Source organism: Marinomonas sp. 63XJN7_9_ISO-PGPR-S23-217, from assembly GCF_056173515.1.
This window is the reverse complement of the sequence record NZ_CM149678.1, coordinates 4,945,759-5,003,429: the sequence shown is the minus strand read 5'-3', so window position 1 is coordinate 5,003,429 and position 57,671 is coordinate 4,945,759. Positions and strand designations below refer to the sequence as shown.

At 46.8% G+C, this 57,671-nt stretch carries 49 protein-coding genes (2 of these 49 only partly in view); 33 read left to right on the top strand and 16 right to left on the bottom strand.

Going from position 1 to position 57,671, the window contains the following annotated elements; genetic code table 11:
- Nucleotides 1–2,005, bottom strand: the 5' portion of a protein-coding gene (locus AC0VYI_RS23220) for a primosomal protein N' (protein ID WP_475445912.1). It extends 230 nt beyond the left edge of the window; the window shows 2,005 of its 2,235 coding nt (coding positions 1–2,005); it begins with the start codon at nt 2,003–2,005; its stop codon lies beyond the left edge, outside the window.
- 283 nt (nt 2,006–2,288) lie between these two features.
- Here AC0VYI_RS23220 and rpmE point away from each other — a divergent pair, with 283 nt between their 5' ends.
- The 4 genes from rpmE to AC0VYI_RS23200 all read left to right on the top strand — a co-directional run bounded on the left by rpmE (nt 2,289) and on the right by AC0VYI_RS23200 (nt 5,406).
- Nucleotides 2,289–2,504: a 50S ribosomal protein L31 gene (gene rpmE / locus AC0VYI_RS23215; RefSeq protein WP_083201018.1), complete on the top strand. Its 216-nt coding sequence runs from the start codon at nt 2,289–2,291 to the stop codon at nt 2,502–2,504.
- A gap of 56 nt (nt 2,505–2,560) precedes the next feature.
- Nucleotides 2,561–3,307, top strand: a complete 747-nt coding sequence (locus tag AC0VYI_RS23210) for a thermonuclease family protein (RefSeq protein ID WP_475445910.1) — start codon at nt 2,561–2,563, stop codon at nt 3,305–3,307.
- A 124-nt stretch (nt 3,308–3,431) separates the two neighbouring features.
- Entirely contained in the window at nt 3,432–4,700 is a 1,269-nt protein-coding gene (locus AC0VYI_RS23205; protein WP_199476242.1) for a malic enzyme-like NAD(P)-binding protein, read from the top strand.
- A 145-nt stretch (nt 4,701–4,845) separates the two neighbouring features.
- Nucleotides 4,846–5,406 (top strand): LOG family protein, encoded by a 561-nt coding sequence (locus AC0VYI_RS23200; RefSeq protein ID WP_475445907.1) that lies wholly within the window; start codon nt 4,846–4,848, stop codon nt 5,404–5,406.
- Between the two features lie 124 nt (nt 5,407–5,530).
- Here AC0VYI_RS23200 and AC0VYI_RS23195 read toward each other — a convergent pair whose 3' ends face one another.
- On the bottom strand, nt 5,531–7,990 hold the full coding sequence (locus tag AC0VYI_RS23195; RefSeq protein WP_475445905.1) for a penicillin-binding protein 1A: 2,460 nt from the start codon (nt 7,988–7,990) through the stop codon (nt 5,531–5,533).
- A gap of 149 nt (nt 7,991–8,139) precedes the next feature.
- Between AC0VYI_RS23195 and AC0VYI_RS23190 the strand changes: the two genes are divergently transcribed.
- From AC0VYI_RS23190 to AC0VYI_RS23155, 8 genes are all read left to right on the top strand, one after another.
- Nucleotides 8,140–9,114 carry a hypothetical protein gene (locus tag AC0VYI_RS23190; RefSeq protein WP_475445903.1) on the top strand — a complete coding sequence of 325 codons (975 nt, stop codon included), beginning with the start codon at nt 8,140–8,142 and terminating at the stop codon, nt 9,112–9,114.
- The gene (locus tag AC0VYI_RS23185; RefSeq protein WP_475445901.1) at nt 9,086–9,799 is read left to right on the top strand and encodes a hypothetical protein; all 714 of its coding nucleotides are present in this window, start codon (nt 9,086–9,088) and stop codon (nt 9,797–9,799) included. Before AC0VYI_RS23190 ends, AC0VYI_RS23185 begins: the two co-directional genes overlap by 29 nt.
- A complete protein-coding gene (locus AC0VYI_RS23180; protein WP_475445899.1) occupies nt 9,792–10,961 on the top strand; it encodes a type IV pilus secretin PilQ in 1,170 nt (389 codons plus the stop codon). Before AC0VYI_RS23185 ends, AC0VYI_RS23180 begins: the two co-directional genes overlap by 8 nt.
- Before the next feature lie 41 nt (nt 10,962–11,002).
- Entirely contained in the window at nt 11,003–11,572 is a 570-nt protein-coding gene (locus AC0VYI_RS23175; protein WP_199476248.1) for a shikimate kinase, read from the top strand.
- Nucleotides 11,553–12,644 carry a 3-dehydroquinate synthase gene (aroB, locus tag AC0VYI_RS23170; protein ID WP_475445897.1) on the top strand — a complete coding sequence of 364 codons (1,092 nt, stop codon included), beginning with the start codon at nt 11,553–11,555 and terminating at the stop codon, nt 12,642–12,644. Before AC0VYI_RS23175 ends, aroB begins: the two co-directional genes overlap by 20 nt.
- Before the next feature lie 27 nt (nt 12,645–12,671).
- Nucleotides 12,672–14,243 carry an AAA family ATPase gene (locus tag AC0VYI_RS23165; RefSeq protein WP_475445895.1) on the top strand — a complete coding sequence of 524 codons (1,572 nt, stop codon included), beginning with the start codon at nt 12,672–12,674 and terminating at the stop codon, nt 14,241–14,243.
- A 472-nt stretch (nt 14,244–14,715) separates the two neighbouring features.
- Nucleotides 14,716–19,167, top strand: a complete 4,452-nt coding sequence (gene gltB / locus AC0VYI_RS23160) for a glutamate synthase large subunit (RefSeq protein ID WP_475445894.1) — start codon at nt 14,716–14,718, stop codon at nt 19,165–19,167.
- 105 nt (nt 19,168–19,272) lie between these two features.
- The gene (locus AC0VYI_RS23155; RefSeq protein ID WP_475445893.1) at nt 19,273–20,694 is read left to right on the top strand and encodes an FAD-dependent oxidoreductase; all 1,422 of its coding nucleotides are present in this window, start codon (nt 19,273–19,275) and stop codon (nt 20,692–20,694) included.
- Nucleotides 20,695–20,776: 82 nt separating this feature from the next.
- On the opposite strand, the gene AC0VYI_RS23150 is transcribed toward AC0VYI_RS23155, so the two are convergent.
- Genes AC0VYI_RS23150 through AC0VYI_RS23130 form a run of 5 tightly spaced genes read right to left on the bottom strand, consistent with a single transcriptional unit; the run spans nt 20,777 to nt 26,527 of the window.
- A complete protein-coding gene (locus AC0VYI_RS23150; protein ID WP_199476253.1) occupies nt 20,777–21,907 on the bottom strand; it encodes an ABC transporter ATP-binding protein in 1,131 nt (376 codons plus the stop codon).
- Nucleotides 21,908–21,962: 55 nt separating this feature from the next.
- Nucleotides 21,963–23,399, bottom strand: a complete 1,437-nt coding sequence (locus AC0VYI_RS23145) for a CehA/McbA family metallohydrolase (protein WP_475445891.1) — start codon at nt 23,397–23,399, stop codon at nt 21,963–21,965.
- A 46-nt stretch (nt 23,400–23,445) separates the two neighbouring features.
- Nucleotides 23,446–24,732, bottom strand: a complete 1,287-nt coding sequence (locus AC0VYI_RS23140; RefSeq protein WP_475445889.1) for an extracellular solute-binding protein — start codon at nt 24,730–24,732, stop codon at nt 23,446–23,448.
- Nucleotides 24,733–24,737: 5 nt separating this feature from the next.
- A complete protein-coding gene (locus AC0VYI_RS23135; RefSeq protein WP_475445887.1) occupies nt 24,738–25,631 on the bottom strand; it encodes a carbohydrate ABC transporter permease in 894 nt (297 codons plus the stop codon).
- 11 nt (nt 25,632–25,642) lie between these two features.
- Nucleotides 25,643–26,527, bottom strand: coding sequence for a carbohydrate ABC transporter permease (locus AC0VYI_RS23130; protein ID WP_199476257.1), 885 nt, complete (start codon nt 26,525–26,527; stop codon nt 25,643–25,645).
- 154 nt (nt 26,528–26,681) lie between these two features.
- On the opposite strand from AC0VYI_RS23130, the gene AC0VYI_RS23125 reads away from it, so the two are divergent.
- Both AC0VYI_RS23125 and AC0VYI_RS23120 read left to right on the top strand, forming a co-directional pair.
- Nucleotides 26,682–26,894, top strand: coding sequence for a DUF1289 domain-containing protein (locus AC0VYI_RS23125; protein WP_199476258.1), 213 nt, complete (start codon nt 26,682–26,684; stop codon nt 26,892–26,894).
- A gap of 39 nt (nt 26,895–26,933) precedes the next feature.
- Complete coding sequence (locus AC0VYI_RS23120) at nt 26,934–27,104, top strand: DUF6435 family protein (RefSeq protein ID WP_475445885.1); 171 nt, start codon at nt 26,934–26,936, stop codon at nt 27,102–27,104.
- A gap of 103 nt (nt 27,105–27,207) precedes the next feature.
- Here AC0VYI_RS23120 and AC0VYI_RS23115 read toward each other — a convergent pair whose 3' ends face one another.
- The 3 genes from AC0VYI_RS23115 to AC0VYI_RS23105 form a co-directional block, all read right to left on the bottom strand.
- Nucleotides 27,208–27,942 carry an SDR family oxidoreductase gene (locus AC0VYI_RS23115; RefSeq protein ID WP_475445883.1) on the bottom strand — a complete coding sequence of 245 codons (735 nt, stop codon included), beginning with the start codon at nt 27,940–27,942 and terminating at the stop codon, nt 27,208–27,210.
- A 78-nt stretch (nt 27,943–28,020) separates the two neighbouring features.
- Nucleotides 28,021–28,875, bottom strand: a complete 855-nt coding sequence (locus AC0VYI_RS23110) for a helix-turn-helix domain-containing protein (protein WP_475445882.1) — start codon at nt 28,873–28,875, stop codon at nt 28,021–28,023.
- A 221-nt stretch (nt 28,876–29,096) separates the two neighbouring features.
- Nucleotides 29,097–30,680, bottom strand: a complete 1,584-nt coding sequence (locus AC0VYI_RS23105; RefSeq protein ID WP_475445880.1) for a cation:proton antiporter domain-containing protein — start codon at nt 30,678–30,680, stop codon at nt 29,097–29,099.
- Between the two features lie 346 nt (nt 30,681–31,026).
- Here AC0VYI_RS23105 and chvE point away from each other — a divergent pair, with 346 nt between their 5' ends.
- From chvE to AC0VYI_RS23070, 7 genes are all read left to right on the top strand, one after another.
- Nucleotides 31,027–32,088, top strand: a complete 1,062-nt coding sequence (gene chvE / locus AC0VYI_RS23100; RefSeq protein ID WP_475445879.1) for a multiple monosaccharide ABC transporter substrate-binding protein — start codon at nt 31,027–31,029, stop codon at nt 32,086–32,088.
- Between the two features lie 76 nt (nt 32,089–32,164).
- The gene (mmsA, locus tag AC0VYI_RS23095; protein WP_475445877.1) at nt 32,165–33,688 is read left to right on the top strand and encodes a multiple monosaccharide ABC transporter ATP-binding protein; all 1,524 of its coding nucleotides are present in this window, start codon (nt 32,165–32,167) and stop codon (nt 33,686–33,688) included.
- 13 nt (nt 33,689–33,701) lie between these two features.
- Complete coding sequence (mmsB, locus tag AC0VYI_RS23090; RefSeq protein WP_475445875.1) at nt 33,702–34,907, top strand: multiple monosaccharide ABC transporter permease; 1,206 nt, start codon at nt 33,702–33,704, stop codon at nt 34,905–34,907.
- 15 nt (nt 34,908–34,922) lie between these two features.
- Nucleotides 34,923–35,903 (top strand): AraD1 family protein, encoded by a 981-nt coding sequence (gene araD1 / locus AC0VYI_RS23085; protein WP_475445873.1) that lies wholly within the window; start codon nt 34,923–34,925, stop codon nt 35,901–35,903.
- On the top strand, nt 35,900–36,670 hold the full coding sequence (locus AC0VYI_RS23080) for an SDR family NAD(P)-dependent oxidoreductase (RefSeq protein ID WP_475430004.1): 771 nt from the start codon (nt 35,900–35,902) through the stop codon (nt 36,668–36,670). Before araD1 ends, AC0VYI_RS23080 begins: the two co-directional genes overlap by 4 nt.
- Nucleotides 36,667–38,427 (top strand): L-arabinonate dehydratase, encoded by a 1,761-nt coding sequence (araD, locus tag AC0VYI_RS23075; RefSeq protein WP_475445871.1) that lies wholly within the window; start codon nt 36,667–36,669, stop codon nt 38,425–38,427. The genes AC0VYI_RS23080 and araD overlap by 4 nt, the downstream gene beginning before the upstream one ends.
- Nucleotides 38,428–38,737: 310 nt before the next feature.
- Complete coding sequence (locus AC0VYI_RS23070; RefSeq protein WP_475445870.1) at nt 38,738–40,243, top strand: aldehyde dehydrogenase (NADP(+)); 1,506 nt, start codon at nt 38,738–38,740, stop codon at nt 40,241–40,243.
- A 94-nt stretch (nt 40,244–40,337) separates the two neighbouring features.
- On the opposite strand, the gene AC0VYI_RS23065 is transcribed toward AC0VYI_RS23070, so the two are convergent.
- The 4 genes from AC0VYI_RS23065 to AC0VYI_RS23050 form a co-directional block, all read right to left on the bottom strand.
- Nucleotides 40,338–40,745 (bottom strand): hypothetical protein, encoded by a 408-nt coding sequence (locus tag AC0VYI_RS23065; protein WP_475445868.1) that lies wholly within the window; start codon nt 40,743–40,745, stop codon nt 40,338–40,340.
- Nucleotides 40,732–41,187, bottom strand: coding sequence for a hypothetical protein (locus AC0VYI_RS23060; RefSeq protein WP_475445867.1), 456 nt, complete (start codon nt 41,185–41,187; stop codon nt 40,732–40,734). Before AC0VYI_RS23060 ends, AC0VYI_RS23065 begins: the two co-directional genes overlap by 14 nt.
- A 58-nt stretch (nt 41,188–41,245) precedes the next feature.
- Nucleotides 41,246–43,600 carry a TonB-dependent siderophore receptor gene (locus AC0VYI_RS23055; RefSeq protein ID WP_475445865.1) on the bottom strand — a complete coding sequence of 785 codons (2,355 nt, stop codon included), beginning with the start codon at nt 43,598–43,600 and terminating at the stop codon, nt 41,246–41,248.
- Nucleotides 43,601–43,822: 222 nt separating this feature from the next.
- On the bottom strand, nt 43,823–44,767 hold the full coding sequence (locus AC0VYI_RS23050) for a LysR family transcriptional regulator (protein WP_475445864.1): 945 nt from the start codon (nt 44,765–44,767) through the stop codon (nt 43,823–43,825).
- 95 nt (nt 44,768–44,862) lie between these two features.
- On the opposite strand from AC0VYI_RS23050, the gene AC0VYI_RS23045 reads away from it, so the two are divergent.
- The 4 genes from AC0VYI_RS23045 (at nt 44,863) to AC0VYI_RS23030 (ending at nt 49,785) form a co-directional block, all read left to right on the top strand.
- On the top strand, nt 44,863–46,110 hold the full coding sequence (locus AC0VYI_RS23045) for a multidrug effflux MFS transporter (RefSeq protein WP_475445863.1): 1,248 nt from the start codon (nt 44,863–44,865) through the stop codon (nt 46,108–46,110).
- A gap of 130 nt (nt 46,111–46,240) precedes the next feature.
- Entirely contained in the window at nt 46,241–47,491 is a 1,251-nt protein-coding gene (locus AC0VYI_RS23040; protein WP_475445861.1) for a multidrug effflux MFS transporter, read from the top strand.
- Nucleotides 47,492–47,555: 64 nt separating this feature from the next.
- Nucleotides 47,556–48,872: an MATE family efflux transporter gene (locus AC0VYI_RS23035; protein ID WP_475445859.1), complete on the top strand. Its 1,317-nt coding sequence runs from the start codon at nt 47,556–47,558 to the stop codon at nt 48,870–48,872.
- Between the two features lie 529 nt (nt 48,873–49,401).
- On the top strand, nt 49,402–49,785 hold the full coding sequence (locus AC0VYI_RS23030) for a response regulator (protein WP_199476276.1): 384 nt from the start codon (nt 49,402–49,404) through the stop codon (nt 49,783–49,785).
- A gap of 133 nt (nt 49,786–49,918) precedes the next feature.
- Here the strand turns inward: AC0VYI_RS23030 and AC0VYI_RS23025 are convergent, their stop codons facing one another.
- Nucleotides 49,919–50,788 (bottom strand): LysR family transcriptional regulator, encoded by an 870-nt coding sequence (locus tag AC0VYI_RS23025; protein WP_475445858.1) that lies wholly within the window; start codon nt 50,786–50,788, stop codon nt 49,919–49,921.
- Between the two features lie 117 nt (nt 50,789–50,905).
- Here AC0VYI_RS23025 and AC0VYI_RS23020 point away from each other — a divergent pair, with 117 nt between their 5' ends.
- The 4 genes from AC0VYI_RS23020 (at nt 50,906) to AC0VYI_RS23005 (ending at nt 53,815) form a co-directional block, all read left to right on the top strand.
- The gene (locus AC0VYI_RS23020; protein ID WP_475445856.1) at nt 50,906–51,877 is read left to right on the top strand and encodes a DMT family transporter; all 972 of its coding nucleotides are present in this window, start codon (nt 50,906–50,908) and stop codon (nt 51,875–51,877) included.
- Nucleotides 51,878–51,967: 90 nt separating this feature from the next.
- A complete protein-coding gene (locus AC0VYI_RS23015; RefSeq protein WP_475445855.1) occupies nt 51,968–52,795 on the top strand; it encodes an AraC family transcriptional regulator in 828 nt (275 codons plus the stop codon).
- Between the two features lie 74 nt (nt 52,796–52,869).
- Nucleotides 52,870–53,454, top strand: coding sequence for a LysE family translocator (locus AC0VYI_RS23010; RefSeq protein ID WP_475445853.1), 585 nt, complete (start codon nt 52,870–52,872; stop codon nt 53,452–53,454).
- A 148-nt stretch (nt 53,455–53,602) separates the two neighbouring features.
- Nucleotides 53,603–53,815 (top strand): hypothetical protein, encoded by a 213-nt coding sequence (locus tag AC0VYI_RS23005; RefSeq protein ID WP_475445852.1) that lies wholly within the window; start codon nt 53,603–53,605, stop codon nt 53,813–53,815.
- Between the two features lie 110 nt (nt 53,816–53,925).
- On the opposite strand, the gene AC0VYI_RS23000 is transcribed toward AC0VYI_RS23005, so the two are convergent.
- Nucleotides 53,926–55,137: an ammonium transporter gene (locus AC0VYI_RS23000; RefSeq protein WP_199476282.1), complete on the bottom strand. Its 1,212-nt coding sequence runs from the start codon at nt 55,135–55,137 to the stop codon at nt 53,926–53,928.
- A gap of 527 nt (nt 55,138–55,664) precedes the next feature.
- Here AC0VYI_RS23000 and AC0VYI_RS22995 point away from each other — a divergent pair.
- The 4 genes in view from AC0VYI_RS22995 to AC0VYI_RS22980 are tightly spaced (each overlapping or abutting the next) and all read left to right on the top strand, a layout consistent with a single transcriptional unit that may run on beyond the window.
- Nucleotides 55,665–56,342 carry a MotA/TolQ/ExbB proton channel family protein gene (locus tag AC0VYI_RS22995; protein WP_475445850.1) on the top strand — a complete coding sequence of 226 codons (678 nt, stop codon included), beginning with the start codon at nt 55,665–55,667 and terminating at the stop codon, nt 56,340–56,342.
- On the top strand, nt 56,332–56,754 hold the full coding sequence (locus tag AC0VYI_RS22990; RefSeq protein WP_475445848.1) for an ExbD/TolR family protein: 423 nt from the start codon (nt 56,332–56,334) through the stop codon (nt 56,752–56,754). Before AC0VYI_RS22995 ends, AC0VYI_RS22990 begins: the two co-directional genes overlap by 11 nt.
- On the top strand, nt 56,751–57,179 hold the full coding sequence (locus AC0VYI_RS22985) for an ExbD/TolR family protein (protein ID WP_199476284.1): 429 nt from the start codon (nt 56,751–56,753) through the stop codon (nt 57,177–57,179). Before AC0VYI_RS22990 ends, AC0VYI_RS22985 begins: the two co-directional genes overlap by 4 nt.
- Nucleotides 57,176–57,671, top strand: the 5' portion of a protein-coding gene (locus AC0VYI_RS22980; RefSeq protein ID WP_475445846.1) for an energy transducer TonB. It continues 497 nt past the right edge of the window; the window shows 496 of its 993 coding nt (coding positions 1–496); its start codon is at nt 57,176–57,178; its stop codon lies off the right edge, out of view. The genes AC0VYI_RS22985 and AC0VYI_RS22980 overlap by 4 nt, the downstream gene beginning before the upstream one ends.

Here is a 57,671-nt window from a genome sequence, read left to right as displayed (position 1 = left end):
GCATATTGGTCAGGAGTTGCATGGCTTCTTGTTCATTGCCGGATTCGGCTCGAATCAAGACCTGATGATAGAAAGGTGGCAGAGAGAGCGCTTTACGTTCTGATAGGCCATTCAACGCAAACTGCTCATAACCCAATGTACACAGGCACTCGATGGCGGTGTGGTCAGGATGATAGGTTTGCAGTAACACATGACCTGGCTTTTTCGCACGTCCTGCCCTTCCTGCTACTTGGGTAATGAGCTGAGCCGTTCGTTCCATGCCGCGAAAATCCGCTGAAAATAATCCTGCGTCGGCGTCCATAACGATGACTAGGGTCACATTGGGAAAATGATGACCTTTGGCGAGCATTTGGGTGCCGATTAAGATGGCTTGGTCGTGCTCATGGATTTTTTGTGTTAGTTGCGTCATCGCCGATTTGCGTTGGGTGCTGTCTCGGTCTATGCGCAAAATCGGTACGTCCTTGAATAAGGGGCTTAATTGCGTCTCGATTTGCTCTGTCCCTTCGCCCACCGTGAAAAGCTCAGTTGATTGGCATTCTGGACAAGTATGAAGCAGCGCCTTTTGTGCATCACAATGATGGCAATGGAGTTTATTGGCGCGTTTGTGCACGGTAAGGTTGACATCACAGTGATCACAACTGGCGATCCAGCCACAATCGTGACACATGAGCGTTGGGGCATAGCCACGGCGATTTAAAAAAATCAGCACTTGTTCACGTTGATCTAAACAGCGCTTCATGGCTTGCAGAGCCTGCTCGCTAAAACCGTGAACCAGCGTTTGGCCGCGTAAATCCACACGCTCCATTTCTGGAATATGGGCGTTGCCAGCCCGCTGACGTAGTTTTAGCCAAGTAAAACGCTTTTGTATGGCATTGGCGAGGCTTTCAAAGGAAGGTGTTGCCGACGCCAACAGTACCGGAATACTTAGATTCTGGGCGCGTTTGATGGCCAAGTCCCGTGCGTGATAACGAAAACCTTCATGTTGTTTGTAAGAGGCATCGTGCTCTTCGTCTATGATAATCATGCCAAGATTGGCGGCGGGAACAAAGGCGGCTGAGCGGGTGCCGATAATAACCTTGGCGTGACCACTCGAAGATAACAGCCAGGCATCTAGACGCTCTCGATCCGTCATGTTGGAATGCATCAGCACAATATTGGTATTGAGGCGATTTTCAAAGCGCTTAAAGGTTTGTGGTGTCAAACCGATTTCAGGCACCATAACGAGGACTTGTTTATCCTCGGCGATCAGTTTCTCCATAACGCGTAAGAACACTTCAGTTTTGCCGCTGCCAGTGATGCCATCTAGCAATGCCACACCAAAGCGATTTTTCATATCAAGTATTTCTTCCATGGCCATGGTTTGCTCACGATTCAGCACAGGAGGAACTTGTGTTTGGTGAGAGTGCTTTTCGCCTGCTGTATTGAAAGAACGTTGTTCGCGTCGTACCAAGCCTTTCTGTTCAAGAGACTTGCCAGCATTTGGCATGAGACCAAGTAAGGTGATGGCGTTTTGACTCATGCCATTTGGGTGTTGTTGTACGGCTTTTAAGAAGTCTTGCTGGCGGGGGGCTCGGCTGAGTAATTCAATGTCGATTGTGCGACCTGTCTCTGTCACAAACCACCAGTTTTCCGTTCGAAATTCAGCGTTTTCGCCCTTTCGCAAAGAAACGGGCAGAGCATGAAAAATAACATCACCGATGGGGTGGTGGTAATAACGTGCTGCCCACTCGCATAAGGCCATGAGTTCACTTGGTATAACCGGGGCTTCATCTTGTAGAGAAGTGAGGGATTTTAGCTGGTTTTCGTCCCATTCGCTGCTATGACTAAAGGAAACGATGACGCCGAGACGACTGCCTTTGCCAAAAGGGAGTTTCACTCGCATACCGGCCTGTAAGGCGTGACGTAATGCCATGGCCTTAGGGATTTTATAGTCAAATAGCGTACGCATGGGCACGGGTAGCGCCACTTGCACGTATGGGTAAGGAGTAAGAAGTGCCTCTTGCATGCTTGGATTCGTAACCTTATATTGAAAAATACATCTAATGGATCCTAGTCTCTCTAGTGTACGTTACTCTGGCTAGTGGGGGCGAGAGAGAATTTTATTGGTAAAGCGTTATAAAAAGGTTGCTGATTAGTCAATTGATCCCTAAAATACGCAGCTCTTGGAACCACTGTACAATGTCTGTACAACGAATCGTGCGGTGCTTGGCTAGGCGAAAGCCCATTTGTAGGCGGCGAAAGCTAATTATTAGACTAAGTGGCGGCACACCAAACTTGAGGTAAACGCAATGAAAAAAGATATCCACCCAAATTATGCAACCATTACTGCAACTTGTACTTGTGGTAACACATTGACTCTTAATTCGACTGCTGGCAAAGACATGCACATCGACGTATGTAGCCAATGCCACCCTTTCTACACTGGCCAACAGAAAATGTTGGACACTGGTGGTCGTGTTGATCGCTTTAAGAAGCGTTTCGGAGCGCGTCGTTCAACTAAGTAATTGGTTGAATAAACGTGTTTTTCCAGAAAAAGCGTCAAGTTATCTTGGCGCTTTTTTTGTTTGTATTTTGCACTACTGGGTTTGCCAAAACACTCGCAGATAATGCCTTATGTCACGCTAAAGGCCTGCTTGAGCGTGCCAAAGTGAAACGCATAGTCGATGGAGATACCCTGTATCTGAGCGATGGTAGACGAGTGCGTTTTATTGGCATTAATACCCCAGAGTTAGACCATAAAAAAGGCCACCATGAGCCCTATGCCGTGGCGGCGACCCAGACATTACGCGCCTTGGTGGGCAATTATGTCTACTTGCAGGCAGGGAAAGACCCCCGTGATCATTACGGACGATATCTTTTCTACGTCTTCGATAAAGATCGTATTTCATTATCAAGTCAGTTACTATCGAAAGGGCTTGGATATCGTATTGCGATACCACCTAATGTGGCTTATCAATCTTGTTTTATTCAAGCAGAGCAAACCGCTCGAAAGGCGGGGCTCGGTGTTTGGACGCAATCACTGGCGTGGCGACCGCATAGCGGTTTTGTTGTATCACAGGTAGTGATCTCGTCCATCACAAAGAACCGAGGTGGCTGGTGGTTGGCGACAGATCATGATCTGGTTATTCATTTACCCCTCAGTTCTGAGGACTATTGGCCTGCTCAGAAAGTCTACTTTTTAAAAGGGCATAACGTCGAAGTCCGTGGTTGGCAACATCATAGAAAAAGTCGCTCATCACGCTATAAATCTTGGGTTTTGTCGGTCAAATACCCAAATGATTTACAGGATTTGGGTATGCCTGAATGAGAGATGTGATAGGCTGTTCTGTGATTATAATAATAAGGTGTCACCTTTTGACGTATCGTCGTCAAAATTAAGGCCCAATTTGTATTCTTTAATAAAACACCAAATAATAGACGGAAACATCAAAATGGCAGAAGATCTAAAAAAAGCTGCGCTGGAGTACCATGAACATCCAGTACCTGGAAAGCTAAGCGTCACTATTACCAAACCCACTGCAACCGCTCGCGATTTATCCTTGGCTTACAGCCCAGGTGTGGCTGAGCCGTGTCGTGAAATCGCCAAAGATCCAGAAGCCGCGTATCGCTATACAGGTAAGGGCAATCTTGTGGCTGTCATTTCGGATGGCACGGCGGTTCTTGGCCTTGGCAATATCGGTCCATTAGCAAGTAAACCTGTTATGGAAGGTAAGGGCGTTTTATTCAAGCGCTTTGCTGGCGTAAACTCTGTTGATGTGGAAGTTGAATCAGAAAGTCCACAAGCCTTCATCGACACGGTAGCGCGTATTGCGAATACCTACGGTGGTATCAATTTAGAAGATATCAAAGCCCCTGAGTGTTTCGAAATCGAACGTCAGTTGATTGAGCGTTGTTCTATTCCCGTTTTTCACGATGACCAACATGGTACGGCAATTGTTACCGCCGCTGGTTTATTGAATGCCCTTGAGCTGCAAGGCAAAGACATCGAAACGGCAAAAATTGTCTGTCTTGGTGCTGGTGCGGCTGCCACGGCTTGTATGAAGCTGATCATTGCGTGTGGCGCGCAAATTGAGAACATCTTTGTGCTTGACCGTAAGGGTGTGATCCATTCTGGTCGCGATGACTTGAACCAGTTTAAAGCGATGTTTGCGAATGAGACAGACAAGCGTACATTGGACGATGCAATCGATGGCGCCGATGTGTTCATTGGTGTCTCGGGGCCAGATCTTTTAACTGGCGAGCAATTGGCTAAGATGGCGCCAAATCCAATTGTCTTTGCTTGTTCTAACCCTGATCCTGAAATTAATCCAGACCTTGCCCGTGCGACTCGTGATGACTTGATCATGGCGACGGGTCGTTCTGATTACCCAAATCAGGTAAACAATGTATTGGGCTTCCCCTTTATCTTCCGTGGTGCGTTAGATGTTCGTGCTACCAAGATTAATGAAGAGATGAAAATCGCCGCTGTTCACGCACTTAAAAATCTGGCCAAAGAAGAAGCGCCAGCGGATGTTGTGGCCGCTTATGGTGGTGCAGCATTGAGTTTTGGTAAAGAATATATTTTGCCAAAACCAATGGATACACGTTTGCTAACGGTTGTGTCTGATGCGGTTGCGAAAGCGGCAATTGAATCGGGAGTGGCTACTTTACCTTACCCTGATTTTTACCCGCTGCAGAATCTAGACCAGTTTGGCGTGTAAACTGAATGGGTCGTCTTGTGTGTCATAACAAGGCGATTGGCACAATAAAAAGGCGATGTTGATAAGCATCGTCTTTTTTGTTTCTGATACTTAGGAACATAATAAAAAAGATACTCAATAGAACATCAACAAAATGAGGATGGATATGAAAGTTGCGATTTATTGTGGTTCTGCGAAAGGAAACAATCCTAATTTCGTTGCAGGTGTGAAGGCACTGGCCACCTATTTTGCTGAGAAAGACATTGAAGTGGTGTACGGTGGCGGAAAAGTTGGATTAATGGGTGAGATGGCTGATGCTATGATCGCCGCAGGCGGTAACGTCATTGGTGTGATTACTAAACATCTTGAAGACAAAGAGATTGCTCACCCCAATTTGACCGATTTATACGTGGTCGAAGACATGCATGAGCGTAAGGCCAAAATGGCGGAATTGGCCGATGCCTTTGTGGCGTTACCGGGTGGCATTGGTACCTTAGAAGAGATTTTTGAAGTCTGGACCTGGGCGCAGATTGGTCTTCATGAAAAGCCTTGTGCCTTTTACAATATTGAAGGCTTTTATGATCCCTTATTTACGATGGTTGATCGTATGTTTGAAGCCGGTTTTGTCAAAGCCCCTTATGTAGACATGCTAATACGCGCCCAAACCCCCGAAGATTTATTAACGGCGTTTGAAGCATATCAAGCCCCCGCGCAAAAGTGGGCTTGAGTCTGTCTAGGCTCAGTGTGCTTAAGCACCACGTATCACCAACACTACAGACAAAAAACCAAGCCATGAGCTTGGTTTTTGCTGTAGAACAGATGTCTTAACCCCAGCCTAATAAACAGGTTGCCTAGAAGAGATTTTCCAGTGCGTTATCGGTTTGTTTTTCTTGCTGGGCATCATTATCTTGGCCGTTGTCCGACCCCAAACTGCTTTGAGTGCGTCGCGGCGGCACGTGATCTTTACGGAAGATCTCGAAGATGGCATTTTTCTGGCCTGGTAAGGCCCGTTGTCCGGTTTTTGGATCAATTCGAACGGTAACCAATGAGGAAGGCTTATAGATATAAGCAGGTGGAGTGCCTTCCAAGGCGGGACGCATATAATCGATCCAAGTCGGTAAGGAAACCGATCCCCCCCATTCTTGATAGCCATTGGTGTCTGTCCCCAAACTGGTTGAGTTATCAAAGCCACTCCAGACTGTTGCAACGATTTTACCATTAAAGCCTGAGAACCAAGCATCTTTACCATCGTTGGTGGTACCGGTTTTACCTGCAAGATCGGGGCGATCCAATACACGAGCACGACGTCCCGTACCGAGTTTAATAACGTCTCGCATAATGCTGTACATGATGTAATCGACACTTGGGTCCAGAACCTGTGGTGCGACAGGAAGGTTGCGAACGCCTTCTGGTGTGTTAAATAAGCCCATTTGTTGATCACCATCGGAGGACTTGTCTAGCAGCGTACAGCTATCGCATACGGTGACAGGGTTGGCTTGAAAAATGACTTTGTTGTTACGATCAGTGATGTGGTCAATCAAATAAGGTTTGACCTGATAGCCACCATTAGAGAATACGGCATACCCCGTCGCAATTTGCAATGGCGATAGGTTAGCGGTCCCCAGTGCTAGCGAAAGGTTGTGGGGTAACTCGTCTGGATTGAACCCAAAACGGCGTAAGAATTTCAATGTGGGTGGAATACCTAGATCATCCAATAGACGCACCGATACGATGTTCTGGGAACGATATAAGGCGGGTCTTAGACGTGTTGGGCCATAGAACTTACCGCCGTCATTGGTTGGCCGCCAGGCTTTGGCTAGCCCTGTATCACTAAATACCACAGGGGCATCGTTGATCGTCGTCGCGGCGGTATAACCGTGGCTCAGGGCGCTGGAGTAGATGAAAGGCTTGAAGTTAGAACCTGGTTGACGCTTGGATTGCGTGACACGGTTATATTTACTTTCGTAGTAGTTAAACCCGCCAACCAAGGCTTGTATTGCGCCATCTTTGCTGCGTAAAGAGACTAGGGCACTTTGTAGTTTGGGGATTTGCGCTAACAGCCAGCCTTGGTTTTGGTCGGGCCTGACGCGGATAATATCACCCGCTTGCATAATATCCGTCGTTTTAGTGGGGGCTGGACCTTGCGAGTTTTCGTCGATATAAGGTTTTGCCCAGCTCATGCCATCCCATGGTAGGGTGTAGGTGGTGCCATCAGACAATAACAGGTTGGCTGTTTGATCCGTTGTGGAAAGCACCAGAGCAGTTCGCCATTTCTGTAAGCCAGAATAGCTGTTAAGCGCTTTTATCTGCTCGGCTTGAGTGTCTTGCAATAAGTCCGGCTTTTTATCGAGTACACCGCGATAGCCATGGCGAGTATCGTAGGCCAGAACACCGTTGTAGACCGCTTCATTTGCATCCTTCTGTTTTTTGGAATCAATGGTGGTGTAGACAGTGAGGCCTGCCGTATAGAGGTCGTCTTTATAGGTATCGTGCAGTTCTGAGCGTACCATTTCAGCCACATAGCCGGCATCCACTTGCGGTGTGATGCCGTGGTCTTTCGCGGTAATCGGTGCTTCTACCGCCGTTTGATACTGATCTTTGGTGATGTATCCCAAAGACAACATGCGCTGCAAAATCCAGTTGCGACGGATAAGGGCACGAGAAGGGTTCGCTACCGGGTTAAAACTGGATGGTGCCTTGGGTAGCCCCGCCAACATGGCATATTGGGCAATGTCTAAGTCTTTTAAGGGTTTGTTGTAGTAAACCTGAGAGGCGGCTTGGAAGCCATATGCGCGATTACCCAGATAAATTTTATTGACGTAAAGGGTCAGGATATCGTGTTTGGTCAGCTCGCGCTCCATTTTTAAGGAAATAAAGATTTCGGTAAATTTGCGCGTAAAAGTTTGTTTGAAAGATAAGAAATAGTTACGGGCGACCTGCATGGTGATGGTACTGCCACCACCTTGAATTTGTCCTGTGGTAATCAACTGCATAGCGGCGCGTCCCAAGCCCATGATGTCTACCCCAGGGTGATGATAGAAATTACTGTCTTCCGCCGACAAAATGGCGTGCTCTAATCCTGGCGGTAGCTGTGCATAGGTGATGGGGGTTCGACGTTGTTCGCCAAACTCGCCAATTAATTTGTGATCCGCCGTGTAGATCCTTAATGGGATTTGTAATTGAATGTCTTTGAGTTCTGCCACAGTGGGGATGCGATCTTTGACATGTTCATAGACTACAAAGGTTGCAATGGCGCCACTGACGATGCCAAAGATCGTTAAATATAGGAAGATTTTGAGTGCTTTCAACATACAGATCCGATACAGATGGATTAAAAAAGCGCCATTATAGCGAACTTCATCACAATGTAGGTGCTTAACTTTGCAGCAAATCGTGTTATCTTGCTAGTATTTGGTAGGATACCTAGTAAATAACGAGCTGCATACGTCAAGGATGAATAATGAAGCCGATTAGCCCCGATTGTGTGGTTTTTTATAGCGCCACATCATGTCGTTTTTATGATATTGAGCATATTCCTGTTCATGATTTTTCTCAATTAGACTTCTCTGGTCCTCTACCAAGAGAGAGCAACTTGGCCGAACTGCAAGCGCAGGTTGACCCGGAGAGCTACAAAAACAAAGCATTTAGCTTTATTGTCTTGCCTGATGAATGGTTGTCGAGAACAGAGCAGGACATAGAGTATAAAGTGCCAAGGGAGTTGGCTTCGTTGGCGGCACTGGCCTGCGCGGCAGAACAACATTTCACACCACCCGAAACACTGTGGTTTCATTATCAGGTCTCCCGTCGCCGACGGGGCTCTCACCTCGCTGTATTATCTTGCCATCAAAATTTAGTAGAGCAAGTATGTCGCCCGTTTAAAGCAGTTGGTATTCGCTGTTGTGTGGTGCCTTTATCCCACTGGAATGCTTATCAGTCGTTGCCATTTGGCCGGTTTCGTTTACAACAACAGGCGTTATTGCCGTTTGAGCCGGACCGAGATATTGGTCATCGACATCGAACCGTATGGTTGGCGTTTTTTGTGGTTTGTGTGATCTTAAACGTGGGATTACTGCTGTATGATTATTATTTAAATAAGGAATTTGAGCATTTTGCGGGCGAGCATCACCAAGTGATTCATGACATCTCGCTGTATGATTCTCCCTCGCCTTTGCTGACGAAAGTATTAGCAGCGGTTCGTGCCTTACCTAAGCAGGTGCGTTTATCCGCGCTGAAGAGTTACGACAATAAAGTCTTTGTCGCATTGAGTTTATCTATGGAAGAGATGACATCATTATTGACGCGTTGGCAAACGGAGTTTCCTGATTGGCAGTTCAATGTACAAGAGGAAGGGCACTCTTTGGTCGAAGTCAGAGGTATGAGTAAAAGAGGTAACAAGGAGGTTATCAATGTGGGTATCTCGATTTCATCGGGCTAACACTCTGTCCTTACCTACCCCCAGTTGGTCACTATTGAGCCTTCTGGTGTTATTACAATTTGCCGTATGGTATTCACCGATTAAATCAAGGCTGGATCAGGTGAATCGCGCAGAACAGCGGGTTCTCCAAGATGCCCATGCTAAAAAACAATGGCAGTGGCAGATTCAAAAATTACGTCATCATACATGGATTAATAAGACCCTTTTTCAGACTCGCTTGCAGGTTATGCTGGCAACTCATCAGGCTCATTGGCAATTAACCGGAACAGCATCCTTGGTGGATTGGCAGACGTTGCAAGAAACGGCGCAGAAACAGGTATCCCTACGTCTGCAGTCGGTTCGTTGGTGGTTGCAAAATGATGGACGATGGAAAGGCCGCCTACAATTTGACGTTGTCCCTGCACGAGCTAATGCCACCTACCAAAATTGGCTGCCAGTGCGTGTCGGGGAGCGTCCAGTCAAGACAACGAATTGGCAGTTGGTATCCATTATGCGGCAACAGGGTAAGGCCTCGGCGCTGCTGAAAGACGCTTATCATCATTCTCTTTGGGTGACAGAAGGCAGCTGGTTGCCTGAGTTGGGAGCCTCTGTGGCGTCTATCACGTCAAAGCAGGTACGCCTTATGTCGCGAACCGGGGACTTAACCGCCTTGCGTCTCCATCCAAAAGGAGGCGCTCATGAATAAGTGTGTCTTCCTATTGTTGATGGGGACGTATTGTTTTTCGCCTTTGCAGGCGATGGATGTGTTTTTTGAGTCGCGTCCTATTCAGGAAGTATTGCCGTGGCTGGCGGCTAAAATGAATAAAAGTTTGGTGATCAGCCCCAAAATTGATGATGTACTCACCCTCTCAATCAAAAATGCCACGTGGAAAGACGTGATTAATGCCGTGTCTAAAGAACCTGATATCTCGCTACAATGGCAAAATGGCGTGGCTGTACTGATGCCTGCCGCAACGTCCCAAGCGACCACAGCAAGTACTCATTCTTGTCAGCGATCTTTCTGGATGTTGCGCAATGCTAAAGCCAAAGAAGTGGGTAAGCAGCTTAAAACCCTGTACCCCAAAATGTCTATTGTGGTGGATGACAGAACTAACTCTATCATTACTTATTCGTGTAACGAGGTGAGTGGGCTGACGAAAACACTTGCTTGGCTGGATGTGCCGCTAAGACAAATCGAGATCAGTGCTCGCATTGCACAAGTGAGTACCTCGGCTCAATCGCAGTTTGGAGTTAACTGGCAAGCAAACTTATCTGACAGTGTGCGGACCTCTGTGGGTGGGGCGGTGGATTTAAGTGCATTAGCCCCGACAAGTCAGTTGTCTTTTTCCAATCAAAATGGGCTAGGCTTATTATCTTTTACACTGGATATGCTGGAGAGTGAAGGGTTGGCAAAAGTATTGTCTAAACCCAAAGTGGTGGCGTCGGAGGGGGAAAAGGCGCGTATTGAATCAGGCACCGAAGTGCCTTATCAAACGGTAGATGACGATAACGTGAAGGTTGAATTTCGTCAGGCGGCGTTGGTGCTAGAGGTGACACCTTATGTGAAAGAAAAAAATCGTATCTCTTTGCAGCTCACCATTCATCAAGATTCTGTCGGCGATCTGGTGAATGGCGTACCGAGTATCAAAACCAATATTGTAAAAACACAAGTGGTTGTGAAAGATCAGGAAACCTTGGTTTTAGGCGGAATTTTCCGTAAAGAAAAGTTCACAACCAACAGTCAAGTTCCTTTGCTAGGAGACATTCCTTATCTGGGAGCGCTTTTTAAAAAACACTCAGAACAAGAAGAAAAGGTTGAATTGCTTGTATTTATTACACCAAAGCTGCTACAAATGTCAGTTAACTAGGCGATAGCCTGAATCAGCTAATTCCGATGTAATTGAATACAATGATAAACGTCCCCAATATTATTTTAGTCGGCCCAATGGGTGCCGGAAAAACGACTATAGGTCGTTTGCTTTCCCAGTCCCTGGCCAGAGAGTTCTATGACTCTGATAAAGTCATAGAAGAAAATGCTGGGGCTGACATCCCATGGATTTTCGATAAAGAAGGTGAAGAGGGGTTTCGTAAGCGTGAAACCTGCACACTGGCTCATATGCTCAACCATCAGGATGAGCGTATCGTGCTCGCGACGGGTGGGGGCATTGTCATGCGAGATGAAAATCGTAAGCTTCTGCGTGACAGTAATGCGCTGGTGGTTTATCTCTATGCTTCTGTCGCCCAACAATTATATCGTACTTCCAAAAGTAATCATCGACCGCTTTTACAAAATGGTGATCCGAAAGCCACACTGAAAAAACTGTTTCAAGTACGAGACCCTTTGTATCGCGAGGTGGCGAATGTGATTGTAGAAACTGACTCTCGTCATCCAAAATCAGTCGCTAATAAAGCGTTAGATGCGATTAAACGTCATTTAAAAACGGAGAAGACATTTTTCAATGCAAACGTTAACCGTTGAACTGGGTGATCGCCGTTACCCTATTTACATAGGCCATGGTATTCGTCAGCAAAAGGCGCTTTTTGATGCGGCCATTCATGGCAAGCAGGTGATGGTGGTCACGAATGAGACGATCGCCCCACTTTACTTAGATGGGTTGGTTGATTTGTTGTCGCCAGACTATCAAGTGGATACCTGTGTGTTACCCGATGGCGAAGCCTATAAAAATCTAGAGACCTACGCCCGCATTATGACGGCTTTGTTGGAAGCCAAACATAACCGTACCACTACCGTTATTGCTTTAGGTGGTGGCGTTGTTGGCGATATGGCGGGTTTTGCTGCAGCGACCTATCAACGAGGGGTGCCTTTTATTCAAGTGCCTACCACGCTGCTCTCTCAAGTGGATTCGTCTGTGGGCGGGAAAACCGGTGTGAACCATCCGTTGGGCAAAAATATGATAGGGGCTTTTTATCAGCCTCAAGCAGTGATTATTGACATACAGACCTTGGAAACTTTGCCTCCGCGAGAGTTGTCCGCTGGTATGTCAGAAGTCATTAAATATGGATTGATCTGTGATGCCGCATTTTTTGACTGGTTAGAAGCAGAAATTGACGCTTTAATGTCGTTAGATGCGGTTAAAATAACCGAAGCCATTTACCGTTCCTGTGCAGCGAAGGCCAATGTGGTGACGCAAGACGAAAGGGAAGGGGGAATTCGAGCGATCCTAAATCTCGGACATACCTTTGGGCATGCCATTGAAACGCAAATGGGATATGGTCATTGGTTGCATGGGGAAGCGGTGGCAGCAGGCTGTGTCTTAGCCGCCGATTTGTCTTGGCGTATGGGGAAAATCACCGAGCAGGATCTCAGCCGAACTGTAAACTTGTTCCGTGCTGCAAAGCTGCCCGTGTTGCCGCCAAAGGAAATGACTCGTGACCATTTTGTTTCTCACATGGCCTTGGACAAAAAGGTTTTAGACGGTAGTTTGCGTTTAGTATTATTAGAGAAATTCGGGAGTGCGATGGTGACATCGGATTTCCCAATGGATGATTTCAATGCTTGTTTAAGCGACGCCATAGAGGCCAGTCAGTAACTTAGTATCGACTTCCAAAGGACAAATATGTCAGAGCCGAATTTTCAGTTCGATTTAGAAAAAGCCCTTGATCAGCCGCCCAAAACGACGCTGCGGGATCCTTTCGGCTCGAAAGACACCTCTGCCTATTTTGCTAGTGAGGAAGGTAACCAACAGCTTGCGCTTTTGGAGCACCTCAGTCGTTACAGTAATTTGCTATCTGTCGTGCTAGGCCCAAAAGGCAGTGGAAAAAGTCGCTTTTTAATGGAGTTTGCCCGTAATCAGGATGACAGCACTGTTATTAGCGAGGTCAAAGCCACTATGCTAATGACGGCGGGGCAGTTGTTGCAAGCCATTTATAGTGGCTTTTCCAAGTTCATGAAGGAACCGCCAAATGAGGCAACCTTCGGGCCTTTATTGAAATTTTCTCATGATTTGGAATCCCGTGGGCAAAAAGCGCTGGTGCTGATTGATAATGCTCAAGAGCTAAATACCGATGCCATTACCATGTTGCTGGATATGATGTCTTTGGCGACAGAAAATCAATCCGTACCACACGTGGCGTTATTCACGGAACAGTCTCTAGGACGAAACCTGGATGCCTATCAGCGCACGCGTTATGAGCAGCTAAGCCATTCTTTGACAATGACGCCCTATTCCTTGGAGCAGACGAGAGCGTACTTACTACATCGGGTGCGCGCCGTAGGGGGCAATATTAATTTGCCCTTCAATGACAAGCAGATTAAACAAATTCATCATGACTCTGGCGGTTACCCAGGACCCATTAATGAAATAGCTCAAGCCATGATGGGCAATGGTGGCAAGCCACCCAAAAAAGGCCGTTTTAATATCGCCTTGGGGTTTCCCTTGGTTCACATGGCGTTATTGTGTGTGGTGATGTTGGGTATTCTAGTGGCGGTTTTATTTAATGGCTCTGGGGCGGATAAAAACGAGGATGTGTTTACGACGAAAGAGAGCAACGTGATTCCTCTTTCGCCGCCTAAGGTTGCGTCACAACAGAAGACGTCTACGTCAGCCACCATGGCTAAAATTGATGAAATGCAACGTAAAATCGGGGAAGGGAAAATTAGCTTACCGCCCATTCCCGCCGAGCCTAAAGAAGATCAGGTTACATCTGTTCAGCCCTCAATGACGCAGTCTGTGCCGACCGCGCCCATTCGTAATGAAGCACCGCAAGCGAAACCTGCGCCAACGATTGCGCCATCGTCTGAAACGGGAGACTCGACAGTCGCATCCTCTACCCCCGTTCCCGTAGCTGTCTCAAAAGAGAGTGTCGATGTAGACAAAAGTGCAGACCCATTTAATAAAACCCAATGGTGGCTGACGCAAAACCCTAGAGATTACACCTTGCAGTTACTGGGTACCTACAGTCTCAGTACGGTGAAAGATTTTATCAAAGATCAGGGCAGCATCAGTGTGTTTAGTTATTTTAAAACGAAACACAAGGGCCGAGATTGGTATGTGGTGGTATATGGTTTATACAGCAACCGTAGTGAAGCGATTAGTGCCTCTGAGTCTTTGCCAAAAGACTTACGCAAGTTAGATCCTTGGTCGCGAAGTGTACGAGGCATTCAGCAAGACATCAAAAAAGCAGAATAATCTTCTAATGATGACAAGCTTAGTTGAAACGTCTGGGGGAGAGGGGGATACCCTCTTAGTCAGAGGGTTTTTGGCTTGAATGGACGTCTTCCTTCGTCAGTTTCGCGTCTATTTTTTATTCGCTGTCTCAATAAAAAGTGTAAAAAACCATTTTTCTCTGAAAAATCTCAATGAACAGAGGATTTTTCTGTTTGTAAATTCCCCAACCATAGATAATTCTCCTTAGACACTCTAATTCCTGTTAAAGCACTACTAAATAACGCCAAATTAAGCGAAAAAGAGCCGAACATGATTTGAGTCGCGTCTCGTCGCGAGGTAGTATGATTTTCCTTTTAGGCAGATTGGACGCAATAACAATCATTTCGAAGCGCGTTTTGCACCTTAATAAAGCTTCAATAAAGTTCATCTGTCCGACGATTTTTTAATTCAGTTCTATTCAAACTATTTACGTTTCAACTGTGGGAGTTGGTGTATGAATGCAGGCCTTTATCGTCCTGGCGAGTTCAAAGACAACTGTGGCTTTGGCTTAATTGCTCACATGGAAGGCAATACGAGTCATGAATTGCTTAAAACAGCCATTGAGTCTTTGACATGTATGACACACCGTGGAGGTATCGCAGCCGACGGCAAAACTGGCGACGGCTGTGGTCTTCTGATTCAGAAGCCTGACTTGTTTTTACGTGGTGAGGCACAAACCTTATTTGGCCATACTTTGTCTGATCTGTATGGCATTGGCATGGTTTTTCTTGATCAAGACGAAGCGCTTGCCAGTCAGCAACGCGATACGCTAAGTCAAAAGCTGACGGATGAAGGCTTAAATGTCGTGGGTTGGCGCGAAGTGCCAATCGATGCGTCTTGTCTTGGTGTGATCGCCATGGAATGCTTGCCTCGGATCGAGCAAGTGTTTGTTGATAGCAACCGTATGGATGCACGTACCTTCTCAACACGCTTGTTTGTGGCGCGTCGTCAAAGTGAAATGGCGCTCGCGGAATACGAAAACTTCTACATCTGCTCTTTGTCTGACAAAGTGTTGGCCTACAAAGGCTTAATGATGCCAGTGGATTTGCCATTCTTTTATAAAGATTTAGGCAACGAAAAAATGCAAACCTCAATTTGTGTATTCCACCAACGTTTCTCTACCAACACCTTGCCTAAATGGCCATTGGCACAGCCTTTCCGCATGTTGGCGCACAATGGTGAGATCAACACCATCGAAGGCAACCGTAACTGGGCATTGGCACGTAGCAGCAAGTTGCGCACGCCGCTGATTCCTGAGCTACAAGACCTTAAACCTATTGTTAACCTAACGGGTTCCGACTCATCTTCCATGGATAACATGCTGGAGGTCTTGGTTACTGGTGGGGTGGATATTTTCCGTGCGGCTCGTTTGATCATTCCACCTGCATGGCAAAACGTCGAAAACATGGACCCAGAGTTGCGTGCTTTTTACCAGTACAATTCGATGCACATGGATCCTTGGGATGGCCCAGCGGGCTTGGTAATGACAGATGGTCGTCACGCCATCTGTATGCTGGATCGTAATGGTCTGCGCCCTGCACGTTGGGTAGTCACCAAAAATGGCTTTATTACCTTGGCTTCAGAAGTTGGCACCTATGGTTATAAACCAGAAAATGTGGTGTCCAAAGGTCGTGTTGGCCCAGGTCAGATGCTGGTGGTTGATACGCAAACTGGCCAAGTGTTGCATACGGACGATATTGATAATCGTCTTAAGTCGATGCATCCATATAAAAAATGGTTGAAGCAAGAAGCCATTCGTATCGAATCTTTGTTGGAAGAGTCATCCCTTGAGTTTGAACCTTTTACCAAAGACCAAATGTCCACCTATCAGAAGATGTTCCAAGTGTCTTTTGAAGAGCGTGAACAGATTTTCCGTCCTTTAGCTGAGAGCGGTCATGAAGCCGTTGGCTCAATGGGGGACGATACGCCGATGGCGGTCATGTCGAGCCAGACACGTCCTGTAACGGATTATTTCCGTCAGAAGTTTGCTCAGGTGACTAACCCGCCCATTGACCCGCTACGTGAGTCTGTGGTGATGTCGTTGGAGACCTGTATTGGTGTCGAACGTAACTTATTTGAAGAAACGCCTAAACACGCTAACCGTATTATTCTGTCGTCGCCCATTTTATCGGCACGCAAATACAGCCGTTTGTTAGCATTGGATGATCATCGTTTCCGTTTGGTGCGTTTGAGTACCTATTACAATCCAGAAGAGATCTCCCTTGAGCAAGCAATTAAAAACTTGCAACTGAGCGCAGAAGAAGTGGTGCGTAACGGTGCTGTAATAGTCGTTTTGACAGACCGCGATTTGGAAAAAGGTTTATTACCAATTCCTGCCCCCATGGCAGTGGGAGCGGTTCACCATTATTTAACCAAGAAAGGTCTACGCTGCGATTCAAATATCATTGCTGATACGGGGTTTGCTCGTGATCCTCATCAATTCGCGGTGTTATTGGGCTTTGGCGCCACTGCTGTCTACCCTTATCTGTCGTACCGTTTAATCAACGATATGATTGATAAAGGTGAAGTATTGGGCGATCCGATTGCCTGCCACGTGAAATACCGTAAAGGGATTAATAAAGGGTTGATGAAAATCATCTCGAAAATGGGGATCTCAACCATTGCCTCCTACCGTGGCGCACAATTGTTTGAAGCGGTGGGGTTGGATGACAAGGTCGTTGATCTGTGTTTCAAAGGCGTTCCTAGTCGTATTAAGGGCGCACGTTTTGAGGACTTCCAGAAAGATCAGCAGAAGATCGCCAATAATGCTTGGAAGATGCGTAAACCTATCCAACAGGGGGGCTACTTAAAATACGTCCACGAAGCCGAGTATCACGCGTTTAACCCAGATGTGGTACGTAATCTGCAGGTAGCGGTGGGCAGTGGTCGTTTTGAGGACTTCACCAAATACACCGAACTGGTGAACAACCGTCCAGCATCCATGTTGCGTGATTTGTTTACCATTTCTGATAAAGCCAAGCCAATCGCCCTTGATGAAGTGGAATCGATTGAAGAGATTTTGCCTCGTTTTGACTCGGCTGGTATGTCTTTAGGGGCCTTATCTCCTGAGGCACACGAAGCCTTAGCACAGGCGATGAACGAATTAGGTTGTCGCTCTAACTCTGGCGAGGGTGGGGAAGATCCCGCTCGTCATGGGACAGAACGTCGTTCTAAGATTAAGCAGATTGCCTCTGGTCGTTTCGGTGTGACACCAGAATACCTGGTAAACGCAGAAGTGCTGCAGATTAAAGTGGCGCAAGGTGCCAAACCGGGGGAAGGTGGTCAGCTGCCAGGTGGTAAAGTAAATGGCTTAATTGCTCGTTTGCGTTATGCGGTACCGGGCGTGACCTTGATTTCTCCGCCACCCCATCATGACATTTACTCTATCGAGGATTTGGCTCAGCTTATTTTCGACTTGAAACAAGTCAACCCAGATGCTTTGGTCTCAGTGAAGCTGGTTTCCGAACCGGGTGTGGGGACGATTGCTGCTGGTGTTGCCAAAGCGTATGCCGATTTGATCACCATTTCTGGTTACGACGGTGGTACGGCGGCATCGCCAATTACTTCGATTCGCCATGCGGGGTCGCCTTGGGAGTTAGGTCTAGCCGAAGCACAGCAAGCGCTGCGCTCTAACGACCTGCGTGGCAAAATTCGGCTACAAACAGATGGCGGCCTAAAAACTGGCCTAGACGTTGTGAAAGCGGCCATTTTGGGGGCTGAGAGCTTTGGTTTTGGTACCACGCCAATGATTGCGATGGGCTGTAAATTCTTGCGTATCTGTCACTTGAATAACTGTGCGACAGGGGTGGCGACTCAGGATCAAATGTTACGAGACGAGCACTTTATTGGCACAGTTGACATGTTGAAGAATTTCTTCCGTTTTATGGCTGAAGATACTCGTCAATGGTTGGCGAAGCTGGGTGTAGCAAGTCTGCAAGATTTGATTGGACGTACGGATCTACTGGCCATTTTGCCGGGCGAAACGGATAAGCAGCATAATTTGGATCTGTCACCGATTTTACAAAATGACCTGATCTCGGCGGAAAAAGTGCAATATTGCCAGACGCCGTTTAACCCACCCCATGATAAAGGCCTATTGGCGCTCAAAATGTGGGAGACGGTAAAAGACGCAGTAGAAGAAAAAGAAGGCGGTGAGTTTACTTTTGATGTGACAAACTGTGATCGCTCTATCGGTGCTCGTTTATCAGGTGAAATTGCTAAACGTTATGGCAACCAAGGCATGTCTGATGCACCATTAACCTTGAAATTAACCGGAACCGCAGGCCAGAGCTTTGGCGTGTGGAATGCGGGTGGTTTGAATATGTACCTTGAAGGCGATGCTAACGATTATGTTGGTAAAGGCATGACGGGTGGTAAGCTGGTGATTCGTCCACCAAAAGGCTCGATGTTCAAATCGCAACAATCGGCCATTATTGGTAACACCTGTTTGTACGGTGCAACGGGCGGTAAATTGTTTGCGGCTGGTACAGCGGGTGAGCGTTTTGGGGTTCGTAATTCAGGGGCCTATGCAGTCATCGAAGGTGCTGGAGACCACTGTTGTGAGTACATGACAGGCGGCTTGGTAACGGTACTAGGGGATACAGGGTACAACTTTGGTGCGGGGATGACGGGCGGTTTCGCCTATGTTCTCGACTTAGATCGTACCTTTGTCGATAAGTACAACCATGAATTGGTGGAAATCCAACGGGTAGGTACCGAGATTACTGAAGAATATCGTTCGCATCTTCGTAGTGTTATTGAAGAATATGTGCGTGAAACAGGCAGCGAATGGGGCCAAGAAATCCTAGAGAACTTCTATGACTACATTGGTAAGTTCTGGCTAGTGAAACCAAAAGCCGCCAGTTTAGGGGCCCTTTTGGCGAATACTCGTCAACGTCCGGAATAAAACACGCTGTTGGTTGGGGTGTCTTGGACACCGTATATGAATCAGTTTGACCCATTTGAAGAACAGTGCCGCTTGCAAGCAAGCGGCCACAGGAGATAGCAGCTTATGTCTGAGCGCTTGAACAACGCATTTCAATTCGTCGAGGTAGACCGTAAGGATCCGAAGAAGAAGCCTTTAATCACTCGGAAGTCTCAGTTCGTCGAAATTTATCGACCCTTTGAAGAGTCTAATGCAAAGGATCAATCTCATCGTTGCCTAGAGTGTGGTAACCCCTATTGCGAATGGAAGTGTCCGGTTCACAACTACATTCCAAACTGGCTGAAACTGGTCAGTGAAGGCAGCATCATTGAAGCGGCGGAGCTTAGCCATCAAACCAACTCTTTGCCTGAGGTGTGTGGCCGTGTGTGTCCGCAAGACCGTTTGTGTGAAGGGGCCTGTACTTTAGGGGAAGGCGGTTTTGGCGCGGTAACCATTGGCTCAGTCGAAAAGTACATTACCGACACCGCATTTGCTTTAGGCTGGCGTCCGGATATGTCTCATGTGGTGCCAGTGAACAAAACCGTTGCCATTGTTGGTGCGGGCCCTGCGGGATTAGCCTGTGCGGATGTGTTGGTTCGTAACGGCATTAAGCCCGTCGTGTTTGATAAGCGTCCGGAAATCGGTGGCTTGCTGACCTTTGGTATTCCAGAGTTCAAACTGGAAAAAAGTGTCATGACTCGTCGTCGCGAAATTTTTGAAGAAATGGGCGTCGAGTTTGTACTGGAGACGTCCGTTGGTGAAGATGTGCCGTTTGATCATGTATTAGAAGAATATGATGCAGTTTTCCTTGGCATGGGTACCTATAAATACATGAAAGGGGGCTTCCCTGGAGAAGACCTTCCCGGCGTTTATGATGCTTTGGATTACCTGATTTCTAACGTCAATCATTGTCTTGATTTTGAAGAAAGTGAAGACGATTACATCAACCTAAAAGGTAAGCAGGTGGTTGTCTTGGGCGGGGGGGATACCGCGATGGACTGTAACCGTACGGCGATTCGTCAAGGAGTGAAAAGTGTAACCTGTGCCTACCGTCGTGACGAAGAAAGCATGCCAGGATCCCGTCGCGAGGTGAAAAACGCCCGTGAAGAGGGCGTGCAATTTGTCTTCAATCGTCAGCCTGTTGAAATCATCGGCGATGGCAAAGTGGAAGGGGTGAAAGTCGTTGAGACTCAAATGGGCGAGCCAGATGAAAATGGTCGTCGAGTCGCAGAAGTGATCGAAGGCAGTGAACAGATTATTCCTGCGGATGCGGTCTTGATTGCCTTTGGTTTCCAAGCCAGCCCCGCGCCTTGGTTTGAAACTTTTGGCATTGAGACGGATTCACGTGGTCGTGTGGTAGCACCGAAAAAAGGCGCCTTTATGTACCAAACAACCAATGAGAAAATCTTTGCTGGTGGTGATATGGTGCGCGGTTCGGATTTGGTGGTTACCGCCATTGATGAAGGTCGTAAAGCCGCTGAAGGCATCATGGATTTTCTCGACGTATAAGCTGTTTCCATCTATCTCATACCTCTAGGTGGATCAGAGTAACGATAAAGCCTCTCCAGATTGGGAGAGGCTTTTTTAATGTCTAGAAAGTGGGGCGAAGTAAGCTCTGTTCCGTGTCTTGATCAAACAAATGGACGTTTGTTAGATCAAGGGTGAGTGCTTGAGGGCTGTTAATTTGAATATGCTCTAGGCCCTCCAGCCCCATTCGCGAGATCCACTCTTGTCCTAACCATTCAAAGTAGAGATATTGCTCATTCCCCATGGCTTCTACCACGCTAATGACCACATCGATGGTGTTATCATGCCTCGCTTCTGTTTTTGCCTGACGAATGTGCTCAGGACGAATACCCAGCCAAACAGGCTGAGAACTGTCTACGGTCAAACGTGTCGTCAACACATCCGGTAAGCGCCATGAGAGGGAGCCAATCGTAATAAACCAATGTTGGTCTTTACGCTCTAGCATGGCTTTGGCCAAATTCATTGCCGGTGAGCCGATGAACCCCGCCACAAACTTATTCGCAGGGTAATGATACAAATGCATGGGTTTATCCACTTGCATGATTTTGCCCGCATTGAGTACACAAATTCGGTCTCCTAAGGTCATGGCTTCCACTTGATCATGAGTGACGTAAATCATCGTGGCCTGTTGTCCAGAGGCTTTTAGGTCTTGATGTAATTTGGCGATACCAATACGAGTGGATACACGTAGTTTAGCGTCCAAATTAGACAGAGGTTCATCAAACAAAAAAACATCCGGTTTGCGAACGATGGCTCTGCCCAATGCGACACGTTGGCGTTGACCTCCCGACATTTCATTAGGCTTTTGCTGTAATAAATTGGTGATTTCTAAGCTTTGTGCCGCTTGATTAATACGCGCTTGTATTTCTTCTTTAGGCAATTTGAGCTGCTTTAATCCAAAGGCCATATTCTCATAAGCAGACATATGTGGGTAAAGGGCATAGTTCTGAAACACCATGGCAATACCACGGTCTTTCGGAGGTAAGTGGTTAACTTGCTTGTCGCCAATACTGAGCTTTCCTGAGCTGATGTCTTCAAGGCCTGCAATCATTCTAAGAGTGGTTGATTTAGCGCAACCCGATGGACCCACCAGTACCATAAATTCGCCATCTTGAACGTGCAGATCGATACCATGAACGGCTTGAAAGCCATTTGGGTAGGTTTTTTCTATTTGATTGAGCGTGACAGCTGCCATGTCAATTTCCCGTGTACGATTAAGACCAAAATAGGATGTTGTTTGTCTCAGACATCTAAAACAGACTGATGGTGTTAGCTAGGTTGAGATCTGACCAGTAAGAGGCCGTCGGCTGGTGGAAACAGGGACGGTTACCGTTGTAAACGGCATTGATGACGCCATCAATGTCGCCTTGCCCGTCATGCTTCTCTCGGTTTCGACGACGGATATCCACTCGTACCCAAGCATAATCTTCCATAGACACTTGGATGCTTTGTGCCTGAGTGGTGAGATCATGTTCTGCGATGAGGTCGCCATCAGCAATCCATTGGCCATAAAACTCATGGTCTTGGTTATCGACAGAAATTTGCCAGGTCACTAGCCCATTGCCCACATCGTCACCGGGGAACACGTTACCTTGGTTGATGGCGACATGCAGTTTGCAGGTGCGCTCAAAATACACGTGCCCGGCTTGAATGCCAGACAAAATGGACTCGCCATTTAAGGTGTTTGCCCAAACATAGGTGGCTGGGTCACCATAGATAGAAGGCTCAGTCGCTTTGGGGTTACGTTGTTCCGGAGTGAGATGGCTGTCGCTGCCGCCTACGGCGGTCACACGATGCCCTGCATTCCATAAAAGCGTTAACAACGCCAAGGCTTTTTCTGTGGCTTGGGGGGAGGTCGACCAAGTGGGGTCACAACATATTTCTAAGGAGGTAATCGCCCTTAAAGGGAGACGATCGTAATGCCAGTGCCAGGGCAACATCATTGGATGGTTGATGCTTAAGTTGCCCCGTTGCTCTTTGATGGCAACGGCTTGATCCAACAAGGCGCTACTGGTGATGTCAGAATCCAGCATGTCCAAGGTTCTGGCGGGGCTATGAATATTGCAATGTCCTAAATCTGTAGTGATTTCCATTGCCGGTAAAATAAGACACTCTGGGTCTTCAGGTAATTGACCATGGCACATGTTGTGCTCAGTGATAAAGAGAAAGTCGAGTTTTTGAGATTTGGCGATGGGCAGAACAGCCTCTAAAGGGTTTTGTCCATCAGACAAGTTAGTATGAGCGTGTAAGTCTCCCCGATACCAACGAGATTCAGACGACAAGCTACGTTGCATATCGAAGTGAATGTGTTGGTCGCCCTTGAGCGATTCGACACCAACAAAGGCATTGTCTATTGGCGCATCAAAAGTTATGTCTAGGCTGTATTGCATGGGTTTAAGTTGTCGAAACTCGCCTTCTACGTTAACAAACTCCAAACGCCAAGTGCCCGTTGGTAATTCGCCTTTAATCGCCCCGACACTCGCTTGTGTTTCGCTCATGGCCAATCGTTTGTGTCTTTTTTCTAATAAGACATTGGCCCGTAATGCCCCATTGGGATCAATAACCAATAGGTAAAGAAAGCCGCGCTTAACAGTCGAACCTTCAATAGTGAGTGTCGAGATGGGGTCACTGACGGTGAAGGTTTGCGTGTGATGTCCGAAGCTCACTTCATCAGAGAATTGTAGCATGATTTATCTCCCGAGAATCGGCAGGCCAGAGGCCTGCCTGATCCGACTATTGTTGGCGATTAGCACGATCTAAAGCGCGTTGTGCCGTTCTGGCTGCCTGTTTGAGTGCGGTTGCCGCTGGAATGTTTTGAATTTCCACTTGATCGGCTGCGACTCTCAGCGCGTCTATAATCTTACCCTTGGTTGGATCGGTAAAAAGAGGAGTGGCCAATTTTGTTTGCTCTAACGGTACCAACGCTTGGGGATGATCTTTCACAAACGCTTGGTAATCAGCATCTTTTTCTGCGCTTTTACGAACGGGAATATAACCTGTATACATAGACCAAGCGGCGGTGTTTTTGGCATCGGTATAAAAGGCCATAAAGGCGAAAGCCCCTTTGGCTTTGGCTTTACTGGTGCCCTTAGGAATTTGTAATACTAATGCACTGGCTTCTGGTGCCGCAGGGTGATTGCCCCAACCAGGTTGAATGGTTGCCGCCAGTTTGGTGAAGTCTAAATCCCCTTGGTCGCCAGATGACCCGGTGTATCCTAATGCTCTGTCTTTCATCACATCGTCAATGGTTTTATACCAATATTCCCAGCCTTGACCGCCATTATGGATGCGCATGATGTTATCTTTGTGTATCCATTTTCGGAAGCTGTCCCATACGGTAATCCATTGCGGGGAGTCGAAAAGGATTTTTTTACCATCTTTACTAATCACACGGCCTCCATTGGAATAAGCTGCATCCATGAGGTTACCCGCGCCCCACATCGGCTCCCAGCCGTAGAAGGTCACTTGTCCATCGCTGTTTTTTTGTGTGACGGCTTTAGCAACTTTCGCCAGACCCTGCCAAGTTGACAGATCTTTTTTAGTGAAACCATATTTGGCTAAGATGTTTTTGTTGTAGTACAAAATTTGCGTGGTGCCGTAAGCGGGCAAGCCGAAGACCATACCATCTTTGTCTGTTACCTGCTTACGAAAGGCGCCCAAAAAATCATCCCAGTGAAAAGACGGTGTCATTAATGGGCGTAAATCTTCTACTAAATGACGATCGTTCATGATTTTGGCACGGTCGCCACCTAATAGCGTCAAGGCTGGTGCGGTACCAGAAGCAAGCCCCGCTTGCAGTTTTTGATAGGTCTCCGTGTAATTGCCTTGCAGAGACGGAACAATAGTGTATTGATCTTGGCTTTGGTTAAACTCCTTGATCAATTTTTTCATCATGATTTGTGGTTTGGTGCCGCCAGAATACCAAAATTCCACCGTTGTTTTGGCTTGTGCCATTTGGCTTACTAATAACGATGAGGCGATCAACGCGGAGCCAATCCAAGTTACTGTATTTCGAATCATAAAAGTCACTCTTTAATGCCATTATCGGCGATGCCAGACAGGATGATTTTTTGGCTGATCATGAACAGAATCAGCAGTGGAACAACGGCGATGGTGCTTGCCGCCATGATATGAGACCAGTTCAACCCGTAGTTCCCTTGCGCAATAAAAAATTGGCGTATTCCTGTCGCGATGAGGTTCTTATCCGCAGTATTGATGACCAAACTGGGCCACATATAACTATTGTAATTGGTGATAAAAGTGATCAGACCTAAGGTCGTTAGCGCCGCTTTGCACTGGGGAAGAACAATGGCCCAGAGGATTTTCAGCTCGCTCGCACCATCGATTCGAGCCGCTTCGATTAGCGATGGATGGATTTTAAGAAACACCTGACGAAGATAGAACACACCGAAAACACTGGCAGCGTTTGAGAGTATTAACCCAGCATGGGTGTCCAATAAGTCCAGTTTGGCGAGCACAATATAAGACGGCACATAGGTGACCGCCGCAGGCAGCATATAGCTGGCCATCACTAAGCTAAACATGGCGGTTTTACCTCGGAAGGTAAATCGCGTTAGGGCGTAGGCAAACAACGAGGAATTGGCGAGTACCAACAAAGTAGTAAAGAGCGCGACCTCGAAACTGTTAAAAATATACAAGCCAAAGGGAGCGCTTTGCATGGTCTCAACAAAATTGTACCAATGAAAATGCTGGGGGAGCAGTTCGAGAGGATTGGAAAAAATCTCATCATTGGTCTTGAGTGAACCAAAAAACATCCACAGAAAAGGAAACACCATAAAAAGACCGCAGGCCGACAAAAATAGGTACTTTGTGGCTTGTTGGACGTGCTTTAGCGTCAGCCAAGGTGTTTTGTGGCTTAAGTGAATTTGCTGAGTGTTTTCTTGAATTGATGTCGTCACAAGAATGCCCTTTAATAATAAACCCAACGTTTACCAATCCAGACGTTCAGAGAGGTCAATAACGCAGTAATAAGGAAGATGATGACCGCTGTGGCCGTGGCTGATCCCATGTCATATTGTTGGAAAGCCAACTGATAGAACCAGTAAAGTAGGGTTCTCGTTTCACCACCAGGCCCGCCTTGGGTTAATATCTGGAATTGGTCAAAGGCTTGTATAGCGTTGATAATATTGACGATTAATAGGAAAAACGTGGTTGGTGACACAAGGGGGAGCGTGATTTTTAGAAAGCGGGTCCAAGCTGAACAACCGTCGATTAACGAGGCTTCATAAATGCTTGAAGGAATCTTGTTAAGGGCGCTGATAAAAAACAGCATGGTCCAGCCAACGGCTTGCCAAATGGTTACTAATACCACAACAAACATGGCCGTATTGCCGTGTTCAAACCAACTCACAGAAGGAACACCTATTAGCCCTAATAGTTCATTAGCAAGGCCATGTTTGCTATCAAACACCCAAGACCAAACAATGGAAACCGCCACGGTAGGGGTGATCCAAGGTGAAAAAATAATGGCGCGAAAGAAACTACTGCCCGCGAAGCGCTTTTGCAAAAGCAGAGCAAACCCTAAACCGATGGCAACGGTGGGAATCACCACGGCTAAGGAAAAAACAAGAGTATTGTTAAGGGCTTGAAGGAATTGGCTATCATCAAGCATATAACGGTAGTTATCCATCCCCACCCAATCGTAGGTGGGAGAGATGTAATCCCAGTCCGTAAAACTGATGTAGATGCTGCAAATAAAAGGCAATACCCAAAATAAAAGCAAAGGCAGTAACAGCGGGGAAAGGAAAAAAAACAACTGCCAATACTGTCTCATTTTATTATTCACGCTCAGCATACAACCTGCCTATACTTTGTTTGGCACTATCCTAGAGTGTGTTTATGACAGTTAGATGTTTTACGAGGGGATTTTTTTTGTTTATTTTTTAATCATGTGGCACTATTAGAGGGATAAACTATAGCGTTGTGTATTGGAATTAGGGACGATTTTTATGACGATCCAAACCCCTTGTGTTCGACAATGTTGCTTAAATGACAAGGATATCTGTATTGGCTGCCACCGATCCTTACAGGATATTTTAGATTGGCACACCGTAGATGATACGAACAGGCGACGTATTCTAGAGAGAGCAGAGAATCGCAAACAACACCAACCCATTTTAGAGTTTGATGCGAACAAATTAAAACATCTAAAAACCCTTTAAGTGCGTATGAACTCGACACACATGACAAAAGGGCCAAGTATGTTTTCTTTTCTCAAGTTCGACCCCATCAAAAAACTCGATAAAGAGTATGGCGTATTGTTGGAAAAGGCCATGCAAGCCCAACGTGGCGGCGACATCAAACGTTATTCAGAACTCACTGAACAGGCGGAAGCCTTAAAAGCCAAGATAGATGAGGCGAAATCTGCGTAACTAGATGGAATAAAAAAACACGGTGTCATGTGAATGATGCCGTGTTTTTTTATGGCATTTTTTTATTTTTAAGCCGCGCTGATAGCGTCTGATCGGGTGGGGTTTACCAAGGCATTATGCCATTTGATGATCCTTCTGACTCTGAGAGGAAGCAACCCGTTGGACCATCTTCGGGAAGCGTTGCTGCATAGCTTATAAATTTCGCGGCCTTAGCTGGGTCATGTAATCCCTGAAAGCCATTAAAGGCTGTTTTGACAAAGCCTGGATCAACAAGGTTAACTTTACACCTCGTTGATTTAAGTTTGGCGGCGAGTGCCACACAATAAGCATTAAGTGCCGTTTTAGAGGGAAAGTAAGCCTCACTTTTGTATTGAGCAAACAACCAGTCTGGGTCGCTTTGATTCGTAAGTGATCCAAGTCCACTGCTAATATGGACAATACGTGGCGCCTCAGACTGTAGCAACAAGGGAAGAAAAGCACGTGTGACGCTTATCACGCCAAAAACATTGGTTTCAAAAACGCGTTTAATTTCTTCAATGGAGACGCTTCCATCTGAGTTGACGTTACCCAGAATCCCCGCGTTATTGATGAGCGCATCTAGGCTATTTGACTGCTTTAGCACCTTTTCTACCGCTAAATCAATTGATGCCTGATCGGTAACGTCTAATAGGACACAGGAGGCATTTTCAATCCCTTCCGATTTTAGCGTTTCTACGGCGAATGCTCCGGCATCTGGGTTACGGCATGCCAAGTAAACATAATATCCTTGATGAGCCAAATGCTTCGCTGTTGCCAACCCTATTCCCTGATTTGCGCCAGTGATTAATACCCTCTTCATTACGACACCTCTTGATACATTTGTAATAGAGGTAGTGTAGAAAAGCGGGCGGACATGACACAGAGACAGATCGTTGTACTAGCTAGACATATCGTTAAATTTCACTAAAAAGTCTGTAATCGATTGCCCTGTTTGCTTACGGAAAAAACGAGAAAGGTAGTTTTCATCGGCAAAGCCTAGCCGTACCGCTAGCTCTTTTACCGATAGATTAGAGTAAATCAGTAGACGTTGAGCTTCTAAAACAACTCGGCGATTAAGGTATTCTTTCGGTGATACTCCAGCCCATTCTTTTACCAGCTGATATAGGCTGGTATCACTCAGTGCAAGGGCCTTTGCTATTTCAGAAATGGCAGGTTGTGCGATGAACTCGCTTTCAATCAGGGTTTGGAACTGAAGGAATGATTGAACCTGTCGTTTCTTGGGTTCCTTTTCAACGTTAGAAAAATAAGCATGCTCTAATTCCTGTAACACCGAATTTAAATACGCCATTCTGATAGTTAAAGGAGCGGCTGTTTGGATAGCGGTGCGCAAGAGCATTAATGCATCATTCATTCGTTGCCATGCCTGCGTTGACATAGCCACTTTTTGCTCATTCAGCGGATCCAACCAAAAACGGCAAGGGCTAGGTAATAGGCCATAGATTTCTTCATTGAAAATAACTTTGTAGTATTCTGCTTTGTTTTTACTGCTTGGGGGAATGCGAATTTGCCCCGGCTTGATGAATAGCACTTGCCCTGCCGATACCGTGATATTTTTTAAATCCACGCAATAATGAACAAGGCTGTCATTGACGAACATTAGAAAATAGTTGGCACTGGTATGGGGTTTTAAAAGTTTCTGAATCATCTCTTCTGTCAATGGCGAGTCTAGATGAGACCACAGGCTAATGCCTGAACTTTCAAATGAAACGTGATCATATAAGGGCGTCGTCATCGTCGCTCGAAATAGAAGATAGTGTGTTTGAAAAGATAAAATGCTTTATGTTCAGCTGGTATCATTCATTATTATGTCGCGGCGTGCAAGTTCAACTGCGCAGCGGAGACATCAACCTGTATTCACCATTTACAGAGCCGCTTTGATAAAAGGCAGTACTTCTTTTGAGATACTGCCTTTTGAGTCTTAAAAAATAGCCTGAGAGGCTATTTATTCCGTTATTATGCTGTAGCGTTTTTTGGTGGACGAATCAGCGCCAAGCTTTCTTCCGCAAAACCAGTACCTGCTTCGGTGTAGAAGTTGAAGACATTATTGATGCCGCTGTTGATAAGAATCTCTCTTTCGTCTTGGTAACGGGCAATGGCGGCGATTTGCCCAGTGTAGTTGGCTTTACGTAGTTGTATGGCGACATTGGTGGTGTCTTCTGCTGCTGGCAGAGCTAACAAAACAAGGTGAATGCGCGAGGTGTCTAAACGTTCCCATAAATCGGCGTCTTCCCCATCGCCATAGAAGACATTTTCTTGTGCGTCTTGCATCTGGTTAATCCGATTACGATCCGCATCCATACCTGCCACCGTGTCTCCCACCAGTCCTTTTAACGAATCGAAGGCGCCGCGTCCGACTCGGCCTAAGCCGACCACTAGAATTTCGGCATTGGGAGGCTGAATGAAACGATCCTCAGGTAAGCAATCTGCACTTTCAAAGCGGCGAATGGTCTCTTTATTCTTACGATAGACGCGGTGCACGTTGCGATAGAGTACGCTGGTGATCACAAAGGAGAACGACACAGCAAGCGCCAATACTACCAACCATTCTTTGGCCAGCCAGCCATTCGCCACACTCAGTGCCACGACAATTAAGCCAAATTCACTGTAGTTAGATAGGACGACAGACGACAAGAAGGCCGTCCGACTGCGTAATTTGAGTTTGGTAAACACGCCAAAAAAGAGGGCGAATTTGGCGAGAATGATCAGGGTAATAATCAAGCTCATGGCGACCATGCTCAAACTCGGCAATGCGGTAAAACCGATGGATAAGAAAAAGCCGATAAGAAACAAGTCTTTAAAATTCATCAGCGATTTATTCATTTCAGAGGCTTTAGGGTGTGATGCGAGCAGTACCCCCATAATTAACGCTCCTAAATCCCCTTTAACGCCGACTAGGTAAAAGAGTTCGTAGCCGCCTAACGCAAGAAACAGTCCTGTTAAGGGGAGCATTTCACCGTGCCCCGCTTTATCGACAATTTTGTTGATCAGCGGACGGATCAGCAATAAGCCAAATAACCCCAGAGCCCAAATCGAGGGAATTTTTCCCGTTGCTACGACTAAGAAGACCACCGCGACGATGTCTTGCATAACCAAGATACCAAGGGACAATTGACCGTGACGCGTTTTTAACTCGCTGCTTTCTTCTAGCAGTTTGATTACACATACGGTGCTTGAGAAGCTGAGTGCGAAGCCAAGCAAGGCAGCTGTTTTGAAATCGAGTATATGAAAGTAAGGTAAACTCAGAATACCGAGTAGCAGAGCGATGCCTGCAAAGAGTACCGACCATATTCCCATATGAGCCAAGGTAGAGGCCCATACTTCGCGCTTTAATAAATCTTTTACATGGAGTTTTAAGCCAATGCTAAACAGCATCAAGGTAATCCCCAAACTGGCGAGAGAGTCCAAAATACTGCTCGGTTGCATACCAAGATAATTTAATAAAAAGCCCGCTAGCAAAAAGCCAATAAGGGGTGGCAAGTTAATCATTTTAACGGCCAGACCACAGACAAAAGCGAATAAAATCCAAGTAAATTCCATAGTGTCCTTCTACTAAATGGGAGAATAAAACAGATCGAAAAAGCGCGCCTACATGATACGAAATATCCTTTCAAAGCTCATTAGGTAAAGCGTTGTTTTATGTAGACCCCATTGAATTTTCCATCATAAACAGTAATGCATACCAAAAATGGTATATCAAGTGACCTATATTCTATTTGATTGGTATGCGAACAGCTCCTAATGTGTAACTTGGTCTTATGACCAGACAGGCTTTTAATAGCCAAAGTGCTCCAGACTTAGCTCAAAATAATGATAACAAACGCAACATGGCCTTGATGTGAAGGTGGTTAGTCCGTCTTTTTTGGGGTTGTGATAGGAGAAGCGAATGAACTATTTTAAAAAAATGGCCGCAGGATTGATCATGGTGGCAAGTATTTTCGGCACCAGTAGTGTTCTTGCTGCGCAAGAATACGTAGGTATTGCGATGCCTACCAAATCCTCTGCAAGATGGATTACCGACGGCTATACCATGAAGAAGCTGTTTGAGAAAGCGGGTTACAAGGTGGATCTTCAATACGCAGAAGACCAAATCCCTAACCAACTTGCTCAAATTGAAAACATGATAGTGAAAGGGGTCAATGTATTGGTCATTGCTCCAATTGATGGCACCACCTTAACCAATGTCCTAGAAGATGCTCATGCCTCTGGTGTCCAAGTTATTTCCTATGATCGTCTGATCAAAAACTCTCCTTATGTGGATTACTATGCGACGTTCGATAACTTTAAAGTGGGCGTGTTACAGGCCAAGTCCTTGATGAGCGGTATGGAAAAACGTGGTAAAGGGCCTTACAACATTGAATTGTTTGGTGGCTCGCCAGACGATAACAACGCTTATTTCTTTTATAACGGCGCCATGTCGGTGCTTCAGCCTCTGATTGATTCCGGTAAGGTCAAGGTTGTATCAGGCCAAATGGGCATGGCGAAAGTCGGTACCTTACGTTGGGACGGGGCCACCGCTCAAGCACGTATGGATGATCTGTTATCTGCTCATTACACCAATAAACGTCTTGACGGCGTCTTGTCCCCCTATGATGGTATTTCCATCGGTATTCTGTCCTCTTTAAAAGGAGTGGGTTACGGTTCCGGTGATATGCCCATGCCGATTGTGACGGGACAAGATGCGGAAATCCCATCAGTGAAATCCATCATTGCTGGCGAGCAATACTCTACTATTTTTAAAGACACCCGAAAATTAGCGGCTGTGGCGGTAAATATGGCGCAAGCGATCGTGAAAGGGACGAAACCTCAAGTTAATGACACAAAGACCTACAACAATGGTGTGAAAGTGGTCCCTAGTTATTTACTGCAGCCAGTTACCGTTAATAAATCCAACTGGGAAAAAGTCTTGCTAGGCAGCGGCTACTACAAGAAAAGCCAAATCGAATAATTACTCACCTTATCGTTTAACAATAACAACAAGAAAGCAGCGGACGCCGTAAAACGGGTCCGCTCACGGGATTCCTATGGAAAATATTATTTTGGAAATGCGCGGCATTACCAAGACGTTTCCTGGTGTGAAAGCGCTCGATAATGTCAATCTCAAGGTCAAGAAGGGAGAAATTCACGCCTTGGTTGGTGAAAATGGCGCGGGTAAATCCACCTTAATGAAGGTACTGAGTGGCGTTTATCCCTATGGAAGCTATCAAGGGGATATTCTATTTAATGGCGAGACAATGGCTTTTTCTGGCATCGCAGACAGTGAAAAGCAAGGCATTATTATCATTCACCAAGAACTAGCATTAGTGCCGCTGTTATCCATTGCAGAGAACTTATTCTTAGGCAATGAAAATGTTGAGGGCGGTATTATTAACTGGCCTGAAACCTTTAAAAGAACACAAGAGTTACTCAAAAAAGTCGGCTTAAAAGAATCTTCAGCCACCTTGGTTGGGCGTCTGGGGGTTGGTAAACAACAACTTGTGGAAATTGCCAAAGCATTGGCGAAAGACGTGAAGCTGCTGATTCTGGATGAGCCCACATCCGCCTTGCAAGAAAACGACAGCGCCAAGCTACTGGATTTGTTGTTGGAGTTTAAAGCCCAAGGCATCTCTTCTATTTTGATTACCCATAAGCTTAATGAAATCAGTCGCGTGGCAGACAGCATCACGGTGATTCGCGACGGTGCGTCAGTATCCACCTTAGATTGCCAAGTTAACGACATCAGCGAAGCTGACATTATTCGTGACATGGTGGGCCGAGATCTCGCCAACCGATACCCAGCACGAGACAGCCACATAGGCGAATTATTAATGCAGGTTCGTGAGTGGAATGTATGGCATCCAGATTCCCTTGATCGACAAATGATCCATGACATTGAGTTCCATGTACGTGCGGGTGAAGTGGTGGGCATTGCAGGGCTAATGGGCTCAGGGCGAACCGAATTGGCAATGAGTTTGTTTGGCAAAAGTTATGGCAAAAACATTCAGGGTAAGGTGAGCCTGCGAGGCCAAGAGGTCGATGTCTCAACCGTCCCGAAAGCCATTCAGTGTGGTTTGGCTTATGTGACAGAAGACCGTAAAGAGCTGGGTTTAATTCTCGAAGAAACCATTCAAACCAATACCACCTTGGCGAATCTAGAACGTGTCTCTTCCCGAGGTGTGATTGACGAAACCATAGAACGCCGAGTCTCGGAAGAATACCGCAAAGCCATGCGCATACGCACCCCCAGTGTGTTTCAAAAAGTCATGAACCTTTCCGGTGGGAATCAACAAAAAGTGGTGCTCAGTAAATGGCTGTATTCGCAACCGGATGTGTTGATTCTCGATGAGCCCACGCGTGGCATAGATGTGGGGGCCAAGTTTGAGATTTACAGCATCATTAACCAATTGGCCGATGACGGCAAAGGGGTGGTGATGATTTCTTCCGAAATGCCGGAGTTATTAGGGATGTGTGATCGCATTTATGTGATGAACGAAGGTCGCTTTGTGGGAGAACTCGACAAAGCGCAAGCCAGCCAAGAAAAAATCATGTCGATGATTGTGAATGCGTAACGGGAGTAAACCAATGGATACAACAAAAGAAACCATCTCCACAGAGGCGCAAGCGGCACCGACTGTTGGAACTTATTTAAAATCGCACATGCGTGACTACGGCATGCTGATTGCGTTAATTGTCATTATGGGCATGTTTCAGTTTCTCACCGATGGCACCTTGATGCGTCCGGCGAACCTGACGAATTTATTCTTACAAAACAGCTACATCATTATTATGGCCATTGGTATGTTGCTGGTGATTGTGGCCGGTCATATCGATTTGTCAGTGGGGTCAGTGGTGGGCTTTATTGGCGCGCTTGCTGCCGTGATGTCGGTGAATTACCACCTGCCAACCATCGTTGTTGTGCCCGTTTGCCTCGTTGCTGGTTTGATCATCGGGGGGATTCAGGGCTACTGGATTGCCTATTGGCGTATTCCTGCTTTTATTGTCACTCTGGCCGGTATGTTGGTGTTTCGTGGTTTGACACTCACCTTACTGCAAGGTCAATCTGTAGGGCCCTTTCCTGACAGTTTTCAATTATTAAGCACAGGGTTTATTCCGGATGTCTTCGGGGTTGGCCGACCTAATGTCACGGCGATTGCTATCGGTGTGATCACATCCAGCATTATTGTCTTTCTCGCGGCTCGTACCCGCTCTCGCGCCTTGAAGTATGGCATTCAAGATGAGCCGTTTGTTTTCTTTATCGTCAAAAATGCGCTGATTGCTGGGGCGATTATTTACCTGTGCTATTTACTGAGTACCTACCGTGGTTTACCCAATGTATTGATCACGATGGGCGTCTTGATTGCCATTTATACCTTTGTCACCAACAGCACTGTTATTGGGCGTCGTATTTATGCGCTGGGTGGTAATGAAAAAGCCGCCAAGCTGTCTGGTATTAATACCGAACGATTGACGTTTTTGACCTTTGCCAACATGGGGATGCTCGCCGCCGCCGCAGGATTGATTTTCGCCGCGCGTTTGAATACCGCCACCCCCAAAGCAGGCTTTGCCTTTGAGCTAGACGTAATCGCGGCCGTGTTTATCGGTGGGGCGTCCATGTCTGGCGGAGTGGGGAAAATCATCGGTGCGGTGATTGGGGCCTTTATCATGGGCGTCATGAACAATGGCATGTCGATTATGGGGATCGGGATCGATTGGCAGCAAGTTATCAAAGGCTTAGTGCTTTTGTTAGCTGTGATTTTCGATGTCTACAACAAACAAAAAGCACGCTAATAAGGGAGTGATTAAATGATGTTTTTATCCCAAATCAAACAAGGCGGAGTGGTGTGTCGCTACCCAGAGGATGCAAATGGTATGGCCCATCAAGTGAACCATGCCGTCAGTATTTATCAATTGGCGTGTGATGCCATAGAACAAGGTATTTCGTTGGCGACCCTCGTTGATCAATTAGGCCTAGGTGAAGAAGTGAACTTAGCCGAGCTGGCTAACGCCAATCGCTTGGACTGTCCGGTGCGTCACCCGGACCCTGCTCACATGTATTTAACCGGTACCGGCTTGACCCATTTAGGCTCGGCCGCCACACGTAACGCCATGCACGCCAAAAGCGAAGAGTTAACCGACTCTATGAAGATCTTTCAAATGGGGGTCGAAGGTGGCAAGCCAGCAAACGGTGAAGTGGGGGTGCAGCCTGAATGGTTTTACAAAGGTAATGGCGCAGGCGTCATTGCGCCGGGTGAGGCATTGCCATCCCCTGCATTTGCATTGGATGGTGGTGAAGAGCCGGAAATCGCTGGTTTTTATCTGATTGGTAAAAACGGCAAGGTCCATCGCATTGGCTATACCTTGGCGAATGAATTTTCGGATCATGTTACCGAGCGTCAGAACTATTTATACCTAGCCCATTCGAAACTGCGTCCGGCGGCGTTTGGTCCTGAATTGCTAGTGGGGGAATTGCCTGAGCATATAGAAGGTCATTCGTGTATCGAACGAGGTGAGCAAACCTTATGGGAAAAAGGCTTTTTATCCGGTGAAGAGAATATGTCTCACACCTTTAAGAACCTTGAACACCATCATTTTAAATATGACATTTTCCGTCAGCCGGGGGATTTGCATGTGCATATGTTTGGCACAGCCACCTTGTCGTTTGCCGATGGTATTCAAGCAAAAGAAGGGGATGTGTTTGAAATTTCGTCACCCAGCTTCGGCTTACCGTTGCGTAATCCACTGGCGAAAGCAGACGAGCTGGACACAGAGGTTATCTCATTATGAATAAGCAAAATGACGCGGTTTACCCAGATTTAAAAGGTCGCACCGTATTTGTTTCTGGTGGCGCAACGGGCATCGGTGCGGCGATTGTTGAGGCCTATGCGTTACAAGGTGCCAAAACGGCGTTTGTCGATTTGGATGAAGCGGCGGGAAAAGCGTTAGAGAAACGCCTTAAAAAAGAAGGTGGCGAAGTGCGTTTTGAGGTCTGTGATATTACCAAGGTAACAGACTATCAACGGGTGATTCGTGATGCGGCAGAAGCGTTTGGGCCGATCAGTGTCTTGCTCAATAATGCCGCCAATGACGTGCGCCATTCTCTAGAGTCCCTAACCGAAGCACGTTTTGATGAGCTGGTGGCGGTCAATATGAAGCATGCCATGTTTGCCGCACAGGCGGTGGCGCCCATGATGCGTGAACTAGGTGGAGGCTCGATTATCAATTTTGGCTCAGTGGGCTGGATGATGGCATCGGCCGGTTATCCAACCTATGGCGCAAGCAAGGCGGCAGCCCATGGTTTAACCCGTTGTTTAGCAAGAGATTTAGGCGGCGATGGTATCCGCGTGAATACCTTGGTGCCTGGTTGGGTGATGACAGAAAAGCAACTTCGCCTGTGGGTGGATGACGCCGCTGAAGAGAAGATCAAACAAAGTCAGTGTTTAAAGGGCAAAGTACTGCCTAAGCACGTTGCCAATATGGCGTTATTTTTAGGTTCTGATGCCGCAGCCATGTGCTCCGCCCAGAACTTTATTGTTGATGGAGGTTGGGTATGACGGATTCTGAAAAAAACAAGTTCGTACCAAAAGAATGGCCACGCAAATTACGTTCAACAGAATGGTTTGGCGGTACCTCACGGGATCATATTTATCATCGTAGTTGGATGAAAAACCAAGGCTTGCCAGCGGACTTATTCGATGGTCGTCCTGTGATTGGTATTTGTAACACTTGGTCGCAATTAACACCGTGTAATTCCCATCTTCGCGATCTTGCTGAGCGGGTTAAACACGGTATTTATGAGGCGGGTGGTTTGCCTTTGGAGTTTCCTGTGTTTTCCGTGGGGGAGAGCTCCCTTCGCCCAACGGCCATGATGTATCGCAACATGGCGGCCATGGATGTAGAAGAAGCGCTACGAGCCAATCCATTGGATGGGGTGGTGCTGTTAGCTGGCTGCGATAAAACCACCCCTGCTTTGATTATGGGGGCATGCAGTGTGGATATTCCTGCCATTGTTGTGTCTGGCGGGCCTATGCTAAACGGTTACTTTCGAGGTGAGCGAGTAGGGTCAGGGACCGCTTTGTGGCAAATGTCGGAAGACATCAAAGCGGGCAACATGACGCAAGAGGATTTCCTTGAAGCCGAGCAGTCCATGTCTCGCTCTGTAGGGTCCTGTAATACCATGGGCACCGCCAGCACCATGGCATCCATGGCAGAAGCCTTGGGCTTGGCGTTATCCGGCAATGCGGCAATTCCGGCCGTGGACAGCCGTCGCCGAGTCATGGCGCACCTGACCGGACGTCGTATCGTCGATATGGTGAAAGACGATTTGAAACCGTCGGACATTTTAACCCGTCAGGCCTTTGAAAATGCCATTCGAGTCAATGGTGCCATTGGCGGCTCGACCAATGCCGTGATTCATTTACTAGCGATTGCGGGTCGTGTGGGGGTGGATCTCACCTTAGACGATTGGGATAAGTTTGGCCAAGACATTGCCACCATTGTGAACCTGATGCCATCGGGCAAATATTTGATGGAAGAGTTCTTCTATGCAGGAGGCTTACCTGTAGTGATTAAGCACCTCGCCGAAGCAGGCAAACTGCATAATAACGCGCTGACGGTATCGGGCTCATCCATATGGGAAGAAGTGCAAAACGTCAAAAATTGGAACCCTGATGTCATCTTGCCTGTCGAAAAAGCCCTAACCCAGAAAGGTGGTATTGTTGTTTTGAAAGGGAATTTGGCACCTAAAGGCGCAGTATTAAAACCGTCTGCGGCGTCTGAGCATTTGTTACAACATCGTGGTCGTGCGGTGGTGTTTGAAGACATTGACGATTACAAAGCGAAAATCAACGATGAGAATCTCGACATCGATGAAAACTGCGTCATGGTGCTGAAAAACTGTGGTCCGAAAGGTTACCCAGGTATGGCGGAAGTGGGCAATATGGGCTTGCCGCCAAAAGTGTTACGCAAAGGGATTAAAGACATGGTGCGTATTTCCGATGCGCGTATGTCGGGGACGGCCTATGGCACAGTGGTGTTGCATACCACACCGGAAGCCGCCGCTGGCGGGCCATTAGCGGTGGTTCAAAATGGCGATATGATTGAACTGGATGTGAAGAATCGTCGTTTGCATGTGGATATTTCCGATGAAGAAATGGCCCAGCGCTTAGCCAATTGGGAAAGCCATTTGGAAAAACCCAAAGGCGGTTATATCAAGCTTTTCCATGACCATGTGCAAGGGGCGGACACTGGAGCCGATTTTGATTTCTTAAAAGGCTGCCGTGGTGCAGCCGTACCGAAAGACAGTCACTAGGATGCAATAAGACAGCCATCAAATAGGTTGTCTACTTCTTCAACCCCTCCCTAACCCTCCCCTTAAATAAGGGGAGGGAACTGGAAATGCCTCAGGCTTCTCCCCTTTACTAAGGTGAGGGAATTGGAAATACCTCAGGCTCCTCCCCTTTACTAAGGTGAGGGAATTGGAAATACCTCAGGCTCCTCCCCCTTTACTAAGGAGAGAAAGCTGTATTGTGGCACTTAGCTCCTCCCCCTTGCTAAGGGGGAGGCTGGGAGGGGGTTATAAGGTTTTATTGATGTTTTTACTAAAAAGAGAAGGAGAAAGTATGTTAACAGGACAGCATTTTATTGCCGGTAAATGGGTAAAAGGCGATGCAACATTTTCTTCCAGTCCGGCTACGGGCTCCGCACATGAGTTTGCTGTGGGTCGGGTATCGGATGTCAACGCAGCGGCGGAAGCCGCCGAAGCGGCATTTGAGGTTTATGGCTATAGCGCTCGTGAAGACAGAGCGGCTTTTTTGCATGCCATTGCCGACGAAATCGATGTGTTAGGTGATCAAATTACCGACATGGGTGTACAAGAAACAGGTTTACCCGCTGCGCGTTTGCAAGGGGAGCGTGGTCGTACTACAGGACAACTGCGTTTGTTCGCAGAGCGTATTGTGTCCGGCGAATACTTAGACCGTCGTTTTGATGAAGCCTTGCCAGATCGTGCGCCACTGCCGCGCCCTGATATGTATATGGTACAACGCCCGATTGGCCCTGTTACCGTGTTTGGTGCATCCAACTTTCCGTTGGCGTTTTCAACGGCAGGTGGCGATACGGCTGCGGCGTTAGCAGCTGGTTGTCCAGTGATTGTGAAAGGCCACTCGGCGCATCCTGGCACTGGCGAGCTGGTGGCGCAGGCAATAGAAGCGGCCATCAAACGTTGCAATATGCCAGCGGGTGTATTCTCGTTGATTCAGGGTGGTAATCGCCAAGTCGGGCAGGCGCTGGTGCAGCATCCGTTTGTCAAAGCGGTAGGTTTTACCGGCAGTTTAGCTGGTGGTCGTGCCTTGTTTGATTTATGTGCTGCCCGCCCTGAACCGATTCCTTTTTTTGGTGAACTGGGGTCGGTGAATCCTATGTTTGTGATGCCAGAAGCAGTGAAAAATCGTGCGCAAGAGCTAGGTAAAGGCTGGGCGGGCTCATTAACCATGGGCGCAGGGCAGTTCTGTACCAATCCTGGTATTGCGGTGATGTTGGATAACGCTGACTCTCGCTCCATGATTGAAGCGGCGAGCGCTGCGTTATCAGAGATACCTGTGCAAACCATGCTAACGGACGGCATTGCCGATGCCTACCGTTCAGGGGTGGCGGCGATGGATGAAAGTGGTATCAAGCCCGTGCTGCGTACTGAAGATAGTCAAGGACGTAGCGCATTACCGAACCTGTTTACCGTGTCTGCTCAGGCTTGGTTGGATAATCCGACATTGCACCATGAAGTGTTTGGCCCATTAGGCTTGGTTGTATTGGCAGACAGTGTTGAGCAGATGGTCGAGCTGGCCCGTCATTTGGAAGGTCAACTGACTTGCACGATACACCTTGATGACGGCGATCATGCCGCGTGTCAGAAACTCTTACCAATATTGGAGCGCAAAGCCGGGCGGTTATTGGCGAATGGTTTCCCTACAGGAGTTGAGGTCAATGACACCATGGTACATGGTGGCCCTTACCCTGCGTCCACGAACTTTGGAGCGACCTCCGTGGGGACGTTATCGATTCGTCGTTTCTTGCGCCCAGTGTGCTATCAAAATATCCCCAAAGCCTTGTTGCCGAAAGACCTAGATTAGGCTTTAAGCACTTGCGTTGAGATCACGTTGACGGTGGACATTATCCCCCAGTCACTGGTGTTCAGTGGCTGGGGGATGGGTCAAGTACTGTGTGTTATGACGCAGTACTTGACGCTGATTGTTCAGACAGCAGTCCCTTAGCCATCTCCATCGCTTCCTCACGGGACGCAGTAAGAAGCAAGGGGTAGCCCCAGAATTTGGCGAAGAGTACTGCAAACGCCTTGAAGCCAAGGCGTTTGGCTGAGTTGGATTCGATCAGAATCATGGCCAGAACCAGCTTGCGTAACTCGGTCTTGTGCTTTTTCATCCAGAGCGCGGTGCGTTTCTTCTCGGCTGGCGAGTGCTCATGGCCTTCGTCTGGTGCACTATCGGTCAATATCACGAAGGGCTCCCCGCGTTGCAAAGTGGCCTCGAACGCTGAAAAGTCCTCTTCGTGGTCGTGCCCTGGCTCGTGCGAAAAACTCATCCAAACATAGGGGAAGTTTGCGCTATTCATTGACATAATGTGCTCCTTTTCTCTTGAGGTGGCGCCAGGTGGTCACAATGGCGAACACGCCTGGTAAGGTGATAAAGAAAACGGCTGAGAAGGCAACGTACCAACCGTCGCGCAAGCCGTCGGAAATCCCGCCTAGGGTATTCAGGGCAACCATCAGGCCGCCAAGAATTAATGCAGCCCATTGCGCTTTTGTGGTTCCGCTCAAGGCCAGCAGAATCGTGACAATCCAACAACCATAGAATGCGGAAAACACCCACAGTATGTGGGGGTCAAAGGTAATTTCTGGGGCCGCTCCATGGGCTCGCACAAAGTTGTTTACGTAAAAGAACAACTGGAAGGTGACATAAAGCACGGCACCTGCGCCAGTGGTCAGCCAGAACAAGGCAACCCTGTTCTGTTGGGGTAATATCACGGGAGGCCGTTGGTAAGAGTTAGATTCGGATGACATAGTTTTCTCTCTTATAATGTTAGGGTAGTACTGAGCGGGTGTGCCATGTAGGGCTCACTCACAACTTGTAGTTCAGCGTTAGCATTACGTTACGCGGTGCGCCATAACTCACCGTGTCAAAGTCGCCTTTTTGTAGTGCGTACTTCTTGTTGAACACATTATTGACGTTAACTGCCACGTTGATCTTTTTGGTGATGTCGTAACGTCCCATTAGCGATACCAGAGCATAGGAAGCTTGTTCCCCTCCCAAGGTGCTAGTACCAGTATTGGGCGCTTGATAGAAACGGCTTTGCCATCTCACCCCTCCGCCGAGCGTTAACTTGTTCCACTCTCCAGGTAACTGGTAGGTGGTGAAAAGTTTGGCTGTGGTGCGTGGAATTTGCGAATTCAAACGGACGCCATCGCCATCATGCGCGGTGAAGTGAGAAAGACCCGCGTAGATATTCCAGCCATGCGCAAGTTCGCCCTGTAAATCCAGCTCGAACCCGCGTGACTTCGTTCCATCTGAGCCTTTGTAGGCTTGGGCGCCGCTCGGTGTATAGGAGCCAGCGACAAGCTGTGCTGCGTTGTTTAGCTCCGTTTCGAACAAGGACACCGATGCATTCAGACGCCCGTTCAGATAAGTGCTTTTGAGTCCGGTTTCTTTAGTTTTTCCTTTGGATGGCGTGAGTAGATTGCCGTTTTTGTTCCGGTAGTCTGTTTGCGGATTGTAGATAGCTGTGTAGCTCACGTAGGCCGAATAGGTTTTGTTGATGTCGTAGACCAAGCCTGCGTATGGAGTGAATTCACTGCTTTTTTTGTAGTGTGATGGTGTGCCGTTGACGTTTTCGTCAACTTCGTAGTTGCTGATGCGACCACCAATAATGAGTTTTAAAGGATCAGCCAGCGAAAACCGGGCAGCACTATAGATACCATTCTGTTTGATTCGGGTGTGAGTCGGCGTTGGTGTCTTGGCGCTGAAGTTAGGTTCTGGGTAGGCTGGGCTCAGCGTATAGATATTGACTGGCACAAGGCCTGGATAATACGGTGCGATATCCTCCCGGTTGGATGTGCTATGGGAGCTCGATGCCCCCACCACTAGCTCATGTTGGCGACCTAGCAGTTCGAAGGGACCACTCGCCATCACGTCGAAGGTATTTTGGCGGCTATGGCCGTCAGACGACAGCGCGACTGGGTAGGCTCCGTTAGGGAAAGTGCCTAGTCCCGTGGTGCGATCAGGACGGCCGACTAGACCGAGCAGTTGAGTATCGAACTCCGTACGGTATTGGTTAGTAATCCCTCGGACCTTCCAGCCGTTGTCAAAATGGTGCTCGATTTCGGCAAACGTTGTCTTAAGGGTGTTGTTCCAGTGGCTCCAGTCCTGCGCGTAGTTCTTGGAGCGTGAATAATCAGCCTGTGTGCCGTCGCTGAACCATAGTGGTAAGCCGCCCCAAGTTGAACCTTTCGGTGTGATGTCCTGATAGTCATAACCTAGGCTTAGAGTTGTGTCCTCAGTCAGATCCGCCTCGATGATTCCGTAGAAGCCTTTTCTCTTCGGCTTGTAGCCGTCGAGGTACGAATGTCCGTCTTGGTATGTTCCCACTATACGGGCGCGAACACGGCCATCTTTGGTTAACGGCGTCGAGATGTCGGCCATGCCTCGATGGGTATCCCAGCTCCCTGTGCCGAGTGAGGCGGCCGCAGAGAAGTTGCGGGTTGGTCGTTTGCGTACTAGGTCGATGGCGGCCGAGGGGTTACCTGTACCAGTCAGCAAGCCGGAGCCCCCACCCACAACCTCGATACGATCATAGAACGCGGTATCGATAGAACCAATACCGCTTCCATTGACAATGTTGCCGACAATGGTAGGGATACCGTCGTATTGAATGTTGTTGATTAAGAAACCTCGTGAATAGAAGCTCGTCCTCTCGGTATCCGCTTGGCTTGCCGAGATGCCTGTGGTGTTCTCTAACACCTGCTGCACGGAATCCAATTGCTGATCGTCCATGCGTTGACGCGTAACTACTGTCACAGACTGCGGTGTTTCCTTCGGTGACAGCGACAGACCTGTTGCCGCCGATGTCGCGCCAGTCGTGTAGGAGCCCGTACCTTCGGTGGTCGCCATATCCGAGCGGCCTGTTACGGTGAGGGTCGGCAAGTCGGTTTCCGCTTGAGAGTTTTTTTCTGATTCGTCTTTGGCCTGCTCTGACTTGGCTTGGACCTGTCCTGAGTTAGCTTGGACCTGTCCTGATTCGGCTGCGAAGGCACTTTGCGCACTGATGAGAATTGCTGCCGCAACAGCCGAGCTGAGCACGGTGCGAGGCGCAATTCTGATGGATCCTTTATACAACCCATCCAGGTGAGGGTAGACGGCGGGCTCTACTCCCCTATCAACAGAGCAACGAAACTTTCCTTTAGTTGTTAAATAAAACATTAATAATACTCATTTGCATTTAGATGCTTTATTTAATAATGAAACGCTATAAAGGTAATGGTGAAATTCGGCCATATTATTATTCATTTAGGCCAAATGTCCTTGCCTCTCTGTTTTTTGGCCGTATTGCCTAATCAATTGTCTTAATTTGGCAGTGTAGAAGTGTCTTCATGTGGTGAGACAGCGCTTCATTGTCGTCTGTCATACGTCAACCAAGGCGAGTTAGGCCTTGGTTGGTTTCTGTTCTAATTCCGCGAGCACCAAACGCTTAAGCTGATTAGCAAGTGGAGAAAGCTGGCGGTCTCGCATTTGCAATAAATAGTATGGACTCATAATGATCTGCCGATCCAGCTCCAGAGCTTTTAAATTGGCATCGACTAGGTCGCTGGTGAGAAGGTCGATGACTTCTCGTGCCATGGGGGCAATGGCGTTGGAGGACACCAGTATGGCCATGAGGGCCAGTAGGGAAGTACTGTTGATGATGCTAACGGGTAATTCTGCACTTTCCTCCATAAAGGCCGCTTCAACCGCTTCACGTATGGGGGCTCGATGTGACTGCATGACCCATTCGAAATGGGCGAGATCGTGGACACTGATACGCTCTTGGCCTGCTAATGGGTGATCTTTGCGAGCCACCAAGGTAACGGATTCAGTTCGCGCAGGGTAGACGTGAAAAATGTTGGCATCGTATTGTTTGGGAATGCGAGCGAGGACAAAGTCGTTGTTCCCTGCGATGAGATCCTTTACCAGGGCGTCGCTGGTGTCGACGTTGATATTGATTTCGGCTTTAGGGGCAATGGCTCTGAGTTGATGCATGGCAGGAATAACAAAGCCCACGGCCGCGCCCGTTACCGCACCGATGGCAGTGGTACCGCCGCCGCCTTCTTTGAGTTCTTCCACTTCACGGGAGAGGTCTCTTAGTTCGACTAATAAATTGTGGGCACGTCGTGCAACCGATTGGCCTACGAGGGTGGGTTCCATGCCCTTGGCGTGACGGGTAAAGAGTCGCGCCCCCAGGGTGTTCTCAATATCGCTTAACATACGGGAGGCAGCGGGTTGCGTCATGGCCATTTCATCCGCTGCCAGACTAATTTGTCCATGCTCGGCGATCACCGAAATCAAACGCAGTTGGTTGAGCTTTAAGTGCTTGGCTAGACCAATGTCCATGTAACGAGCTCCATTATTATTGTTCTGGTATTTTGTTATTTTATCGATATCGTATATTACTTGTTTTAGATGGCTTTACTGTAGGGAAAGTTTATATGGCGTTATCGCAAGGGGAAATAAAAACAACACAAAAACACTTGCCTGAAAAAGAATTTATTATTTTATGTGCTTTGATGATGTCGTTAACCGCATTAAGTACTGATGCCGTCTTACCGGCTTTCTCGCAAATAGCCCATGCCTTAGGGATTATTGATTACCAAAAAACGCAATGGATAATCTCGGCGATGATTTTTGGCATGGCATTTGGTGAAATCACATTTGGCCCTTTATCCGATGTGATTGGTCGAAAGAAAAGCATTAGTTTAGGCATCGGTATTTTTATTATCGGCTCTATCGTGGCTTTATGCGCAACGTCACTGACAGGCTTATTAATAGGCCGCTGTATTCAAGGGTTTGGTTTGGCGGGGCCGAAAATCGCTTCGCGCGCCTTGATTCGTGATTTGTATAAAGGCACGGCCATGGCGCGCATTATGTCTTACACCATGATGATTATTATTTTAGTGCCTATGTTAGCGCCAGCGTTTGGGCAGTTGGTGATGTTGCTAGGAAGCTGGCGTTGGGTGTTTGGGGTCTTGATTCTTCAAGCTTTGATTGCTGTGATTTGGTTAGCCATTCGACAACCGGAAACCTTGCCACCAGCCGTGCGTCATCCATTCCAGTGGGGGCGTTTAAGAAAAGACGCACGATTTTTTCTCTCGCAACGAGATGTGATGGCGTATACCTGTATCGCGGGTGGTATCTTTGGCTGTTTGATGTTGTATTTGAGTATTGCTCAGTCGATTTTTCAGGATATTTATCAGGTCGGCACACATTTTCCTTTGTATTTTGCTTTGCTTGCTGCAGGCTCTGTCTTAACCAATTTTTTTAATGGAAAAATCGTACAACGTGTTGGCATGATGCGTTGTTTAGTAGCGGCGTTAAGCGTGTTACTTTTTTCATCGTTTTTGCTGCTCATGATCGCCTTGAGTTATTCTGGCAAGCCGCCTTTTATTTTATTTATGGTCATTGCTATGGTGATGTTTTCCTGCTTTGGCATGATCTTTGGTAATGTGAATGCCATGGCAATGGAGCCTCTAGGGCATATGGCAGGCCTTGGTGCATCGATGATTTCGTCTATTTCTAGCTTGGTTGCGATTGTCTTTTCGGTATTTATGGGACAGTTTTACCATTTTTCAGTGACACCATTAGCTGTGGCTTTTGTATTGATCGCGAGTCTCACTCTAATATTATTGGCTTTCGCTAAATATGATGTTAAATATGTTTTTCAAGGTTTCTTTAAATGATCATGATATTTGTCATAACTTGAGATAATTGACTAAGATAAAGTTTTCAAGGATTAAAAACGTTATTTAGATTGCTGTTTTTTTAAATCGGTTGGTTTTATAAACGTTAACCAAGGAAGGGGTTGAGTTTGTGTTAATAAGACGTTTGCCAGAACAAGAGTTTGTCGCCTTGTTTGCTTTAATCATGTCACTGACGGCATTGAGCATGGACGCCATTCTTCCTGCTTTTTCTTCTATTTCTTCCGATCTGCACATTCAAAACTACCAACACACACAATGGATCATCACGGTTCTGATTTTAGGAATGTCGTTTGGGGATATTCTGTTTGGGCCACTGTCCGATGCCATTGGTCGTAAAAGCAGTATTTTTCTTGGCGTCGGCATTTTTATTAGTGGCTCCATTATCGTGGTGTTTTCGACCAGTTTATCCATGTTACTGGTCGGGCGAGCGATTCAAGGGATTGGCTTGTCGGGGCCAAAAATTGTTTCTCGAGCCTTGATTCGCGATTTATATTGCGGTGCTGCCATGGCGCGCATTTTATCCTATGTGATGATGGTGTTTATCCTAGTGCCTATGTTGGCACCTATTTTTGGGCAGTTCATTATGTCGCTGTCGAGTTGGCGCGGGATGTTTGTGGTGTTGATCGTACAAGCCTTGATGGCTTCAGTTTGGTTGTTTTACCGTCAAATGGAAACCTTACCTTGTGAGTGTCGGGTTCCTCTGGATAGGGCTCGTTTGATAAAAGATGCACGCTTTATTTTATCGCGCCGCGATGTGATTGCTTACACTTTGGTTTCAGGCTGTATTTTGGGTGGGTTATTTTTATATCTGAGCATCGCTCAGTCACTCTTTCAGGATGTGTATCAAGTGGGCAACAAGTTTACTTGGTATTTTGCCCTGCTTGCTGGGTTTTCTGGGGTAAGTAATTTCTTCAACGGACGCATTGTACAGAAAATTGGCATGATGAAATGCGTTGTTAGTGCTTTATCTGTGTTGCTAGGTTCGTCTTTTTTATTGTTTGTCGCGACCTGGTACTACTCCGGTATACCTCCATTTTGGCTATTTATGGGCTTAGGGGCCGTGATGTTTTCTTGTCTTGGTATGGTGTTTGGTAATGTGAATGCCATGGCGATGGAGCCATTAGGTAAAATGGCGGGTCTCGGAGCGTCAATGATTTCGTCGTTATCCAGTTTCACGGCGATTGTTGCAGCGGCCTTTGTTGGTCAGTTTTATCACTTTAGTGTCACGCCGTTAGCCGGAGGATTCGTCCTTTTTACCAGTTTAGCCTTGTTGTTTCTTAAAGTTGCCAAACACGGCTCCACCGTATCCATTAGTGGCGTTTATTGGTTAGAAGAGATATATCGAGATAAAGCGAAATAGTCATTTTTTTCGCGTATAATGATGGGTCTTACTCATTTATTTCGAATCTGGTAGCTCTCTCAATATGCGTCCTCATTTTTCTCCCCTTGCCCGCGAACTCTTCCACATGACTTGGCCAATGCTTTTTGGAGTGTTGTCATTAATGAGTTTTCAGTTGGTGGACAGTGCCTTTATTGGTCAGTTGGGGGTATTACCCTTAGCGGCTCAAGGCTTTACCTTGCCTATCCAAATGATTGTGATTGGCTTGCAAGTGGGGTTGGGGATCGCAACCACGGCGATTATCTCCCGCGCATTAGGCGCGAAAAATACTCGCTATGCTAAGCAATTAGGGGGATTAGTACTGATGATGGGGAGCCTGGGTATTGCTTTCTTTACGGTGCTGATTTGGCTATTACGCCATCCTATTTTAGCCTTATTAAGTGCCCCCGATTCTGTCTACCCAGTGATTGATTCTTACTGGCCCCACTGGTTACTCAGTGCTTGGGTTGGCGCCTTGATTTATTTTTACTACAGCATTTGTCGATCTAATGGCAATACACTCTTGCCTGGCATCATGATGATTGTGACCAGTCTATTGAACTTGGCATTGGATCCTATTTTTATCTTTACATTGCATTTTGGAATTAATGGTGCCGCCATCGCGACCACCGTTGCCTTTGGTGTTGGGGTATTGATTGTTGCTCCCCAAGTGGCTCGTAAGCGTTGGATTACCTTTGATTGGAAAGACCTTAAAGTCAGCAAAAGCTTGGCTGATATCGGTCATATCATGGGACCAGCCATGGTGAGTCAACTACTGCCTCCCGTCTCGTCTATGCTGGCGACGAAATTGATTGCGGGCTTTGGTACCGCGGCCGTGGCATCTTGGGCGTTGGGCTCAAGGTTTGAGTTTTTCTCCATTGTCTCGGTGCTAGCGCTGACGATGTCCATGCCGCCAATGGTTGGGCGATTATTAGGGGAAAGGCGTTTAGGTGATGTGCGTTATATCGTGCGCCTTGCATGTCGCTTTGTGTTGGCGTTTCAATTGTTTATTGCGGTGGTGACCTTCTTTATTTCGGGGGTGCTAGCCGGTTTAATGACCAGCGATAAAGAGGTGTCAGGGATTTTACATTGGCATCTCATGATCATTCCATTGAGTTTAGGAGCATTGGGCGTTTGCATGTTAATGGTCTCTATTTCCAATGCATTGGGTAAATCCTACACCGCGCTTACCATTTCAGCCCTACGCCTGTTTGCCTTCTTCTTACCCTGCTTATGGATTGGCTCACAAATCGCTGGATTAAAAGGTCTCTTCTTCGGTGTTCTGATTGGCAACATTCTTGCGGGTATTTGTGCTTGGTTTATGTATCAAAGAGCACTGGTTCAAGTTGAGAATAGAGTTTAATACAGGCCTTCCTATTTCCTCTGCATTGATTCGAGGTCGTCATGGATGACGTCTCATCCTTTCCTAATATTAGAGTATTCCCTTCGATAAGCTAAACCATCAATTTGGTGTTATTCCGTGTAATTGATGCGCCTATTTTCTCAGGATAGATTGCTTGATCGTATTTGAGCATCATCTAAAATGGGCGCTTATTTGCTTTGGTTATTTTTTTCTGATTTTTTAAAAAAGACAAGGAAGTCGCAGGCAAACTTTATTCTTATCACTTACTAAATAGTAACAATTTGAATAGATTAAGCCTTATTTGTTAATGATCTCTGGGTAATCTGGCCATGCACACCTTTGCTTATGATGTTGTATCGTTGCTGTTAGAAATTTAATGTGTTCATCCCATTACACTAGTTTCTATCATAGCCAGACTAATAGGGACTGATCAAAATCGATAGTTTTCGAGTTAGATCAAAATTCTTGAGCTGACTCCAACACTGACTGTGATTTAGACGAGTTTTAAAAGCTCAAACTGGAGGTTATTTTGAATAAAAATATGACGTTTCTTGTTGTTGATGATAATCCAACAATGCGCCGAATGACAAAGCATTTACTGAGAGACATTGGTTACAGTAAAGTGCAGGAAGCAGATAACGGGGAGACGGCCTTAACAATGGTGGAAGAAGGTAATGTCGATTTCCTGATGATGAGTTTGCCTATGCCAGATATGGATGGCATGGATATGATTAAAGCAATAAAAGCCGACCCTAATTTAGAGGACATCTTGATATTAATTGTCCTAGAGAAAGGGTTTTACAGGGAAACAATAATCCATGCGGTTAATGCCGGTGCAAATGGTTATATTATTAAGCCTTTTAATGCTGAGAAACTTGAAACCGAATTGCGAAAAATATTTGAACGTACGTGAGTCGAGTTTAGTGTGTGGAGACAGGTCAAAAACGCCCCATTCACGGTTTCTACAAGACGTCGTTTCTCGATTACCAGTGTGGTGATGTAAGAAATTTTCAATTTTTGATTTGATTGCAATACTTTGAGAAAGGCTAAATGTCTACTTTCAAAGCCTGAACTATTTGCTCGTACATCACATCCACCGCAGCCGATTTGTGTGATCGCTTGCTACGAAAGACAGCCACGTCCATTGCAGTCAATTTGGGTAAGTCATATTCAGCGGGTAAGTTTTGTAAGACTTGCAACTCGGCTGGCACACTGCATCGAGTCAAGGCGGCGACGGCTAATCCACTTTCCACGGCGGTAAGCTGGCCTGCAAGCCCTGAGCTTTTATAGACGATGCGATACGCTTTGTTAGCCTTATTTAAGGCCGACAATGTTTCAATTTGCGCCATGCTGCCTGCTTCGTAGACCGCAATGGGTAGAGGGTTGCGCCGCCACACTTCGTATTTTGAAGCCCCCACCCAAACGAGCGGCTCGTGAAAAAGCCGTTCTCCATGCTCTGGTTTGTCGCGAGAGACCAGTGCGATATCCAGTTCGTTGCTCTTGATACGTGGAATAAGAGAGGTGGATTGCTCACAAGTTAATTCGATTTCTACACCCATATAACGGTTAGTAAAGTGTCGTAATATGGGGGCTAGGTACATGGCATAGTCATCTGGAACTCCGATGCGAATGAGCCCCGTCAATTGCTTGCCAAACAGGGCGTCATAGGCTTCAGACTGTAATTCGAGCATGCGTCGTGAGTAAGTGAGTAATTCAATGCCTTTGGATGTGACCTCTAAATGACGAGGCCCTCTGGATAAAATAGCCGTACCAATAATATCTTCTAACTTTTTGATATGCATGCTGACGGCGGATTGAGAACGATGCACTAAAGGCGCGGCAGCGGATAAAGACCCTGTATCGACCACCGCCACAAAGGTTCGTAACCAACTTATTTGTAAGTCAGGGTAATTCATCGATACCACCTATTCGTTTTTCGAATGATTGATTAGTACATTATGCGTTTTACTCTTTTATATAACTGAGCGACGCTTGCTGCAAGACAAAAGGTATAAACAAACGAAGGGGGTAACATGGTTTCTGAAGCGGCAGGTGTAAAAGCGATTTCTTCCTCTTTATCGGTGGGTCGAGGCTTGCTCTATGTGTCCTTTGCCGCCATTGCATGGGGCACAGGTGGGGCTGTCGCGGCTATTCTCTATCGCAATGGGCTTGGGCCAGTTGCTGTATCGTTTTGGCGTTTCGCCATTGGTATGTTCGTTCTTGCTATTGTGGCACTTATTATGAACTCGAAAGAGAAAAGACGTGCCATGGGCGCTTTCATTAGTGAGCGCTGGGGGCTGATGATAGTTATTGGTATGGGTTTAGCGATTTACCAGACGGCTTATTTTGCTGCAGTACAATACAGCGGTTTAGCGGTGGCCACCATAGTGACGTTAGGGCTGGGGCCAGTTTTGATGGCCATTGGTTCTTACCTAACAATGAATGAACGAATTAGCAGGACGGGGGCACTGATCATGGCCTTTGCAATTCTTGGCCTCGGTTTGTTAACGGGGGGCGAAGAGATTGGATCTCATTCACTATTAGGATTGGCTTTTGCTGTTCTATCTTCTATTTGTTATGCCTGTGTGACGCTTATTACCAGAGCGATGGGACGGTATGCTTATATTGATCAGTTTAATGTGACCTTTTTTGGCATCGTTATCGGAACCCTTTGTCTGCTGCCATTTGCCTTATTTGAGGGGCTAACTTCTCGCTCAGGCACTATTTTTCAGAGTGTGGTTTTTCTCAGTTATCTAGGTGTGGTGCCGACCGCTGCCGCCTATATACTATTCAATGCAGGTCTTTCTTCTGTCCGAGCCACAACGGCATCGGTGATGGTTCTTATTGAGCCTGTCACTGCTGCGCTGATTGCCGTGCTATTTTTGGGCGAGACACTGACGCCTATCGCGGTGTTTGGTGTCACTATTTTAATGGCATCCGTTGTTGTTTTAGCGCTTTCTGAACGTCATGGTGCGCTGGTCGTGGCTAAACAAAAAGTGAGCTAAGAAAGTGTATTTCGCAATATTGTCCAATCTTTTCCTATGATAATTGGGTAATCTGTCACTGTTGTTTCGGGTTATTCAAAGAGGCTTGTGATGTCGGCAGAAAATCGGTTTCAGTTTGCTAAAAGTTCGGCCCTCGATGAGGTGATGTTGCTGGAAGCCTCTATGAGCGATTTTTCCTATGGTACTCATGCCCATGAGGAGTTTTCTTTTGGGGTGACATTATCGGGTCGCCAGGACTTTTTTGCTTTAGGCGAACATCATAAAAGTTATTCTGGCAATGTGATTGTGTTTAATCCAGAGGACGCCCACGACGGTCGTTCTGGGGCTGACGATCCACTTCACTACAAAATGTTGTACATTCATCCTGACCAGTTAAATCCCATGCTGGAAAGCGCCGGCGTGCGTAGAGCTAAGGGTGTTCGTATCGAGCATCCTGTGCAAAATGACCCGGTATTAAAACATCATATCCTGCGTTTGGCCGCTTTGGTTGAAAGTGACATGTCATCTGCGCTCGAATATTCGTCTGTGCTGTTTGAATTTGCCGAATATTTAGCGCGCCGAAAAGGAGTGGTGATGGAAGCGAAACGACGGGTGAAAGACCCTGTTTTTGAGCGAGTCCGAGACTATTTGCATGCCCATGTTAGTGAGGAGTTCTCTCTCGATGAATTAAGCCAAGTGGCGCATATGTCGAAATACCATTTGTTGCGTTGCTTTCGGGATTATTTTGGGATGACGCCCCATCAGTATTGGCAAAACTATCGAATTAACCGTGCCAGAGAGGCATTGGAACTGGGGATTCCATTGGCTGATGTGGCCTTTGCTTTTGGTTTTACCGATTTGAGTTACTTTAATCGACGTTTTAAGCCCATGTTTGGGCTCACACCTTATCAATTCAGGCGAACTATGCTGCGTAGCTAGCAGCCATACTCGCTTTAGCTCTTATTCTTTTTTTTATTCGTTATTTTTATCAAATGTCTGTTTGAGGGATTCCTATGCTTGCAATCATCATCTACGCCTTTGGGGTTATGTACAGTCCTGGTCCGGCTAATATGCTCGCACTTTTTGCAGGGATCAATGGTCAAGGCTGGCGTGCTTTTCTGTATTGTGTTGGTGTGGGGCTTGCCATGTTGATCTTATTTTTACTGATTGGCTATCTTGGTAGTGAGATTATTCCTAAAGAATATCAATCGGTTATTGCTGTTGTAGGCGGAATGTATATTGCCTATCTTGGCGTAAAAATCCTTAAAGCGAGCTTCCAAAAAGTGTCGTCTACAGCCAAAGAGACGTCGGTGAGTTTTAAAACGGGATTGGTATTACAGCTTTGTAACCCCAAATCGCTGGTCGCCATCGTGCCCATTGTGACCGTGCAGTTCCCGCGAGCGCACATTGAAGGTGGACAGATAGCGCTTTGGTCAGTGGGGCTTTCCATCATGGCTTGTGGCGCGCCAAGTGTCTATTTGTTGGCGGGGGCGCGTCTTAAAAAAGCGGCAATGAACCCCAAGGTGATGGCTTGGATTAATCGTGTGATGGCTTGTTTACTCTTCTATGTGGCTTATCGCTTTATTATGAATCTATAAAACACACAGAGCACACTGATAATCACAATACAGATGCCCTGTATTACATTCTGTGTGCTTTTGAAAGGGGTTGTCTGCGTCTGTTGGGCTGGTCTGAATGCACTTAGTATTGTTCATTCACATATCTCATTTGGCAAGCGAGGTTGATATGATCATCATTGCGTTACTGCATCATTTTTCTCATTGTTTTGAACGCTACAGCACACGAAAAAAGCTCAGTGCGTTACCCCATGATTTACGTAAAGACCTTGGCATCATGCAGGACCGCTTCGAAGCTGAAGTCGCCAAAGGGAATGTCTTTACCTTGATGAAGGAATTAAGCTCGTTATCAACAATAAATCTACGTGACAAGCGTAAATAAGCATGGCTTGTTGCAACAACCTGTATGGATGAGACCCTAAGCGCTTGTCGTGAATCACAAGCGCTTAGGGAAGGTGAATTCTTTGGTTTGTAGTCACGACGCAAAGGGTTTTAATCTTTACTGTCAGCGCCTATTTTATGGATGGAAAGGTCAGCACCATTGTATTCTTCCTCCTCGCTTAAGCGTAACCCACTAACGGCTTTAACCGTACCATACACCACCAAACCACTGACGACGGCGATTCCTATGCCAGTCAAAGAGCCGATAAGTTGAGACATAAAGCTAACATTACCCAACCCGCCTAATGATTTTAGGCCAAAGATACCCGCTGCTAGCCCGCCCCAGGTTCCGCAAATACCATGTAAAGGCCATACACCAAGCACGTCGTCTATGTGTTGGTATTTTTGTTGGATGAGTGTGAATAGCTTGGTAAATAGGGCACCCGCGATCAGGCCAGTGGCCAATGCGCCAATGGGATGCATGATGTCTGATCCAGCGCAGACGGCAACGAGACCCGCGAGAGGGCCATTGTGAATAAAGCCAGGGTCTTTGTTGCCTAGAACCATGGCCGCGATAATTCCGCCGACCATCGCCATTAGAGTATTGACGGCCACTAACCCACTGATGCCATTCATTGTTTGTGCTGACATCACATTAAAGCCAAACCATCCAATACAGAGAATCCACGCGCCTAATGCTAGAAAAGGAATATTGGAGGGCGCAAACGCAACTAATTTGCCATGTCTAAAACGGCCATTACGAGTACCTAGTAATACGATGGCAACCAGCGCGACCCAGCCACCAAATCCATGCACGACAATAGACCCAGCGAAATCATGGAATGGCGCACCATATCGATGAGCTAACCAGCTTTGAAAACCATAGTTTCCGTTCCATACCAAACCTTCTAAGAAAGGATAAGCAATTCCAACGATGATGGCAGCGGAGATCAGCATAGGGTAAAACTTCGCGCGTTCTGCTACGCCACCGGAAATAATGGCGGGGATGGCCGCCGCGAATGTCATGAGAAAGAAAAATTTCACCAAGGCGTAACCACTGTTTTGCGACAGCGTGGCGGCGCTTTGGAAAAAACTTATACCATAGGCGATGTGATAACCAATGAAAAAATAGACCAGTGCGGAAACGGCAAAATCCGTCATGATTTTGACTAGCGCATTGACTTGGTTTTTGTGGCGTACGGTGCCCACTTCTAAAAATGCAAAGCCCGCATGCATGGTAAACACCATGATGGCACCGAGAAGAATAAAAAGTGTATTTGAATTGGAAATCAGCATTTCTACTGCACTGTTTGTGACTGTCACGAAGCGCCCCTAAGTTAATTGCACCGAATAGGTGCTAAGAATTTTTATTTTTGCTCTTTTTTAGAACCAAATTAACGATAAATAGCTGAGTATTTACCCGGAAGCACTGTTTTAAGCAATTTTCGTTCCATATTTGCATTGTATTGGTGCTTTTTTATTGGTGGCTGCACCATCTGGGTGGATGTAAATTGACTGGGGGGAGGGTGGATGTAAATTGAGAAAGAGTAATGTTGATCTAAATACCGCCACCTTCGTTGCATCGCAACATCGCAGGGATACTTGAATGTGAAGCCCCCTTCAGGTGCAGCGTCTCTTGAAAGGGCTAACGCATCTGAGTTGGTGTATTACGCGATTTTATCGGATGTGGAGAGTTTCTCCTGTAGGTAAATCTTTTCTATCAAAGAGAGGAACACCGCTAAAATCAGTGGCTACCATAAGCCGTCTCAGTATTTACAGAATTAAATATTGAAAACGATATTGATAATGAATATCATTTGTTATGTTTTGTTATCACTCCGGAGCCAGTCGTGGAAAGTTCAGTACAGCAGAAAGTAATCGATTTTTTACAGGTCGGCGGGCCTGTTGTTTGGATTCTAATCGTTTTTTCCGTTATTGCTTTGACCATTGTGCTGTTGAAATTATGGCAGCTGTCGTCATTACGAGCAGAAAGCCGGAAAACCGTCGATCAAGCCTTGGTCGCTTGGCGTAAAAAAGAGGGCGAGCAAGCCCTTGAATTGCTTGATGAAAAACGTCCAATCGATTCTCTAGTGGGCTTCTCCATGCGCTCTTTGCAAGCTGGCAATATGGATGTGAGCTTGATCCGAGAAGAAGTTGAGCGTTTGGCGATGAATCAATTGAATCAGTTACGTTCTTATCTTCGTCCCTTAGAAATTATCGCCAGCTTGAGTCCTTTATTAGGCTTGCTCGGTACGGTTCTGGGGATGATTACGGCTTTCCAGCAAATGCAAGGGGCGGGTAACCAGGTCGATCCCTCGGTGTTGTCTGGTGGTATCTGGCAGGCCTTGTTGACGACAGCCGTTGGCTTGGCGGTGGCGATTCCGGTTGTCACACTACACAGTTGGTTAGAGCGTAAAATTGAGCGGATTGCTCATAATATCAACGATGCGGTAACGCAGGTATTCACCAGTAAGGAAGCGGAGCGTTTGGTAGCGAAAGCCGCCAAAGAGGTTTTGCATGCCGCTTAACCTGAGTCAGCCAAAGCGTAAGCAGGCGATTAGTCTAACGCCACTCATTGATGTGGTGTTCATTTTATTGTTGTTTTTCATGCTGACATCCAGCTTTGTGCCATGGCGTAGTGTGGATACGCCGCTTTCTGTGCCTGCTCATGATACCTCCACGCCAGATAAAGACGACTTTTTGGTGCTGACGCTCAAGCAAAATGATGGGCGAGTTTGGCTGAATGGTGTTGCCCATTCTTTAGCGGATACAGCTTGGTTAAGTTCGGTGATTAAAGCGCACAAAAAGGGCGTGTTCGCAATTAAGGCTGATAATGAGGTGAACTTGCAAAGTTTAATGAATTTGGCCGATCGCTTAAAAGCCAATGGCGCGAAAACCGTGTCCATTGCCAATGCTTTTTCGGGTCAGACCACGCCATGAAGATAGATCAAGCGTTTGCATTAAAAACCAAGTCGGATGATGACAGCTTGGTGCCTTTGATCAATGTTGTTTTCTTGATGTTGGTATTTTTTATGGTGGCGGGACAAATTCGTAAGGCTGATCCGATCCCCATTGTTCCACCAACTTCCATTAATGAGAATCGTCCCAAATCGGATCCCAACGTGTTGATTGTTGTTGGTGCGGATAAGCGTATTTATTTGGATGACAACTTGGTAAAGGTCGATGCGATTAAACCGTATTTAGAGAAGAAGTTCGCACAATCTTCTAATAAAGAAGCGTTCTGGGTGCAAATCAAAGCGGACGGTTCTATTCCAGTGGATGCATTGCGTCCTGTGTTTAGCCAGATTCGTTTATCTGGGTTAACAAAAGTCAGTTTAGCGACACAACTAGCAAAAGGGTCATGATGATTTCCAAACGTCATTGGTTAGTGGCTGGGGGGATTGCGGTTTCTCTTCATGCGGCGGCTTTTTATGGTTTTTTTTATCCCTCTTCCGAAGGCAGTAAAGCACCGGGTCAGCAAGGCGTTGAGTTCGATCTTGGTATGATGGGCGACATGGGAGCCTCCAAGGTAAACAGTGTGGAGAGTGATTCCGATAACAAAGAGAAAAAGCAGGTTGCGAAAGTAGAAAAAACGCAAAAAGAGGTGGTTAAACCAGAGCCAGAAAAGGTAGAGAAAAAGCCCAAACCGGTCGTGGAAGAAAAGCCGATTCCTAAGCCAGAACCCAAACCCACGCCCAAAAAAGTGGTGAAAGAAAAGCCTGTTATCAAACCGAAACCTGTGGTGAAAGAGAAGCAAAAGTCGCCTATTGTCGTTCCTAAGAAAGAGCCTAAAAAAACACCTAAAAAAGAGCCCAAAAAAGAAGTGGCTAAAAAGGTTGAGCCGAAGAAAGTCGTGC

Bases quoted from the DNA above. Each gene is read 5' to 3' on its own strand.
- AC0VYI_RS23195 (WP_475445905.1), bottom strand. From the start codon at position 7,990: ATGTTGAAAGCACTCAAAATCTTCCTATATTTAACGATCTTTGGCATC.
- AC0VYI_RS22985 (WP_199476284.1), top strand. From the start codon at position 56,751: ATGAAGATAGATCAAGCGTTTGCATTAAAAACCAAGTCGGATGATGAC.
- AC0VYI_RS23070 (WP_475445870.1), top strand. From the start codon at position 38,738: ATGTTAACAGGACAGCATTTTATTGCCGGTAAATGGGTAAAAGGCGAT.
- AC0VYI_RS23010 (WP_475445853.1), top strand. From the start codon at position 52,870: ATGCTTGCAATCATCATCTACGCCTTTGGGGTTATGTACAGTCCTGGT.
- AC0VYI_RS23025 (WP_475445858.1), bottom strand. From the start codon at position 50,788: ATGAATTACCCTGACTTACAAATAAGTTGGTTACGAACCTTTGTGGCG.
- AC0VYI_RS23125 (WP_199476258.1), top strand. From the start codon at position 26,682: ATGACGATCCAAACCCCTTGTGTTCGACAATGTTGCTTAAATGACAAG.
- gltB (WP_475445894.1), top strand. From the start codon at position 14,716: ATGAATGCAGGCCTTTATCGTCCTGGCGAGTTCAAAGACAACTGTGGC.
- AC0VYI_RS22990 (WP_475445848.1), top strand. From the start codon at position 56,332: ATGCCGCTTAACCTGAGTCAGCCAAAGCGTAAGCAGGCGATTAGTCTA.
- AC0VYI_RS23120 (WP_475445885.1), top strand. From the start codon at position 26,934: ATGTTTTCTTTTCTCAAGTTCGACCCCATCAAAAAACTCGATAAAGAG.
- AC0VYI_RS23130 (WP_199476257.1), bottom strand. From the start codon at position 26,527: ATGCTGAGCGTGAATAATAAAATGAGACAGTATTGGCAGTTGTTTTTT.
- AC0VYI_RS23055 (WP_475445865.1), bottom strand. From the start codon at position 43,600: ATGTTTTATTTAACAACTAAAGGAAAGTTTCGTTGCTCTGTTGATAGG.
- chvE (WP_475445879.1), top strand. From the start codon at position 31,027: ATGAACTATTTTAAAAAAATGGCCGCAGGATTGATCATGGTGGCAAGT.
- AC0VYI_RS23205 (WP_199476242.1), top strand. From the start codon at position 3,432: ATGGCAGAAGATCTAAAAAAAGCTGCGCTGGAGTACCATGAACATCCA.
- AC0VYI_RS23190 (WP_475445903.1), top strand. From the start codon at position 8,140: ATGAAGCCGATTAGCCCCGATTGTGTGGTTTTTTATAGCGCCACATCA.
- AC0VYI_RS23145 (WP_475445891.1), bottom strand. From the start codon at position 23,399: ATGCTACAATTCTCTGATGAAGTGAGCTTCGGACATCACACGCAAACC.
- AC0VYI_RS23180 (WP_475445899.1), top strand. From the start codon at position 9,792: ATGAATAAGTGTGTCTTCCTATTGTTGATGGGGACGTATTGTTTTTCG.
- AC0VYI_RS23165 (WP_475445895.1), top strand. From the start codon at position 12,672: ATGTCAGAGCCGAATTTTCAGTTCGATTTAGAAAAAGCCCTTGATCAG.
- AC0VYI_RS23045 (WP_475445863.1), top strand. From the start codon at position 44,863: ATGGCGTTATCGCAAGGGGAAATAAAAACAACACAAAAACACTTGCCT.
- AC0VYI_RS23150 (WP_199476253.1), bottom strand. From the start codon at position 21,907: ATGGCAGCTGTCACGCTCAATCAAATAGAAAAAACCTACCCAAATGGC.
- AC0VYI_RS23020 (WP_475445856.1), top strand. From the start codon at position 50,906: ATGGTTTCTGAAGCGGCAGGTGTAAAAGCGATTTCTTCCTCTTTATCG.
- AC0VYI_RS23115 (WP_475445883.1), bottom strand. From the start codon at position 27,942: ATGAAGAGGGTATTAATCACTGGCGCAAATCAGGGAATAGGGTTGGCA.
- AC0VYI_RS23080 (WP_475430004.1), top strand. From the start codon at position 35,900: ATGAATAAGCAAAATGACGCGGTTTACCCAGATTTAAAAGGTCGCACC.
- AC0VYI_RS23015 (WP_475445855.1), top strand. From the start codon at position 51,968: ATGTCGGCAGAAAATCGGTTTCAGTTTGCTAAAAGTTCGGCCCTCGAT.
- rpmE (WP_083201018.1), top strand. From the start codon at position 2,289: ATGAAAAAAGATATCCACCCAAATTATGCAACCATTACTGCAACTTGT.
- mmsB (WP_475445875.1), top strand. From the start codon at position 33,702: ATGGATACAACAAAAGAAACCATCTCCACAGAGGCGCAAGCGGCACCG.
- mmsA (WP_475445877.1), top strand. From the start codon at position 32,165: ATGGAAAATATTATTTTGGAAATGCGCGGCATTACCAAGACGTTTCCT.
- AC0VYI_RS23200 (WP_475445907.1), top strand. From the start codon at position 4,846: ATGAAAGTTGCGATTTATTGTGGTTCTGCGAAAGGAAACAATCCTAAT.
- AC0VYI_RS23065 (WP_475445868.1), bottom strand. From the start codon at position 40,745: ATGTCAATGAATAGCGCAAACTTCCCCTATGTTTGGATGAGTTTTTCG.
- AC0VYI_RS23050 (WP_475445864.1), bottom strand. From the start codon at position 44,767: ATGGACATTGGTCTAGCCAAGCACTTAAAGCTCAACCAACTGCGTTTG.
- AC0VYI_RS23185 (WP_475445901.1), top strand. From the start codon at position 9,086: ATGTGGGTATCTCGATTTCATCGGGCTAACACTCTGTCCTTACCTACC.
- AC0VYI_RS23060 (WP_475445867.1), bottom strand. From the start codon at position 41,187: ATGTCATCCGAATCTAACTCTTACCAACGGCCTCCCGTGATATTACCC.
- AC0VYI_RS23140 (WP_475445889.1), bottom strand. From the start codon at position 24,732: ATGATTCGAAATACAGTAACTTGGATTGGCTCCGCGTTGATCGCCTCA.
- AC0VYI_RS23005 (WP_475445852.1), top strand. From the start codon at position 53,603: ATGATCATCATTGCGTTACTGCATCATTTTTCTCATTGTTTTGAACGC.
- AC0VYI_RS23155 (WP_475445893.1), top strand. From the start codon at position 19,273: ATGTCTGAGCGCTTGAACAACGCATTTCAATTCGTCGAGGTAGACCGT.
- araD1 (WP_475445873.1), top strand. From the start codon at position 34,923: ATGATGTTTTTATCCCAAATCAAACAAGGCGGAGTGGTGTGTCGCTAC.
- AC0VYI_RS23175 (WP_199476248.1), top strand. From the start codon at position 11,003: ATGATAAACGTCCCCAATATTATTTTAGTCGGCCCAATGGGTGCCGGA.
- araD (WP_475445871.1), top strand. From the start codon at position 36,667: ATGACGGATTCTGAAAAAAACAAGTTCGTACCAAAAGAATGGCCACGC.
- aroB (WP_475445897.1), top strand. From the start codon at position 11,553: ATGCAAACGTTAACCGTTGAACTGGGTGATCGCCGTTACCCTATTTAC.
- AC0VYI_RS23035 (WP_475445859.1), top strand. From the start codon at position 47,556: ATGCGTCCTCATTTTTCTCCCCTTGCCCGCGAACTCTTCCACATGACT.
- AC0VYI_RS23105 (WP_475445880.1), bottom strand. From the start codon at position 30,680: ATGGAATTTACTTGGATTTTATTCGCTTTTGTCTGTGGTCTGGCCGTT.
- AC0VYI_RS23110 (WP_475445882.1), bottom strand. From the start codon at position 28,875: ATGACGACGCCCTTATATGATCACGTTTCATTTGAAAGTTCAGGCATT.